General features: G+C 61.4%; 59 protein-coding genes and 4 tRNA genes (1 of these 63 cut by a window edge). 10 read left to right on the top strand and 53 right to left on the bottom strand.

Annotation, left to right across the window (positions count from 1 at the left end):
* Nucleotides 1-905, bottom strand: the 5' portion of a protein-coding gene (locus ACUN9Y_RS17235) for a Bug family tripartite tricarboxylate transporter substrate binding protein (protein ID WP_445461952.1). The gene continues 67 nt to the left of window position 1, outside the view; only the first 905 of its 972 coding nucleotides appear in the window; its start codon is at nt 903-905; the stop codon falls past the left edge of the window.
* 178 nt (nt 906-1,083) lie between these two features.
* On the opposite strand from ACUN9Y_RS17235, the gene ACUN9Y_RS17230 reads away from it, so the two are divergent.
* Nucleotides 1,084-1,971 carry a LysR family transcriptional regulator gene (locus tag ACUN9Y_RS17230; protein ID WP_445461951.1) on the top strand — a complete coding sequence of 296 codons (888 nt, stop codon included), beginning with the start codon at nt 1,084-1,086 and terminating at the stop codon, nt 1,969-1,971.
* A 54-nt stretch (nt 1,972-2,025) separates the two neighbouring features.
* Here ACUN9Y_RS17230 and ACUN9Y_RS17225 read toward each other — a convergent pair whose 3' ends face one another.
* Both ACUN9Y_RS17225 and ACUN9Y_RS17220 read right to left on the bottom strand, forming a co-directional pair.
* Nucleotides 2,026-2,817: a TSUP family transporter gene (locus ACUN9Y_RS17225; RefSeq protein WP_445461950.1), complete on the bottom strand. Its 792-nt coding sequence runs from the start codon at nt 2,815-2,817 to the stop codon at nt 2,026-2,028.
* Between the two features lie 409 nt (nt 2,818-3,226).
* Nucleotides 3,227-3,985: a M48 family metalloprotease gene (locus ACUN9Y_RS17220; protein ID WP_445461949.1), complete on the bottom strand. Its 759-nt coding sequence runs from the start codon at nt 3,983-3,985 to the stop codon at nt 3,227-3,229.
* Between the two features lie 791 nt (nt 3,986-4,776).
* Here ACUN9Y_RS17220 and ACUN9Y_RS17215 point away from each other — a divergent pair.
* A complete protein-coding gene (locus ACUN9Y_RS17215; RefSeq protein ID WP_445461948.1) occupies nt 4,777-5,295 on the top strand; it encodes an AmiS/UreI family transporter in 519 nt (172 codons plus the stop codon).
* A 195-nt stretch (nt 5,296-5,490) separates the two neighbouring features.
* On the opposite strand, the gene ssb is transcribed toward ACUN9Y_RS17215, so the two are convergent.
* The gene (gene ssb / locus ACUN9Y_RS17210; protein WP_445461947.1) at nt 5,491-6,165 is read right to left on the bottom strand and encodes a single-stranded DNA-binding protein; all 675 of its coding nucleotides are present in this window, start codon (nt 6,163-6,165) and stop codon (nt 5,491-5,493) included.
* A gap of 287 nt (nt 6,166-6,452) precedes the next feature.
* On the bottom strand, nt 6,453-7,829 hold the full coding sequence (locus tag ACUN9Y_RS17205) for an MFS transporter (protein WP_445461946.1): 1,377 nt from the start codon (nt 7,827-7,829) through the stop codon (nt 6,453-6,455).
* Between the two features lie 158 nt (nt 7,830-7,987).
* On the opposite strand from ACUN9Y_RS17205, the gene uvrA reads away from it, so the two are divergent.
* From uvrA to ACUN9Y_RS17180, 5 genes are all read left to right on the top strand, one after another.
* Nucleotides 7,988-10,870 carry an excinuclease ABC subunit UvrA gene (gene uvrA, locus ACUN9Y_RS17200; RefSeq protein WP_445461945.1) on the top strand — a complete coding sequence of 961 codons (2,883 nt, stop codon included), beginning with the start codon at nt 7,988-7,990 and terminating at the stop codon, nt 10,868-10,870.
* A 1,428-nt stretch (nt 10,871-12,298) separates the two neighbouring features.
* Nucleotides 12,299-14,542 (top strand): glycosyl hydrolase family 28-related protein, encoded by a 2,244-nt coding sequence (locus tag ACUN9Y_RS17195; RefSeq protein WP_445461944.1) that lies wholly within the window; start codon nt 12,299-12,301, stop codon nt 14,540-14,542.
* Nucleotides 14,543-14,830: 288 nt separating this feature from the next.
* Nucleotides 14,831-15,151, top strand: a complete 321-nt coding sequence (locus ACUN9Y_RS17190) for a hypothetical protein (protein WP_445461943.1) — start codon at nt 14,831-14,833, stop codon at nt 15,149-15,151.
* Nucleotides 15,152-15,409: 258 nt separating this feature from the next.
* A complete protein-coding gene (locus ACUN9Y_RS17185; protein WP_445461942.1) occupies nt 15,410-15,811 on the top strand; it encodes a M15 family metallopeptidase in 402 nt (133 codons plus the stop codon).
* Between the two features lie 488 nt (nt 15,812-16,299).
* Nucleotides 16,300-16,728 carry a helix-turn-helix domain-containing protein gene (locus tag ACUN9Y_RS17180; RefSeq protein WP_445461941.1) on the top strand — a complete coding sequence of 143 codons (429 nt, stop codon included), beginning with the start codon at nt 16,300-16,302 and terminating at the stop codon, nt 16,726-16,728.
* Nucleotides 16,729-16,836: 108 nt separating this feature from the next.
* On the opposite strand, the gene rplQ is transcribed toward ACUN9Y_RS17180, so the two are convergent.
* The 46 genes from rplQ to ACUN9Y_RS16950 form a co-directional block, all read right to left on the bottom strand.
* Complete coding sequence (rplQ, locus tag ACUN9Y_RS17175) at nt 16,837-17,223, bottom strand: 50S ribosomal protein L17 (RefSeq protein ID WP_445461940.1); 387 nt, start codon at nt 17,221-17,223, stop codon at nt 16,837-16,839.
* A gap of 39 nt (nt 17,224-17,262) precedes the next feature.
* A complete protein-coding gene (locus tag ACUN9Y_RS17170; RefSeq protein ID WP_445462040.1) occupies nt 17,263-18,261 on the bottom strand; it encodes a DNA-directed RNA polymerase subunit alpha in 999 nt (332 codons plus the stop codon).
* A gap of 78 nt (nt 18,262-18,339) precedes the next feature.
* On the bottom strand, nt 18,340-18,960 hold the full coding sequence (gene rpsD, locus ACUN9Y_RS17165; RefSeq protein WP_445461939.1) for a 30S ribosomal protein S4: 621 nt from the start codon (nt 18,958-18,960) through the stop codon (nt 18,340-18,342).
* Between the two features lie 12 nt (nt 18,961-18,972).
* Nucleotides 18,973-19,359, bottom strand: a complete 387-nt coding sequence (gene rpsK, locus ACUN9Y_RS17160; RefSeq protein WP_013331014.1) for a 30S ribosomal protein S11 — start codon at nt 19,357-19,359, stop codon at nt 18,973-18,975.
* Nucleotides 19,360-19,398: 39 nt separating this feature from the next.
* On the bottom strand, nt 19,399-19,755 hold the full coding sequence (gene rpsM, locus ACUN9Y_RS17155) for a 30S ribosomal protein S13 (protein WP_445461938.1): 357 nt from the start codon (nt 19,753-19,755) through the stop codon (nt 19,399-19,401).
* A gap of 122 nt (nt 19,756-19,877) precedes the next feature.
* The gene (gene rpmJ / locus ACUN9Y_RS17150; RefSeq protein WP_009099023.1) at nt 19,878-19,991 is read right to left on the bottom strand and encodes a 50S ribosomal protein L36; all 114 of its coding nucleotides are present in this window, start codon (nt 19,989-19,991) and stop codon (nt 19,878-19,880) included.
* Nucleotides 19,992-20,025: 34 nt separating this feature from the next.
* Nucleotides 20,026-21,357, bottom strand: a complete 1,332-nt coding sequence (secY, locus tag ACUN9Y_RS17145) for a preprotein translocase subunit SecY (RefSeq protein ID WP_445461937.1) — start codon at nt 21,355-21,357, stop codon at nt 20,026-20,028.
* Entirely contained in the window at nt 21,358-21,792 is a 435-nt protein-coding gene (rplO, locus tag ACUN9Y_RS17140) for a 50S ribosomal protein L15 (protein WP_445461936.1), read from the bottom strand.
* A 3-nt stretch (nt 21,793-21,795) separates the two neighbouring features.
* Nucleotides 21,796-21,978 carry a 50S ribosomal protein L30 gene (rpmD, locus tag ACUN9Y_RS17135; protein ID WP_386774005.1) on the bottom strand — a complete coding sequence of 61 codons (183 nt, stop codon included), beginning with the start codon at nt 21,976-21,978 and terminating at the stop codon, nt 21,796-21,798.
* A gap of 6 nt (nt 21,979-21,984) precedes the next feature.
* On the bottom strand, nt 21,985-22,485 hold the full coding sequence (gene rpsE, locus ACUN9Y_RS17130) for a 30S ribosomal protein S5 (RefSeq protein WP_445461935.1): 501 nt from the start codon (nt 22,483-22,485) through the stop codon (nt 21,985-21,987).
* Nucleotides 22,486-22,496: 11 nt separating this feature from the next.
* Nucleotides 22,497-22,847 carry a 50S ribosomal protein L18 gene (gene rplR / locus ACUN9Y_RS17125; RefSeq protein ID WP_445461934.1) on the bottom strand — a complete coding sequence of 117 codons (351 nt, stop codon included), beginning with the start codon at nt 22,845-22,847 and terminating at the stop codon, nt 22,497-22,499.
* A gap of 9 nt (nt 22,848-22,856) precedes the next feature.
* Nucleotides 22,857-23,387 (bottom strand): 50S ribosomal protein L6, encoded by a 531-nt coding sequence (gene rplF, locus ACUN9Y_RS17120; RefSeq protein ID WP_445461933.1) that lies wholly within the window; start codon nt 23,385-23,387, stop codon nt 22,857-22,859.
* A gap of 9 nt (nt 23,388-23,396) precedes the next feature.
* Nucleotides 23,397-23,789: a 30S ribosomal protein S8 gene (gene rpsH, locus ACUN9Y_RS17115; protein ID WP_445461932.1), complete on the bottom strand. Its 393-nt coding sequence runs from the start codon at nt 23,787-23,789 to the stop codon at nt 23,397-23,399.
* 32 nt (nt 23,790-23,821) lie between these two features.
* Nucleotides 23,822-24,127 (bottom strand): 30S ribosomal protein S14, encoded by a 306-nt coding sequence (gene rpsN, locus ACUN9Y_RS17110; protein ID WP_445461931.1) that lies wholly within the window; start codon nt 24,125-24,127, stop codon nt 23,822-23,824.
* Nucleotides 24,128-24,137: 10 nt separating this feature from the next.
* On the bottom strand, nt 24,138-24,677 hold the full coding sequence (gene rplE, locus ACUN9Y_RS17105; RefSeq protein WP_445461930.1) for a 50S ribosomal protein L5: 540 nt from the start codon (nt 24,675-24,677) through the stop codon (nt 24,138-24,140).
* A gap of 18 nt (nt 24,678-24,695) precedes the next feature.
* Nucleotides 24,696-25,013, bottom strand: a complete 318-nt coding sequence (gene rplX, locus ACUN9Y_RS17100; RefSeq protein WP_445461929.1) for a 50S ribosomal protein L24 — start codon at nt 25,011-25,013, stop codon at nt 24,696-24,698.
* 14 nt (nt 25,014-25,027) lie between these two features.
* Nucleotides 25,028-25,399, bottom strand: coding sequence for a 50S ribosomal protein L14 (rplN, locus tag ACUN9Y_RS17095; RefSeq protein WP_009723896.1), 372 nt, complete (start codon nt 25,397-25,399; stop codon nt 25,028-25,030).
* Between the two features lie 52 nt (nt 25,400-25,451).
* Complete coding sequence (gene rpsQ, locus ACUN9Y_RS17090) at nt 25,452-25,712, bottom strand: 30S ribosomal protein S17 (RefSeq protein ID WP_445461928.1); 261 nt, start codon at nt 25,710-25,712, stop codon at nt 25,452-25,454.
* 1 nt (nt 25,713) lies between these two features.
* On the bottom strand, nt 25,714-25,905 hold the full coding sequence (rpmC, locus tag ACUN9Y_RS17085; RefSeq protein ID WP_445461927.1) for a 50S ribosomal protein L29: 192 nt from the start codon (nt 25,903-25,905) through the stop codon (nt 25,714-25,716).
* Nucleotides 25,905-26,318, bottom strand: coding sequence for a 50S ribosomal protein L16 (rplP, locus tag ACUN9Y_RS17080; RefSeq protein ID WP_445461926.1), 414 nt, complete (start codon nt 26,316-26,318; stop codon nt 25,905-25,907). Before rplP ends, rpmC begins: the two co-directional genes overlap by 1 nt.
* A gap of 15 nt (nt 26,319-26,333) precedes the next feature.
* Entirely contained in the window at nt 26,334-27,032 is a 699-nt protein-coding gene (gene rpsC, locus ACUN9Y_RS17075; RefSeq protein ID WP_445461925.1) for a 30S ribosomal protein S3, read from the bottom strand.
* A gap of 11 nt (nt 27,033-27,043) precedes the next feature.
* Entirely contained in the window at nt 27,044-27,376 is a 333-nt protein-coding gene (gene rplV / locus ACUN9Y_RS17070; RefSeq protein WP_445461924.1) for a 50S ribosomal protein L22, read from the bottom strand.
* 18 nt (nt 27,377-27,394) lie between these two features.
* On the bottom strand, nt 27,395-27,670 hold the full coding sequence (rpsS, locus tag ACUN9Y_RS17065; protein WP_445461923.1) for a 30S ribosomal protein S19: 276 nt from the start codon (nt 27,668-27,670) through the stop codon (nt 27,395-27,397).
* 33 nt (nt 27,671-27,703) lie between these two features.
* Nucleotides 27,704-28,534 (bottom strand): 50S ribosomal protein L2, encoded by an 831-nt coding sequence (gene rplB, locus ACUN9Y_RS17060; RefSeq protein ID WP_445461922.1) that lies wholly within the window; start codon nt 28,532-28,534, stop codon nt 27,704-27,706.
* Nucleotides 28,535-28,551: 17 nt separating this feature from the next.
* On the bottom strand, nt 28,552-28,848 hold the full coding sequence (gene rplW / locus ACUN9Y_RS17055; protein ID WP_445461921.1) for a 50S ribosomal protein L23: 297 nt from the start codon (nt 28,846-28,848) through the stop codon (nt 28,552-28,554).
* On the bottom strand, nt 28,845-29,453 hold the full coding sequence (gene rplD, locus ACUN9Y_RS17050; RefSeq protein WP_445461920.1) for a 50S ribosomal protein L4: 609 nt from the start codon (nt 29,451-29,453) through the stop codon (nt 28,845-28,847). The genes rplW and rplD overlap by 4 nt, the downstream gene beginning before the upstream one ends.
* Nucleotides 29,454-29,467: 14 nt before the next feature.
* Nucleotides 29,468-30,106, bottom strand: a complete 639-nt coding sequence (gene rplC, locus ACUN9Y_RS17045) for a 50S ribosomal protein L3 (RefSeq protein WP_445461919.1) — start codon at nt 30,104-30,106, stop codon at nt 29,468-29,470.
* Between the two features lie 156 nt (nt 30,107-30,262).
* A complete protein-coding gene (rpsJ, locus tag ACUN9Y_RS17040) occupies nt 30,263-30,574 on the bottom strand; it encodes a 30S ribosomal protein S10 (protein WP_010626466.1) in 312 nt (103 codons plus the stop codon).
* 159 nt (nt 30,575-30,733) lie between these two features.
* The gene (tuf, locus tag ACUN9Y_RS17035) at nt 30,734-31,927 is read right to left on the bottom strand and encodes an elongation factor Tu (protein WP_445461918.1); all 1,194 of its coding nucleotides are present in this window, start codon (nt 31,925-31,927) and stop codon (nt 30,734-30,736) included.
* Between the two features lie 29 nt (nt 31,928-31,956).
* On the bottom strand, nt 31,957-34,077 hold the full coding sequence (fusA, locus tag ACUN9Y_RS17030; RefSeq protein ID WP_445461917.1) for an elongation factor G: 2,121 nt from the start codon (nt 34,075-34,077) through the stop codon (nt 31,957-31,959).
* Between the two features lie 27 nt (nt 34,078-34,104).
* The gene (gene rpsG, locus ACUN9Y_RS17025; RefSeq protein WP_445461916.1) at nt 34,105-34,575 is read right to left on the bottom strand and encodes a 30S ribosomal protein S7; all 471 of its coding nucleotides are present in this window, start codon (nt 34,573-34,575) and stop codon (nt 34,105-34,107) included.
* A 112-nt stretch (nt 34,576-34,687) separates the two neighbouring features.
* Nucleotides 34,688-35,062: a 30S ribosomal protein S12 gene (rpsL, locus tag ACUN9Y_RS17020; RefSeq protein ID WP_445461915.1), complete on the bottom strand. Its 375-nt coding sequence runs from the start codon at nt 35,060-35,062 to the stop codon at nt 34,688-34,690.
* 148 nt (nt 35,063-35,210) lie between these two features.
* Nucleotides 35,211-39,428, bottom strand: a complete 4,218-nt coding sequence (gene rpoC / locus ACUN9Y_RS17015) for a DNA-directed RNA polymerase subunit beta' (protein ID WP_445461914.1) — start codon at nt 39,426-39,428, stop codon at nt 35,211-35,213.
* Nucleotides 39,429-39,516: 88 nt separating this feature from the next.
* The gene (gene rpoB / locus ACUN9Y_RS17010) at nt 39,517-43,596 is read right to left on the bottom strand and encodes a DNA-directed RNA polymerase subunit beta (protein WP_445461913.1); all 4,080 of its coding nucleotides are present in this window, start codon (nt 43,594-43,596) and stop codon (nt 39,517-39,519) included.
* A 234-nt stretch (nt 43,597-43,830) separates the two neighbouring features.
* Nucleotides 43,831-44,202 (bottom strand): 50S ribosomal protein L7/L12, encoded by a 372-nt coding sequence (rplL, locus tag ACUN9Y_RS17005; RefSeq protein ID WP_445461912.1) that lies wholly within the window; start codon nt 44,200-44,202, stop codon nt 43,831-43,833.
* A gap of 89 nt (nt 44,203-44,291) precedes the next feature.
* Nucleotides 44,292-44,792, bottom strand: a complete 501-nt coding sequence (rplJ, locus tag ACUN9Y_RS17000; RefSeq protein WP_445462039.1) for a 50S ribosomal protein L10 — start codon at nt 44,790-44,792, stop codon at nt 44,292-44,294.
* Nucleotides 44,793-45,058: 266 nt separating this feature from the next.
* On the bottom strand, nt 45,059-45,751 hold the full coding sequence (gene rplA, locus ACUN9Y_RS16995; RefSeq protein ID WP_445461911.1) for a 50S ribosomal protein L1: 693 nt from the start codon (nt 45,749-45,751) through the stop codon (nt 45,059-45,061).
* A gap of 2 nt (nt 45,752-45,753) precedes the next feature.
* Entirely contained in the window at nt 45,754-46,185 is a 432-nt protein-coding gene (gene rplK / locus ACUN9Y_RS16990) for a 50S ribosomal protein L11 (protein ID WP_445461910.1), read from the bottom strand.
* A gap of 156 nt (nt 46,186-46,341) precedes the next feature.
* Nucleotides 46,342-46,875 carry a transcription termination/antitermination protein NusG gene (gene nusG, locus ACUN9Y_RS16985; RefSeq protein WP_445461909.1) on the bottom strand — a complete coding sequence of 178 codons (534 nt, stop codon included), beginning with the start codon at nt 46,873-46,875 and terminating at the stop codon, nt 46,342-46,344.
* Between the two features lie 8 nt (nt 46,876-46,883).
* Nucleotides 46,884-47,252 carry a preprotein translocase subunit SecE gene (secE, locus tag ACUN9Y_RS16980; protein WP_445461908.1) on the bottom strand — a complete coding sequence of 123 codons (369 nt, stop codon included), beginning with the start codon at nt 47,250-47,252 and terminating at the stop codon, nt 46,884-46,886.
* Between the two features lie 72 nt (nt 47,253-47,324).
* A tRNA-Trp gene (locus tag ACUN9Y_RS16975) sits at nt 47,325-47,400 on the bottom strand.
* 143 nt (nt 47,401-47,543) lie between these two features.
* Nucleotides 47,544-47,618 (bottom strand) — tRNA-Thr (locus ACUN9Y_RS16970).
* Between the two features lie 48 nt (nt 47,619-47,666).
* A tRNA-Gly gene (locus tag ACUN9Y_RS16965) sits at nt 47,667-47,740 on the bottom strand.
* 50 nt (nt 47,741-47,790) lie between these two features.
* Nucleotides 47,791-47,874: transfer RNA gene (locus ACUN9Y_RS16960), tRNA-Tyr, on the bottom strand.
* A gap of 128 nt (nt 47,875-48,002) precedes the next feature.
* On the bottom strand, nt 48,003-48,842 hold the full coding sequence (locus ACUN9Y_RS16955) for a type III pantothenate kinase (RefSeq protein WP_445461907.1): 840 nt from the start codon (nt 48,840-48,842) through the stop codon (nt 48,003-48,005).
* On the bottom strand, nt 48,839-49,822 hold the full coding sequence (locus tag ACUN9Y_RS16950) for a biotin--[acetyl-CoA-carboxylase] ligase (RefSeq protein WP_445461906.1): 984 nt from the start codon (nt 49,820-49,822) through the stop codon (nt 48,839-48,841). The genes ACUN9Y_RS16955 and ACUN9Y_RS16950 overlap by 4 nt, the downstream gene beginning before the upstream one ends.
* A 141-nt stretch (nt 49,823-49,963) precedes the next feature.
* Here ACUN9Y_RS16950 and ACUN9Y_RS16945 point away from each other — a divergent pair, with 141 nt between their 5' ends.
* Nucleotides 49,964-50,692, top strand: coding sequence for a class I SAM-dependent methyltransferase (locus tag ACUN9Y_RS16945; protein ID WP_445461905.1), 729 nt, complete (start codon nt 49,964-49,966; stop codon nt 50,690-50,692).
* Nucleotides 50,693-50,724: 32 nt separating this feature from the next.
* Here ACUN9Y_RS16945 and ACUN9Y_RS16940 read toward each other — a convergent pair whose 3' ends face one another.
* The gene (locus ACUN9Y_RS16940; protein ID WP_445461904.1) at nt 50,725-51,444 is read right to left on the bottom strand and encodes a FadR/GntR family transcriptional regulator; all 720 of its coding nucleotides are present in this window, start codon (nt 51,442-51,444) and stop codon (nt 50,725-50,727) included.
* A 143-nt stretch (nt 51,445-51,587) separates the two neighbouring features.
* On the opposite strand from ACUN9Y_RS16940, the gene ACUN9Y_RS16935 reads away from it, so the two are divergent.
* Entirely contained in the window at nt 51,588-52,730 is a 1,143-nt protein-coding gene (locus ACUN9Y_RS16935) for a trans-sulfuration enzyme family protein (RefSeq protein ID WP_445461903.1), read from the top strand.
* Between the two features lie 24 nt (nt 52,731-52,754).
* Nucleotides 52,755-54,239 (top strand): Na+/H+ antiporter NhaC, encoded by a 1,485-nt coding sequence (gene nhaC, locus ACUN9Y_RS16930; protein ID WP_445461902.1) that lies wholly within the window; start codon nt 52,755-52,757, stop codon nt 54,237-54,239.
* Between the two features lie 243 nt (nt 54,240-54,482).
* Here the strand turns inward: nhaC and ACUN9Y_RS16925 are convergent, their stop codons facing one another.
* The gene (locus tag ACUN9Y_RS16925) at nt 54,483-55,034 is read right to left on the bottom strand and encodes a type 1 glutamine amidotransferase domain-containing protein (protein ID WP_445461901.1); all 552 of its coding nucleotides are present in this window, start codon (nt 55,032-55,034) and stop codon (nt 54,483-54,485) included.
* Nucleotides 55,035-55,678 lie beyond the last annotated feature (644 nt).

Genomic DNA, 55,678 nt, shown 5'->3' with positions numbered 1-55,678 from the left:
TCGGCAAACGCCTCAGGGGTCCCCCCCACCAGGCCGATGTTGACCGCCGCGAACCGCGCCTGAACCTCAGGCTCTGCCAACACCTCATTGACCGCCGCGTTGAGCGTATCGATCACGTCGACAGGCGTGCCGGCCGGCGCGAACAGGCCGTGCCAGGACGCAAAGCGGTAGTCGTCCACGCCCAACTCCATCAAGGTGGGCACGTCGGGCAGCGCCGCCGAGCGCTCTGCGCCCGTCACCGCCAGAGCGGTGACGGTTCCCTCCTCCACGCTGGGCACGAGAGTGCCGTCGATGAACACGCCGATCTCGCCGGCGATCAGCGCCGTGCGTGCCGGGGCAGAGCCCTTGTAGGGAATATGCAGCCCCTCGATGCCGGTCTTGGCCTTGAAGTATTCGAACGCCAGTTGCTGGGGTGTGCCGTTACCGGCCGAGGCATAATCGATGCGCTCTGGCGACGATGTCGCCAGCGCCATGAACTCCTCGAAGGTCGCCACCTCAAGCTTCGGACCGACGCCCATTACCAGCGGCACCGAGGTGATCTGCACGATGGGAGCAAAGTCCGCGACGGGGTCATAGGCCAGGTTGGCGTAGACGTGGGGGTTGATACCGTGAGTCGCGATATCCCCGATCAACAGCGTGTAGCCATCGGCATCGGCCCGGGCGACTTCACCGCTGGCGATGGTGCCACCGGCACCGGCGCGATTCTCCACCACCACCGGCTGGCCGAGCACTCGACTGAGCGGCTCGCTCAGGGTGCGCCCGATCAGGTCGACGTTGCCGCCTGGAGGATAGGGGACCATCAGGTGAACGGGCTTTTGTGGCCAGTTCGTGTCGGCGAGACCGGTGACCGACACCAGTGAGGCCAGCAACCCGGCAATGAGTGACGTGCGCGTGGTGGTTTTCATGGCGTGGCTTCCTGTCGCTGAGGTGACTGTTATCGTGATTGTTGTCGTGACGCCCCCGCCAGGCGGCAGGGTCGACGAGGAAGAGGCAGGTTTGCGGATACCTCGTTCTCTATCCACAATAAGAAATAGATATCGATAATCGAATAAGTTTTTCTTATTTAAAACCTAAGTCTAAGCCATGAACCTCAATCACTTGCAGTCGCTGGTCACGCTGACCGAGGAACGCCACTTCGTCCGCGCGGCGGAGCGCCTGGGCATCAGCCAGTCGGCGCTCAGCCAGCAGGTCCAGAAGATCGAGCGAGAGCTCGGCTTTGCGCTGTTCCGCCGCTCCCAGCGCCAGGTGCTGCCAACCGAGGCGGGTCGCATCTTCGTGGAAGAAGCCATCCGGGTGTTGCGCCAGTACGAACTGGCCATCGCCACGGCGGGCAGTGCCGCCAAGGGCGCCATCGGCCGGCTACGCCTGGGCTTCGTCGAGAACGCCGCGCTACACGTGCTGCCACGCTCGGTGTCTCGCTTTCGCAAGCAACACCCCCTGGTTCAGCTGGAGTTGACGGAGATGATTTCCGACGAGCTCGGCGAGGCGGTTCGGGACGGAACGCTCGACGCCGCCTTGATGCGCCCACTGGGCCTGGACGACACCCTGCGCCACCTGACACTGCTGCGCGAGCCCTACCATGTCGCGCTGAACAGCGATCATCCGCTGGTGGAACGCGAGGCCATCGATTTTGGCCAGATCGCCGCCGAGCGTATGATCATCGCCTCTGGCAACAAGGCCAAGTACATCCGCTCGGTCTTTCAGCCGTTGTGCGAGCGCCTCGGCGTCGAACTCGCCATCGCCCAGGAGGTCAACCAGCTGCACGCGATCATCGGCCTGGTGGCCAGCGGCCTCGGCTACACCTTGCTCCCGCGGTCTGCCACCGCCCTGCGTATCGAGGGCGTGGTCTATCGGCCGCTAGCCGACCGGGATGCGCCGCACGCCGAGCTGATGCTGGTGTGGTCACCCGAGACCACCAATCCCGTGCTCAAGAACTTTCTGGCCATTGCCCGAGGAATGACACAGCGCTGATCGAGTGACCGCGCCAACGCCAAGAAGCTAGATCGCCTCGCCGAGCCTCACGTCTCAACTCGACGAGGAGAGCGTCGAAAGCAGTCCGACCACACTGACCAGGACCAGCACCACGCCCAACACCCGGAAGAACACCTCGGACCGAGCCCCCACCAGATAGCGATGGACACGCTCCCCGACGAGATGGCCGACCAGGGCGCAGGGCAGCAGCCACAGATGATGGACAAGCTGAAGGTCGACCCCGGCGATGACGAAGGACACCATCTTGATCACCACCAGGATGAACCACAGCACGAACAGGGTATCGCGCAACTGGTGCTTGGCCACGTGGGAGGCAAACACCGCCACGATCAGCGGTGCGCCGATCAACGACGTGCCACTGACGTAACCCCCCAGCGCCAGCAGGGTCACATCGACAACACGGCTCTTGCTCTTGAAGGGCCGGTTCAGGGCATAGCTTGCGCCGTAGACGATCACGATGATGAAGATCACCGTGGTCATGATGTTTCCCGGCAGGGTCAGCAGCCCGACGACACCGATCAGCTTGGGCACGATCATGATCGACAGCGCATGTCCCAGGTAACGCCAGTCGATGTTGCTGTCCTGCGCCGTCGCCGCGCCCCCGGCCAACTGCACCTGACGGTGTCCGCGCCAAGCGATCCAGCTGGAAAAGATCAGCAGATGCACCGCGATCAGCGGCAAGAAGACCAGCGGTTCGTTGACCACCAGCAGCAGGAACGGCAGGGCCAGTACCGCACCGCCGAAACCAAGGCTGGAGCGCACGAAGCCGCTCCAGCAGAAGATCAGCCCAATCAGGGCAAATTGATACCACTCGAGACCCGCCAAGACCCTTCCCCCAGATTCAGCGTCGGGGCCCCTGCACCCGACTCCTGTCCACTCTACGTGGACAGGGAGGAAATAAGTAGCGGGCTTAGCACTCTTGCCCCAGATCCTACCGCCAGCGGCATGCCGGGCCGCGGGACGGCCGCGGGACGCCCGCGGGACAACCGAGAGGCGACCGAGTGCTGTCATCACGGCCGGTGAAGGCCACGCGTACAGCCCCGGTGAAACTTGACAGCACAGTGCCGGCTAGCCCTTCGTGGCCTGACCGTGCCAGCGTCTGCGGCGGACAGCCGCCGAAAGCCTCTGCGCCCGCGGGGCTCTCGGCGACCATCGGACCAGCGGCCCTCCTGCTACCGCCAGCGGCACGGGGTCACGGCGGCAGGCTAGCGATAAGCCGCCTAGGGGGGGCGGATTATTGGCTTTCGCTGAGACGCTCACGGATGTGCTCGGCGCGATCGGCCGACCCCGGGTGGGATGACATCATGCTGCCTTCGCCGCCATCGAGGCTCGCGAGCTTCTCGAACGCGGTTTCCAGCCCCTGGCGGGAGATGTCGCGCTCGCCGAGCAGGTCGAACGAGAAGTCATCGGCGTCACTTTCCTGACTCTGGGAGAACTGAGCATTGATGAATCGCTCCCCCAGATCACCCAACTGGGAACTGGACAGCGCGGTCGCCGCCGCGTTGCCAGAGGCCGCCATGGCGCCACGCGCGGTCGACGCCAGATAGGCGGTCTGCATGGCAGACTTGCTGTGACCCAGCGCGACGTGCCCGAGCTCATGACCCAGAACGCCCTCGATCTCATTGTCGTTCATCATATCCATCAAGCCGCTGTAGACACGCACACAGCCGTTGGCCATGGCCCAGGCGTTGGGCTCGTCGATCAGGTAGACCTGGTAGTTGACCGGCTGTCCATCGACCTGATGACCGAGGTTATCGGCGATGGTGGACAGGCGCCGGCCGTAGCTGGAGTCGGGCCCGGCGATCCGAGACTCGGCGTCCATCTGGTCGCAGGCCTGGCCGGCCATGCTTTTAACGTCTTCATCGCTCAGCGTCGCGGCCTCGAAGCCAGCCATCCCACTCTGCAGCATGGCATCGGTCGACATGCCCTCACAGCCGCCAAGAAAAGCGACGCTGCTCAGGGCAACGGCGGACAGCGTAATACGGAAATTCATGGTCATCGTCCTTAATGAAAAATAATCACCGATCCTTCATCCGCCAAGCCACCCCTTCCAGGCGTGGCGGAATTCACGTGTCGACCAGGAGTGCCTTTGCACCCTGGCGACCGTGACGGCACACACTAGCCGCCTGTTTAACTTACATCACCCAGGCAACTCAGACACCATTACCGACGCAGGAAATCACAAGACACCTCCGTCCTCATCGTCAAAAAACGCGATCGCGCAAAAAAACTGCCGAAAGACATTTTCACCTGCACCTTGATGTGTCGCCATCGCCTCAAAGGAGTCCTCGACACGCCCGGCCTCGCGATATTTCAGACCGAACTACCCGCGTGAGCCAAGGCGTCGGATCACGATCATACACCGCCGCCCCGGGGGCGGCGCTCGCGCTCTCCACAGCAGCACAGACTGCCCACCTTGCCCTGGTCCCGTCCTCCTGCCCCGCCTGACGCCAGACGCCAGACGAGGCGGCGCCACCACCCTATCGGCCTGCCTCGCCCCACGCCGATGGGCCGCAACAAGGTCATAGGCGCTCGCCGATCCCCAGCAAACCCCCGCCCCTAGGAGCCACCTGAAACAGCACGAATCAGCGTCACTATGTCACGCTTGGAACCGGTCGGTGAAGCGACTATAGTTTGGCCGGCTCACGCCCCCAAGGACGACTCGACATACGCAAAATACAAGGCTAGTCGAAAGGACCGATTCCAAAGAGAGATACGGCGCAACGACGACGAACCACAGCAATCAATAACCAACATAAACCACTGTGGCAGGAGATAGAAACGATGATTATTGGGCTTTCTTTGTTTTATGTCGGAGCCGTTCTGTTCATCAACGGCATTTGGCTGCTAGGTAAAATAGAGAACAAGGAAGTCGCGGTGATCAATGTCATGGTGGGCACCTTGAGCCTTTTCATCTCGGGCTATCTTGTCCTGCAGGACCCGAATGACCCATCGTTGATCAGCGCCGGCGCCTTTACGCTGCTGTTTGCCTTCACCTATCTCTGGGTCGGCGCCAACCAGTTTCTCAACAACGATGGCCGAGGACTCGGCTGGTTCTGTCTTTTCGTCAGCGTCACCGCCGGGCTCATTGCCATAGGCTCTACCCTGCATATCGACAGCCGCTTCGATGCCTGGGACACGGCCAACTGGTTCGCCTGGGCGATGCTCTGGTTCAGCTACTTCGTCCTTCTGGCCCTCAAGCGGGACATACAGAAGGCGGTCGCCCTGTACACCCTCTTCTGCGCAATCGCCACGGGATGGATCCCCGGCATCATGATTCTCCAGGGCCTCATCGTCCTGTAGTCGTGCAGCGGCAAGCCGAGCGTCGCGATCATTCACCACTCATGCCCGACGGGCCACCAGCCGAACCGCCCCTGATCCGCCCCAAAAAACGTCCCAAAAAAAACGCCCCGTGCGTCCTGCTGGAGGCACTGGGCGCTTGTCATCGGTCCATGGCGTCATGCAAGGGCCAGCCAAGCTGGACGCAACACGGTGACCTTAGAACGGGATCTCGTCGTCGAAGTCATCGAAGCTACCCGGATCGGGAGCCCCGAAGCCGCCTTTCTGCCCTCCCCCTTGCTGGCCACCCTGGTTAGGGGCGGGCGGGGGTGTCGGACGGTTCTGCGGGGCTCCGCCCTGCTGGCCGCCGAAACCGCCGCCTTGCTGCGGTGCGCTCTGCTGGCCGCCAAAGCCGCCACCTTGCTGACCGCCGCCCTGCTGGCCGCCGAAGCCGCCGCCTTGCTGCGGTGCGCCCTGCTGACCGCCGCCATAACCGCCACCCTGCTGACCGCCACCATAGCCACCGCCCTGCTGACCGCCGCCCTGGCCGCCTTCGCCGCGACCATCGAGCATCTGCATGTCGTTAGCAACGATCTCGGTCGAATAGCGGTCCTGACCGTTCTGGTCCTGCCACTTGCGGGTCTGCAGGCGGCCTTCGAGGTAGAGCTTGGAGCCCTTCTTCAGATACTGCTGGGAAATCTCCGCCAGCTTGTTGAACATCACTACCCGGTGCCACTCGGTGCGCTCCTGGCGCTGACCACTCTGACGGTCCATCCAGGTATCGGTGGTGGCAACGTTCAAGTTGGCCACGGCGGTGCCTGAGGGGGTAAAACGCACCTCAGGATCCTGACCGAGGTTGCCGATGAGGATGACCTTGTTGACGCCACGGGCCATGGTTGACTCCTTGATCTGGGCAAAGGGCTGCGGGCCGGACGACCGACGTGATAAGCCAGCCATCCCGGCAGCCCGCATGAACATGCATCACGACGCCGGACCCCGGCGCCATGGAAAAAAACTGATCCCGCTACTATACGCGAGATCCCGGAAAATCGCTGCCGTCGGATACCGACCCACGACATTCGGCGATCGGCGCAAACAACGCCATCGGTGCCTACCGACAGCCAGTCCGCGCGGCGCATTCGACGCCCGACGGGTGCATCGATACGCCAGGACCGATCGGCTCAATCACGCACGCCGGTCAACCGAGACAGCGCTTCGGTATCGAGGCGGCTACGGTCAACCTTGAGATAGGCCGTGCGTTCTTCGGGCACCACCATCACGTCCTCGACGCCGGCGACATCGGCAAACCGCGCCATCAGCGTCTCCAGGGCATCGCCCTGGTGTTCATCGGAGAGCACGACAACCTCGCTCGACAGGTGCTTGGGCGCCGTCATGCCGAGCATCAGCACGAACCAGCCGGCGGCCAGCAGGGCGACCCCCAGGAACACCGCCGAGAGGCCAAACTGCTGAGACAAGAAACCGCCCAGCACGCCGCCGAGGAAAGCGCCAAGGAACTGACTGGTCGAGTAGACCCCCATGGCGGTGCCCTTGGCACCGGCCGGCGCCAGCTTGCTGATCATCGATGGCAGGGTGGCCTCGAGCAGATTGAAGGCGGTGAAAAAGGCGAACAACCAGCCCACCAGCGCGACCAGCCCCGAGCCGGCAACGCCGAGCCCCAGCAGGCTCAGCGTGATGGTGCCAATGGCGCCCAGGCACATCAGCTTCATCTTGCGGCGCTTCTCGGCGACGATCACCAGCGGCACCATGGCCACGAAGGACAACCCCATGACACCGAGGTAGACGAGCCCATGACGCGGCTCTGCGATGCCCGCCTCGACCAGGCGAAACGGCACCGCGGTGAAGATCGCCATCAGCACCAGGTGGAGGCTGAAGATGGAAGCGTCCATCCGCCACAGGTCGGTGCGCCCGATGATGCTCTTGAGCTGACCGCGGTCGATTCCGACGTCGCGATGGCCGCGCCGCCTCGGTGCCGGCGGGACCAGCTTCCACAGCACTACCAGGCCTAGCACGGCCAGCATGGCGGTGAAGTAGAACACCCCGGCGAGGCCGAAGTGGCTGGAAATCAGCGGCCCGAGCACCATCGCCACGGCAAAAGCAACGCCGATCGACAGGCCGATGGTCGCCATGGCCGCGGTGCGCACCTGTTCGCGAGTCTGATCGGCCAGCAGCGCCATGATGGCCGCTGCCACGGCGCCACTGCCCTGCAGGCTGCGCCCCGCAATCATCATGGCGATGGTGTCGGCCTGGGCGGCAACCACGCTGCCGATCAGAAACAAGCCGAGGCCGGCGGCGATGATCGGCTTGCGCCCGACGCGATCGGAGAGCATGCCGAACGGGATCTGCAACACGGCCTGGGTCAGGCCATAGATACCCAGCGCCAGGCCGACGAGCAGGGGCGTGGCACCGGCGAGATGGTCGGCATTGAGTGCCAGTACAGGCAATACCATGAACAGACCGAGCATGCGGGTGGCATAGAGCCCGGCCAAGCCGACGATGGCCCGCCGCTCGGTGGCTAATAGCAGTCTGGCCTTGGACATAGAGATTCCGGCGATTTCAAGGTAGGCGCGAGGCCCGAAGATGGACCGCATATTCTAGCGTTTCACACCCGGGCTGGGAACGCCGAGGGTTGTGCGACTTTGCCGCGGCCACGGCCTGACACGTATAATCGACCTTTTGCCGTGTCCGCGAGGTGGGAATGGACAAGATTCTGGTCAGGGGTGCGCGCACCCACAACCTCAAGCAGATCGATGTCGAGCTACCGCGGGACAAGCTGATCGTGGTCACCGGGCTTTCCGGGTCAGGCAAGTCATCGCTGGCCTTCGACACCCTCTACGCGGAGGGCCAGCGTCGCTACGTGGAATCGCTGTCCACTTACGCTCGTCAGTTCCTGTCGATGATGGAGAAGCCCGACGTCGATCATATCGAAGGCCTGTCACCGGCGATTTCCATCGAGCAGAAGTCCACCTCGCACAATCCGCGCTCGACGGTTGGCACCATCACCGAGATCTACGACTACTTGCGATTGCTGTTTGCGCGCGCCGGAACGCCACGCTGTCCACAGCACGGCGAGGACCTCGAGGCCCAGACCATCTCCCAGATGGTCGACCAGGTCCTGGCGCTGCCCGAAGGCAGCAAACTGATGCTGATGGCCCCGGTGGTCAGCGGCCGCAAGGGAGAGCACCTGCAGCTACTCGCCGAGCTGCGGGCCCAGGGCTTCGTGCGTGCCATGATCGATGGTCAGGTGCTGGAACTCGACGACATCGCCCCGCTGGACAAGAACCGCAAGCACGACATCAGCGTAGTGGTGGATCGCATCAAGGTCCGCGACGACCTCGCCCAGCGCCTGGCCGAATCCTTCGAGACGGCCCTGGGGCTTGCCGACGGCACGGCCATGATCCACTTCATGGACGGCGAGCGCGACGACATCGCCTTCTCCTCGCGGTTTGCCTGCCCGATCTGCGGCTACTCCATCGCCGAGCTCGAGCCACGCATGTTCTCGTTCAACAATCCGGCCGGCGCCTGCCCCACCTGCGACGGACTCGGCGTGCAGCAGATTTTCGACCCGGAGAAGCTGATCAGCCACCCGGAACTGTCGTTGGCCGAAGGCGTGATCAAGGGTTGGGATAGACGCAGCGTCTACTACTTCAATCAGCTGAAGTCCGTGGCAGACCACTACCGCTTCACCCTGGAGACGCCGTGGCAGGAGCTCGCCCGTCATGAGCGCGAGATGATCCTCAACGGCAGCGGCCATGACGACATCGCCTTCACCTACGTCAACGACCGCGGCAAGAAGGTCACCCGGGAGCACCCCTTCGAGGGCGTGCTGCCGAACATGCAACGCCGCTACCGGGAAACCGAATCGAGCATGGTGCGCGAGGAGCTGGCCCGCTATATCGCCGTCCAGCCCTGTCGCACCTGTGAAGGCTCGCGCCTGCGCAAGGAGTCGCGCCATGTGTTTATCGACGGCAACACCCTGCCGCAACTGGTGCGCCTGCCCATCGGCGAGGCCCAGCGCTACTTCGCCGAGCTGTCGATGCCCGGCCGCAAGGGCGAAATCGCCGTCAAGATTCTCAACGAGATCTCCGCACGGCTCGAGTTCCTGGTCAACGTCGGCCTCGACTATCTGAACCTGGAGCGCAGCGCCGAGACCCTGTCCGGGGGCGAGGCCCAGCGCATTCGCCTGGCCAGCCAGATCGGCGCCGGCCTGGTCGGGGTAATGTACATCCTCGACGAACCCTCCATCGGCCTGCACCAGCGCGACAACGACCGCCTGCTCAAGACCCTGGAACGCCTGCGCGATCTGGGCAACACAGTGATCGTGGTCGAGCACGACGAGGACGCCATTCGTGCCGCCGACCACGTGCTCGACATCGGCCCCGGCGCCGGCGTGCACGGCGGCGAGATCGTCGCCGAGGGCACCCCCGCCGATATCATGGCCAACCCGAACTCGCTCACCGGCCAGTATCTATCTGGCAGCCGCGCCATCGCGGTCCCGCCGTGGCGCATTCCCGGCAATCCCGACAAGGTACTCAAGCTGTCCGGTGCCAGCGGCAACAACCTCCAGGACGTGACCCTTACGCTACCGCTTGGCCTGCTGGTCTGCGTCACCGGGGTCTCGGGCTCGGGCAAGTCGACATTGATCAACGCCACCCTGATGCCGATCGCCGCTCGCGAGCTCAATCGCGCCACCAGCCTGACCCCGTCGGCCTACGAGAGCATCGAGGGTCTCGATCAGCTCGACAAGGTCATCGACATCGACCAGAGTCCGATCGGCCGCACGCCGCGCTCCAACCCCGCCACCTATACCGGCATCTTCACCCCCATTCGTGAGCTCTTCGCCGGCACCCAGGAAGCCCGCTCCCGCGGCTACAAGCCCGGCCGCTTCTCGTTTAACGTCAAGGGAGGGCGCTGCGAAGCCTGCCAGGGCGAAGGCATGATCAAGGTCGAGATGCACTTCCTGCCGGACATCTACGTGCCGTGCGATGTCTGCAAGGGCAAGCGCTATAACCGAGAGACACTGGATATCCAGTACAAGGGCAAGACCATCGACCAGGTGCTGGAGATGACCGTCGAGGAGGCCCTGGAGTTCTTCAGCCCGGTGCCCGCCATCGCGCGTCGGCTGCAGACCCTGCTCGATGTCGGGCTGACCTACATTCGCCTTGGCCAGAGCGCGACGACGCTATCCGGCGGCGAGGCCCAGCGGGTCAAGCTGGCCCGGGAGCTGGCCAAGCGCGACACCGGCCAGACCCTGTACATCCTCGACGAGCCGACTACCGGCCTGCACTTCGAGGACATCCGCCAGCTTTTGACCGTGCTGCACCGGCTACGCGACCACGGCAACACCATCGTCGTCATCGAACACAACCTGGACGTGATCAAGACCGCCGACTGGCTGATCGATCTCGGCCCTGAGGGTGGCTCCGGAGGGGGACGCATCATCGCCGAAGGCACCCCAGAGCAGGTCGCCAAGATGGAGGTTTCCCACACCGGGCGCTTCCTGAAGCCGCTACTGGAGAAACAGGCCAGGCCCACAGGCGACAGCAAGGGCGGCAAGCACAAGAGTGAAGCCACCGCCTGAAACCGCGTCCTTTCGCACCGAGGCCTTCGTCGCCCAGCATCGACGAAGGCCTCGCCTCTCGGTCCCGGCCATTGCCACTCGTTGGCCAGAGACCTCCAGGCAAGGAGCTCTCTGGCCCCAGCCGCCGGCGCGACACATCAAGCGCCCAATACCGCCGGGTCAGCGCCGCTGCCCGGTCCTCGACCGCCTGTCACAGGCCGCTTTCTCAAAGGTAATCGTGACAGGCTTCCGCTTGACGCCACAGGTCCTCCCTCTCGCCCACCGATGTGCCAGGCTGACGGCAATATGCGCTTTCGCCTGACAGCTCGCCATGCGGATAGGCAAGCCACGCCGCCCCTGGCCCAAGGCGGCCAATAGTGCGGCCGTCACCACATCTGCCTCCCGGACGGCGGATGCGACGCTGTCGTGCTCGATCGCCACGACCGCGGGCCCGCAGGGAGTATCAAGCTGAAGCATGATGCGAATAGACAAGGTGATCGCCCTCCTGAACGCGACACGACAGTGCCGTGTGCGGAAAACATAAGGAATATCCGGGGCCTTGGAAATATCTGTAAAACTCTAATGTATTTCACAGCATTCCAAAGTATTACACACCATACAGAATGCTGCTAATACCAAAATGAAATGGCCTCATTTCTACCGCAAAATCAAAGAAAAGCGCCCCTCACTGCATCAACGCCCCCTTGGGAATACCCGGCGACGAAAAACGCACCACACCGATAGTCACCGCCCCCACCCTGGGAACAGGCGCCCCGACCACACCGGTACGACGGCGAGGCTAGCCACCCCTTGCGTACCGTACCGCCACGCGACGCCCCCTCCATCGGCACCGCGCGCAACACACCCCTACGACCGCTAGCACGCAAGCGACACGGCAACCGCGAAAGCCGCGGAGGCTGCGGCCAACGCCCGCCTCAAACGCCGCCAAACCACAGGCCCAATGCCTCGCCCGCCAACCTGTATTCTCCGACAGCCATTTCACACCGATAGCCAGACAAGGCGCCACGCGGCCCGCCTCGACAGATGAACGCCATGCCCAGCGCAGAGCCCGACCCCATGAAGGATCCGAGAGCCACCCGGCACTTGCCAGCAACCGAAGGGGCGGCGACAGCCCATGAACCCGGGACAACCGACGAACGAATGAGGGAGGAGCGAACAGCAGGAAGAGGTACCGCCAATATCAGATAGGGCAGCCCTCACCTACCCAGCCCACGCGCTGCCGAACACCGCACCAATACCCACGGCCACTCTCACGCCGAAACGCATCACCATGACCGGCTATTCGATCACAAAAACGATACAAAACCCGAATACGTCAAGATGGATACAAACCCATTACACCTCTTGGATTACTACCAATACACAGCGTATTTTTTTCCATACACTCCGACATGCAAGTCATCAAAACTTTCTTACGAGGGCAAAGTAATGAACCTTTCATCACCGCGCGACTACGCCGATGTATCGCCCACTCACTCAGATGATGAGCACCACTCATCGCTCGCCGCCGGGCTGGAAGATCTGGCCCGGCATTTCCTCGCCGCCGCCAGCACCCTGCCGATGATGATGGAAGACGACAGCGCGTCCCACGGCGCATCGGCGCCAAGCGCGATCGGTTCCAGCATGACAGGGCCCTTCGACCCTCTCAGGGCTTACGCCGCCGGCGAGTCATTCATCACCGACGACCGGCGCTGGCTCGTAGCCGTCAATAACGCCTCAACGCACAGCCGCTCAGATCGGGCCTTCCACCTGGTGTTCGATTTCTCCAGGACACCGCAGGCAACCTGGGCCACAGCGGCCATCGTCGAGCTTGCCCGGGCCGCGGTCACCCGAGCAGTCGAATGGACGAGAACACTCCCAGTCGGCAACGAGGCCGAAGGTGCCAACGCCGCTGAGGCGACTACCAGCGACGTCGACATCGCCCAACAAGGCTACCCGCGTCGCCACTTCACCACCTATCGCCCCGAAGGCATTGGAGCACTGGCTCTCAGCCGGCGAGGGCGGGGGCGTGGCCAGAACCTTTCACCCCCGCCCGCCCCCACCAGGCAGCGCCTCACTGACCGAGCCGGGGCAGCGTCGGGGCTAGTGGAAGTGGGCGAGGCCGGCGCCATGATGGTGACCGCACAGGGATCCGTGGTGCCTCGCTCGCTGGCGGAACGCTTCGCGGATGTGATCAACGTGAAGGACTTCGGCGCCTCGGGCGACGGCGTGGCGGACGACTGGGCGGCTATCAATACGGCGATCGCAACCGCCACGCTAGGCCAGGTGGTGTTCTTCCCCAGCGGCGAGTACCTGTGCAAAAAACCGCTAGTCATCACCAAGGTCGTGTCTTTGCAAGGAAACGGCCCCCTATCCAGTGAACTGGTGTTCGAGACCGATGGCATCACCATCGACTCATCCAGCGACACACGCCGAGATGCGGCCGTCATCCGCGATCTGAGTTTTCTGACGAAAGCCAAGGGTGTCTATACCGGGTTAACGTTGATCTCGCGCGGCGCGGCAGGACCGTCACCTTGCAAGTTCTTTCTTCAGAACCTCAAGTTTCACGGTCACGACACTCGAGCAACACCGAAAAATTGGTACGAGTGGAAAACCGCGATAGTGATGGACAGTGCTGACAAATCTGTACTTAACGCCATCTTTATCTACGGAAAAGAACGGTGTAGCAAGGATGACTATGACACGGAAACCGTCGGCATCAAGGCACTAGATTGCACCGGCGTAGTATTCAGCAAAGTCGACGTTTACCGAGTGAAGACCGGATATGTCGTTTCGGGACATAGCGAGGGAGACAACTGGGTAGATGGCGTTGTGGTTGCTGCGAACGTGGGGATCCACTTCAAGGAACTGGTGGGCCCATCCAACAACTTCAGCATTCGCGGCGGGCACTATGCATGCGAACAGTATGGCATCTGGATGGAAGATGTTATCCACGATACCAATGGAAACCCCAGCATCAGCAAGTACAGCAACATCTCTAACTGCTTCTTCTTGCAGAGAAAATGCGAGGGGAACAGGGCAAACAATGCAACCAACGATGCCCTGAAAGGGTACTGCGCTATCCGCATGCATACGGAGAGCACCACCATCGCCAACGTCACCATGCTGACGAACTTCAACGGCAACGTGCAAGCCGTGACTGACGACAACGCCGGCATCAGGCTCGAGGGAGGGAGTCACAATATCGTCTCGAACATCGTCTGCCACCGGTCGGGAACATCCGTCGATGCCTCCTTGGCCCGCGAGAGCATTATTTCTAACGTAAAAACAAGGACCGACGGTGTACTCCCCGGACAATTTGAGACCGTCCGCGATGGAAACAACGATGTGATATCTCTCCCCGCGACAGAAGGCGGGCTGGCCATCAAAGCCGAAACCATTCTGTTCGATGTCAAGTCGGGCCCCGTCTTGAAACTAACGGCAGGAACGGGAAAGAACAAGGCCGCAAATCGACTAGAAGTCCTGTCGTCTAACAATAGAACAAACACCGTAACTCTGAAGGCAAGCAGTCTCGATGCTAGCCAACCAGATCAGGATCTCATGCTTCAGCCGACGGAAGGTGGGCGAGTCAAGTTCGGTGAGTTTCGCTCTACCAGCGACAACGCCACCGTCGGCTTTATCGAGATAAAGGATGCCGACGGAAACATGAGAAAGCTGGCTGTCATCGCCTGATTCTGGGCGAGACCAACCGGACCTGAGGTACAACGGAGTCTCTAAAGAACAACGAATCGAGTATTGCCGGGGTGTTAAGTCCAGCATTGACACCATCAGCTTATCCCCTGCACCCCGGCAGCCTAGAGAACGTTAATAGAAAATCCAGACCCGAGCAAAAGGGACCAGACTACCGCCGCTCAAAATAACACCTTAAAACAAATATCGACTTGGCCGAGGCCGGATCAGAAAGATCCCGTTATGAGGACCTGAACGTCCAGATTCTGAATTCAGCAACGAGGACATATCATGCCGTGGAGAAACAATACAGAACTAATGGAGCCGCTGACGGTGTTCTTTTCCACCGCTGCCGGTGTTGCGCTAGGCATGGTTGTCCGTCTGCTCGACCACGTGCAGAGAGGACTGCGAGAAAAATTCTGGTCACGGGACCTGCTTGCCGATGGTATCGGGCTTATCGCACTCGCATTCATTGCCGAAGGTATCGACGAATTCTTTTTTCTCGGTCGATGGGCAGCAACGGCGGTTGCCGTAGCACTTGGAAGAGCCGGACCTACGGTAATTGGCAGACTGATTGAAGCGCTTATTGAACGTATACGGCAAGGTAAGTAAAGCACCTATAGATAGTTAGCATCGGACTCACACCCCCACAATATGACGAATAAAGAAACTGTTTCCTAGTAACCAACCACAATAAACCGTCATCCATTGCCGCTGCTCAAATCTCGCACAGGCCATCAACTGCCTCGTCAATGCCGTCGGCCGCCACACAACAGGCTAAAGCCTACCGACGACGGGAGGACATATCGATATTCAAACCCACAGAAGAAGCACTCTTGAGATGTTACATCGATAAGCGAGGAGTTCGTCATGAACGAGCGCATAAAGAAATTCCACCTGAGTGACCGTAGTCTGAGCAACCTGAACGGCGTTCATCCTGACTTGATCAGGATCGTGCACCTTGCCCTCACCCTATCGGACGTGGATTTTGGCGTCCTCGAAGGGCGTCGCAGCAAAGAGCGACAGCAGACACTCGTCGCCAGCGGAGCCAGCAAGACCATGAACAGCCGCCATCTAACGGGGCATGCCGTCGATCTTGCGGCCTACATCGGTGGCAGAATCCGTTGGGATTGGCCCCTCTACTACCGAATCGCCGACGCGATGAAAGCAGCCGCAAGGGCAGCAGCGGTGCCGATAGAGTGGGGTGGAGATTGGCCGCGATTCAAGGACGGCCCGCACTTCCAACTCTCCTGGAAGGAGTATCCAGCGTGACGCCGTGCCGCAGAATTCTGCTGGCAGCGACCCCGCTTCTCATGGCGGAGAGCGCACTGCTGGTCAGCAAATTGCTCGGTGCCGATCGCGTGGCAACGCAAGCGTTCGCCTGCTGCGTCTACGCCGCCGTAGGGATCATCGCAAGACGGCTCTGCGACTGACAAGATGCGCCCAGCGCTGCCCAGGCCAACGATGCTGGAACACCGGCCGCCGGGCAGCGCTAGGCGGCGGCCCTCGCCCCGGCTCCTGCGGTATCGTCGCGAATCGCCGATAACGCTGACCAGCACCGCCGGACACCTCCCCCTCCTACCCACACTCACCCCGGATGGGGTATGAGCAATAGCGCGGCACCACCCCACGACCGGCCCTTCTGCGCTATTGTATGTATTATTTGTATGATCTACGCTACAGCCGCATCGACGGACACGACCAGCGCGGCACTGCCATATGCACGTCGCCGCGAACATGCGACAACAGGGCCGGGAAACATGGAAAACGACAATGAACTAGGCCCGAAGGAGCGCCTCAAGCAGCACGTTCAGAGCCTGGTACTGGCGACGATGAAGCGCCACGACTGGAGTCAATCGGACCTGGCTCGCCGAGCGGGGATGCCGCGCAACAACATCAGCCTCTACGCCAGAGGAAGGTCCATCCCAAGCTATGAACACGCGGTGAAGCTGTCTCGGGTACTGCGAGTCGACCCGGCGGAGCTGACCGGCATCGCCGAAGCCCAGGAGCGTGCCGGCGAAGACGATGTGGTCGACGTCAAGAGCACCGCCAACGGCAAGTACCTGCTGTCGTTGCGCAAGGAGCTATCTTCTAGCCAACTCACTCGCTTTCTCGAGCTACTCGATCAGATCAATCGCGAAGACGAAAGCGCCAGAGCGGCACAAAGATCCCACGCAGGTCAGGCCTAGATGCTGTCGAGCTAGGCCGACGGACGCGACGAGAAGCCCGGCCGCGATATCAAAAAAAACCGGCTCCGTAAGGAGCCGGTTTGGTTCGTGGAGCGGATGCCGCAAGGATTACTCCTCGCCGGCCGCCTCTTCCACGACGGGGCGATCGACCAATTCGACATAGGCCATGGGCGCATTATCGCCGGTGCGGAAGCCGCACTTGAGGATACGGACGTAACCGCCCGGACGCTCGACGTAACGCGGACCCAGCTCGTTGAAGAGCTTGCCGACCGCTTCTTTGGAGCGGGTGCGGCTGAAGGCCAGACGACGGTTGGCGACGCTGTCCTGCTTGGCCAGGGTGATCAGCGGCTCGATGTGACGACGCAGCTCCTTGGCCTTGGGCAGGGTTGTCTTGATGACCTCGTGCTCGACCAGCGACACGCTCATGTTCTGGAACATGGCCTGGCGATGCGAGCTGGTACGATTGAGGTGACGACCACTCTTACGATGACGCATGGTTGTAATTCCTTACCAAACTGGGACTCGAGCCGACGCTCAGGCGGTGGCCTTGTCGTCCTTCAGGCTAGCCGGCGGCCAATTTTCCAGCCGCATGCCGAGGGATAGACCACGTGCTGCCAACACATCCTTGATTTCATTCAAGGACTTCTTACCGAGATTCGGTGTCTTCAACAGCTCAACTTCGGTGCGCTGAATCAGATCGCCGATGTAATAGATGTTCTCGGCCTTGAGGCAGTTGGCGCTACGAACGGTCAACTCGAGATCGTCTACGGGACGCAGCAGGATCGGATCGATATGATCCTCTTCCTCAACCACTTCCTGTTCCTTGTCGGCTTCCAGGTCGACGAACGCAGCCAGCTGCTCTTGCAGGATGGTTGCGCTGCGACGGATCGCCTCTTCCGGATCCAGGGTGCCGTCGGTTTCCAGATCGATGATCAGCTTGTCGAGGTCGGTGCGCTGTTCCACGCGGGCCGCTTCGACAGAATAGGAAACACGACGCACAGGGCTGAAGGTTGCATCCAGCTGCAGGCGACCGATGGCACGTGATTCGTCGTCGGCTTCGCTGCGGACGTCCGCAGGCTCGTAACCGCGACCACGGGCAATCTTGAGCTGCATCTTCAGCTCAGCGCCTTCATTGATATGGGCGATGACGTGCTCGGGATTGACGATGTCGACGTCGTGATCGACGGCGATGTCACCCGCAGTGACGACGGCCGGGCCCTGCTTGTTCAGCGAGAGCACCGCCTCGTCGCGGCTGTGCATCTTGATCGCCACGTCTTTGAGGTTCAGGAGGATTTCGATGACATCTTCCTGGACACCCTCGATCGCACTGTACTCATGATCGACACCGGCGATCTCGGCTTCCACCACGGCGCAGCCGGGCATGGACGAGAGCAGGATACGACGCAGAGCGTTGCCCAGGGTGTGACCGAAGCCACGCTCGAAGGGCTCGAGAACGATCTTTGCGTGGTGTGCGCTGATCTCTTCGACCTTGATGTCGCGAGGACGGAGAAACTCTGTCACTGAACGCTGCATATGAACACCTTTCAGGCTGCCAAACGGATACTCGATGGTGACCACCGCCCCCCGGAGGGGGCGGTGCAGACAGACCGCTTACTTCGAGTACAGCTCGACGATCAGGTTTTCGTTGATGTCGGCAGTCAGGTCACCGCGTTCAGGCAGAGCCTTGAAAGTGCCTTCCATCTTCTTGGCATCAATCTCGATCCAGGCCACATCGCCACGGTTGGCGGCGATGGACAGGGCGCTCTGGATGCGCGCCTGCTGCTTGGCCTTCTCGCGAATGGAGACCACATCGCCCGGCTTCACCTGGTAGGAGGCCACGTTGACGGTCTTGCCATTGACGGCGATCGCCTTGTGGCTCACCAGCTGGCGTGCCTCGGAGCGCGTGGAGCCAAAGCCCATGCGGTAGACGACGTTATCCAGTCGGGATTCGAGCAGCTGCAGCAACAACTCGCCGGTCGCGCCCTTGAGGCGGGCCGCTTCCTTGTAGTAGTTGCGGAACTGCTTTTCGAGTACGCCGTACATGCGACGCACTTTCTGCTTCTCGCGAAGCTGCAAGCCGTAGTCCGAAAGACGCTGACGGCGCTGGCCGTGCACACCCGGGATCTGCTCGGATTTGCACTTCTTCTCGAAGGGAGTGACACCGCTCTTGAGGAAGAGGTCAGTACCTTCCCGACGAGACAGTTTGCACTTAGGTCCAATATAACGAGCCATGAATCTGTCTCCTTAAACGCGGCGTTTCTTCGGCGGACGGCAGCCATTGTGGGGAATGGGCGTCGCGTCGGTGATGCTCTGCACGCGGAAGCCGGCGGCGTTGAGTGCGCGCACGGCGGATTCACGGCCCGGACCGGGGCCCTTGACCAGCACGTCGACGTTTTTCACACCATACTCGGCTGCAGCGGTCGCTGCACGCTCGCTTGCGACTTGCGCAGCGAACGGGGTGCTCTTGCGAGAACCACGAAAACCCGAACCACCGGCAGTCGCCCAAGAAAGAGCGTTGCCCTGGCGGTCTGTGATCGTAATGATCGTGTTGTTAAAAGAGGCGTGGATATGCGCTACGGCATCCACCACCTGCTTTTTAACCTTTTTACGGTTGCTACGCGGGTTAGCCATGTTGATGTCTATTCCTGTCTTTACGCCAGAACGTGCGTGTTATTTGCGGATCGGCTTACGCGGTCCCTTACGGGTACGCGCGTTGGTCTTGGTACGCTGACCACGCAGCGGAAGACCACGACGATGACGCAGACCACGATAGCAACCCAAGTCCATGAGACGCTTGATGTTAAGCGTGACATCACGGCGAAGGTCGCCTTCAACGGTATACTTGCCGACTTCACTACGCAGGGTGTCGACTTCTTCAGAAGACAGATCCTGGATCTTGGTGGTCGGCGCTATGCCGGCCGCGGCACAGATATCCTGCGCGCGGGTACGGCCAATCCCGAAGATGTAGGTCAGCGAGATCGCCGCATGCTTGTTATCCGGGATATTGACGCCTGCAATACGGGCCATCAGCTTACTCCGAAGTTTGAGCGGCTTGCTCGGTTAATCAACTACAAAAGGCGCAATAGCATACCCCCTTCCCTCCTAAAGGGCAAGGGGCATGCCAGCACCCGGTTCAGTTCAGCCCAGGATCAACCCTGGCGCTGCTTGTGCCGCGGTTCGATGCAGATGACGCGGACAGCGCCATTGCGACGAATGATCTTGCAATTGCGGCACATTTTCTTTACGGAAGCTCGAACTTTCATCGTTCTTTCTCCAAATCCGGCCAGCGGCGCGCGCTCAGCGCATGATGCCGCCACCACCGTAGCCTTTCAGGTTGGACTTCTTCATCACCGATTCGTACTGGTGCGACATGAGATGCGATTGCACCTGGGCCATGAAGTCCATGATGACCACTACCACGATCAGAAGCGACGTACCGCCAAAGAAAAACGGCACGTTCCAGGCCACGATCAGGAACTGGGGCATCAGGGAAACCGCAGTGATGTAGAGGGCGCCGAACAGGGTCAGACGAGTCATGACCTTGTCGACATAGCGAGCGGTCTGCTCACCGGGGCGAATACCCGGAAGGAAAGCACCCGACTTCTTGAGGTTGTCGGCCACGTCCTTCGGATTGAAGACCAGCGCTGTGTAAAAGAAGCAGAAGAATACCACCGCCGCCGCGAAAAGCAAGATATACAAGGGCTGTCCAGGCGCCAGGGCCTGAGAAGCACGCTGCAGCCACTCCATTCCATCGCCGGCGCCGACCCATTGGCCGAGCGACGCGGGGAACAGCAGGATGCTCGAGGCGAAGATCGCGGGGATGACACCCGCCATGTTGACCTTGAGCGGTAGATAGCTGCTCTGCCCTGCATACATCTTGTTGCCGACCTGGCGACGCGGGTAGTTCACCGTAATACGACGCTGGCCGCGCTCGATGAACACGACGAACGCCACGGTGGCGACCCCCAGAAGGGAAAGCGCCAACAGCGGCAACACGTTCCACGCACCCTCGTTGCGGGCAAGCTCGAAAGCCTGACCCACAGCCCCAGGGAGGCCAGCGACGATACCCGAGAAGATCAGCAGCGAAATGCCATTGCCGATGCCCTTCTCGGTGATCTGCTCACCCAGCCACATCAGGAACACCGCGCCACACACGAAGGTGATGATGGCGGTGAAGTAGAAACTGAAGTCGGCCGAGTAGGCGATGCCTTGGCTCGCCAGGCCCACGGACATGCCGGAGGCCTGAACGAAGGCCAGCACCACCGTGCCGTAGCGCGTGTACTGGCTAATCTTGCGGCGACCGCCCTCCCCTTCCTTCTTCAACTGCTCGAGGTGGGGCGACACGGCGGTCAGGAGCTGCATGATAATCGACGCCGAGATATAGGGCATGATGCCCAGGGCGAGGATACTCATACGCTCCAGGGCACCGCCCGAGAACATGTTGAACATGCCCAGGATGGTGCCCTGCTGCTCCCTGAACAAGGCAGCAAGCTGGTCAGGATTGATACCGGGAACGGGGATGTGGGCACCGATACGGTAGACCACTATGGCGAGGAGCACGAAGCGCAGACGCGCCCACAGTTCACTCAGACCGCTGCCCATCGCCGGCATGTTTCCTGACTTGGCCATTTAGTCCTCTACCTTGCCACCGGCGGCTTCGATCGCTGCGCGGGCACCCTTGGTGACCTTGACGCCGCGAACGGTAACCGCCTTGTTCAGTTCGCCGGAAAGGATCACCTTGGCATGCTGCGTGGCGTCCTTCAGCACGTTGGCTTCCTTGAGGCTGTCCATGGTGACTTCGTCACCCGCGACCTTGGCCAGTTCGGCCAGGCGGACTTCCTCGGAAACCAGCGACTTGGCGGAGGTGAAGCCAAACTTCGGCAGACGACGCTGCAGAGGCATCTGACCGCCCTCGAAGCCGGGCTTGACGCTGCCGCCGCTGCGCGACTTCTGGCCCTTGTGGCCACGGCCACCGGTCTTACCAAGACCGGAACCGATGCCACGACCGACGCGCTTCTCGGCGTGCTTGGAGCCCGGTGCCGGGCTCAGGCTATTGAGTTTCATGGATTACTCTCCCTCAACACGCACAAGGTAATTAACCTTGTGGATCATGCCGCGAACGGCAGGGGTGTCTTCCAGTTCAACCGTATGACCAATGCGACGCAGGCCGAGGCCTTTCATAGTGGCCTTATGCTTGGCCAACACGCCGATGGTGCTGCGGATCTGGGTAACCTTGATCGTTGCTGCCATGGTGCCTTACCCCGTGATCGCTTCGACTGAGAGACCGCGCTTGGCGGCCACGTCTTCCGGCGACTGCATGGATGACAGGCCGTTGACGGTCGCACGCACCACGTTCACCGGATTGGTGGAGCCGTAGCACTTGGCCAGGACGTTGTGCACGCCAGCCAGCTCCAGCACGGAGCGCATGGCGCCACCGGCGATGATGCCGGTACCGTCAGAGGCCGGCTGCATGTACACCTTGGAGGCGCCGTGACGGGCCTTGACCGGGTACTGCAGCGTGCCATTGATCAGGTTGACCTTGACCATGTTACGGCGCGCTTGATCCATCGCTTTCTGGATCGCGACCGGCACTTCACGCGCCTTGCCACGACCGAAACCGACACGACCGTTACCGTCACCAACGACAGTCAGAGCGGTGAAGCCGAAAATACGGCCACCCTTGACCACCTTGGCGACGCGGTTGACCTGCACGAGCTTTTCCTGCAGATCTCCGCTGTTCTGTTCGTTCTTCGCCATCGTAAAACCCTTTAGAATTCCAGGCCGCCTTCACGAGCGGCGTCGGCCAGGGCCTTGACACGACCGTGGTACTTGAAGCCAGCACGATCGAAGGCCACCTGGGTGATGCCCGCTTCCTTGGCGCGTTCGGCAATCAGCGCGCCAACCTTGGAGGCGGCATCGCTGTTACCGGTCGAACCCTCGCGAAGGGCCTTGTCCAGCGTGGAAGCGCTGGCGAGGACCTTGGCACCATCCGGCGAGATGATCTGCGCATAGATGTGGCGAGGCGTACGGTTGACGCACAGGCGAAACACGCCCAGCTCGCGCATTTTTGCGCGAGCGCGGCGGGCACGACGGAGACGAGATTCTTTCTTCGCGTTCATAACCCTGCCTTACTTCTTCTTGGCTTCTTTACGGCGGACCTGCTCATCCGCGTACCGGACACCCTTACCCTTGTAGGGTTCAGGCGGACGGAAGGCGCGGATTTCCGCAGCGACCTGGCCGAGCTTCTGCTTGTCCGCGCTCTTCAGCACGATGATGGTGTTCTTGGGCGTTTCCGCCACCACGCCATCAGGCAGTTGATAGTCGACCGGGTGTGAGAAGCCCAGTGTCAGGTTGAGCGTCTGGCCTTTCGCTTGTGCGCGATAACCGACGCCGATGATTTCGAGTGACTTCGTAAAGCCCTCGGACACGCCGGTGACCAGGTTCTGGACCAGGGCACGGGTGGTGCCGACCATCGCCCAGCTCTTAGCAGACTCGCTAGGCTGGAAGGTCAGCTGACCGTCTTCCTGGCCGATCACGACATCGCCGTGAACAGACATGGAAAGGGTGCCCTGACCGCCCTTGGCGGTCAGCTTGTCGCCGTCGATCTTGATATCGACGCCGGCAGGCACTTTAACCGGATATTTGGCTACGCGGGACATTCCAAACTCCTAGAATACGGTGCAGAGGACTTCGCCGCCGACACCAGCCTCACGGGCCGCGCGATCGGTCATCACACCCTTGGAGGTGGTGACGATAGCGACGCCCAGACCGTCGGCAACCTTCGGCAGCGCATCCTTGCCCTTGTAACTACGAAGGGAAGGCTTGGAAACCCGCTGCAGGTGCTCGATGACCGGCTTGCCTTCAAAGTACTTGAGGCTGACAGTCAGCTCGGGCTTGGCTGATTCGCTAACCGCGAAGTCAGAGATATAACCCTCTTCTTTCAGCACACGGGCCACTTCGATCTTGATCTTGGAGGACGGCATGGTGACCGTCTCCTTGGTGGCCTGCTGCGCATTGCGGATACGAGTGAACATATCCGCCAGAGTGTCTTGCATGCTCATTTACGTTGCGCTCCTGATGAGTCTACGTGGCGTTACCAGCTGGACTTCTTGAGTCCGGGCACGTCGCCACGCATGGCGGCTTCACGCAGCTTGTTACGGCCGAGGCCGAACTTGTTGTAGTAGCCGTGCGGACGGCCAGTGATACGGCAGCGGTTACGCTGACGAACCGGGCTGGAGTCACGCGGCAGCGCCTGCAACTTGAGCTGCGCATCGAAGCGCTCCTCATCGGAAGCGTTCACGTCCTGGATGATCGCCTTGAGCTCGGCACGCTTGGCGGCGTACTTCTCCACCATCTTCGTGCGCTTGAGCTCACGCTCTACCATGCTTTTCTTTGCCATGATCCCACCCTTATTTCTTGAACGGGAAGTTCAGTGCGCTCAGGAGCGCCCGACCTTCGTCATCGGTGTTGGCGGTGGTGGTGATGGTGACATCCAGACCACGAATCCGGTCGATCTTATCATACTCGATCTCCGGGAAGATGATCTGCTCACGCACCCCCATGCTGTAGTTGCCACGACCGTCGAAAGACTTCGGGTTGAGACCACGGAAGTCACGAACGCGGGGGATCGCGATATTCACCAGGCGATCGAGGAAGTCCCACATACGCGCACTGCGCAGTGTGACCTTGACCCCGATCGGCCAGCCTTCACGCACCTTGAAGCCCGCGATGGACTTGCGTGCCTTGGTCACCATCGGCTTCTGACCGGAGAGCTTCTCCAGGTCACCGACGGCAGCGTCGATCAGCTTTTTATCGCTGGTCGCTTCGCCGATACCCATGTTCAGAGTCACCTTGGTGATCCGGGGTACCTGCATAACGTTGGCGTAGCTGAACTGCTCTTTGAGTTGAGCCACCACCTCGTTTTGATAACGTTCTTTCAAGTTCGCCATTTTGCTACCCGACTCACGTTAAGCGTCGATCTGCGCTTGCGTCGACTTGTAGATACGTACCTTGGTACCGTCTTCGTTCACCTGGAAGCCGACGCGATCCGCCTTGCCGGTCTCCTGATTGAAGATGGCCACGTTGGACGCGTGAATCGGAGCCTCGCGCTCGACGATACCGCCTTGATTTCCCGCCATGGGATTGGGCTTGGTGTGACGCTTGATCATGTTCACACCGGACACCACATAGCGATCGTCCTTGAGGACGCTCTTGATGGTGCCGCGCTTGCCCTTATCCTTCCCGGCGATGACGATCACTTCATCGTCACGTTTGATCTTTTGCATATCCGCCTCGCTCCTTACAGCACTTCAGGCGCCAAGGAAATGATCTTCATGAACTTCTCGTTGCGAAGCTCACGGGTCACCGGCCCGAAGATACGGGTACCGATCGGCTGTTCGTTGGTGTTGTTCAACAGAACCGCCGCATTTCCATCGAAGCGAATCAGCGAACCGTCACTACGACGGACGCCACTACGGGTACGGACAACTACCGCCTTCAGCACCTGGCCTTTCTTGACCTTGCCGCGCGGAATAGCTTCCTTCACCGTGACTTTGATGACATCACCAACGCGAGCGTAACGACGGTGTGAACCGCCCAGCACCTTGATGCATTGCACCCGGCGCGCTCCGCTGTTGTCGGCGACATCCAGCATTGTCTGAGTCTGAATCATCGGTTTTCTCCAAACCTAATCTGACTGCTCGGAGTTGATGGCACCAGGCCGATCAACCCTTGGCCTGTTCGACGACCTCGACCAGGGTCCAGGCCTTCTTCTTGGACAGCGGACGGCATTCCTGAATGGAAACCGTGTCGCCGGCCTTCGCCTGGTTGGACTCGTCGTGGGCGTGCAGCTTGGTGGAGCGCTTAACATATTTGCCGTAGATCGGGTGGCGCTCGCGACGCTCGATCATTACCACGATGGACTTGTCCATCTTGTCGCTCACCACTTTACCGGTGAGCATACGGGCTTTTTTCTCTTCGGCCATCTCAAACACCTGCCTTCTCGTTGAGCACAGTCTTCACACGGGCGATATCCCGACGAACCTGCTTGAGCAGATGAGTCTGGCTCAACTGGCCGGTGGCCTTCTGCATGCGCAGGTTGAACTGCTCGCGGAGGAGTTCAAAGAGCCGCTCCTTGAGCTGCTCTGCTGACTTTTCACGAATTTCCTGGGCTTTCATCACATCACCGTCCGTTTCACAAAGGTGGTGGAGACCGGGAACTTCTGGGCAGCCAGGGCGAATGCCTCGCGAGCCAGCTCCTCGGAAACGCCTTCGATCTCGTACAGGACACGGCCGGGCTGAATCTGTGCGACCCAGTACTCGACGGAGCCCTTACCCTTACCCATCCGGACTTCCAACGGCTTCTTGGAAATCGGCTTGTCCGGGAAGACACGGATCCAGATCTTCCCGCCACGCTTGACGTGACGAGTGATGGCACGACGGCCAGCTTCGATCTGACGGGCGGTGACGCGACCGCGACCAGTGGCCTTGAGGCCAAACTCGCCGAAGCTGATCTTGCTTCCGCGATGCGCCAGGCCACGGTTGCGGCCCTTCTGCATCTTGCGGAATTTCATACGCTTAGGTTGTAACATCGACTCGCTCTCCCCTTACCTGGAACCTTTCTTCTTGGAGGGTGCGGATGCCGGCTGCTTGGCCTTCGCACGAACCTCCTCGATGCCCCCGAGGATTTCACCTTTGAAGACCCAGACCTTGACACCGATGATGCCGTAGGTGGTCTTTGCTTCAAAGGCAGCGTAATCGATGTCCGCACGCAGGGTATGCAGCGGAACACGACCTTCGCGGTACCACTCGGTGCGGGCAATTTCCGCGCCGCCGAGGCGACCGGAGAGCTGCACCTTGATGCCGCCTGCGCCCAGACGCATAGCGTTCTGAACGGCACGCTTCATGGCGCGACGGAACATCACGCGACGCTCAAGCTGGCCGGCAATGTTCTGCGCGACGAGCATGGCATCCAGTTCCGGCTTGCGAACTTCCTCGATGTTGACGTGAACGGGCACGCCCATCATCTCGGTCACGTCGCGACGCAGGCGATCGACGTCTTCGCCCTTCTTGCCAATCACGATGCCCGGACGGGCGGTGTGAATGGTGATGCGCGCGTTGTTCGCGGGACGCTCGATGGTGATTTTGCTAACGGAGGCGTTTTTCAGACGCTCTTCCAGAAAGCTACGCACCGCGAGGTCGTTATTGAGCTTATCGGCATAGGCGCCGCGCTCGGCGTACCAGACTGAGGTATGGTCTTTGACGATACCCAGTCGGATGCCTGTTGGATTGACTTTCTGACCCATCTGGTCGACTCCTACTTCTCGGCTACCTTGACGGTGATGTGGCAAGTGCGCTTCAAAATGCGATCCGCGCGGCCTTTGGCACGCGGCTTGATGCGCTTGAGCGTCATGCCCTCATCGACACAGATGGTCGAGACACGCAGCTCGTCGATGTCCATGCCGTTATTTTCTTCCGCATTCGCAATGGCGGACTGAAGCACCTTTTTGACCAGCTTCGCCGCCTTCTTCGGGGAGAAGGTCAGCAGGTCGAGCGCTTCGGCGACAGGCTTACCGCGCACCTGATCAGCCACCAAACGGGCCTTCTGGGCGGATAAACTGGCGCCACGCAGCTTTGCTGTGACTTCCATCTCTTAATCCTCTCTGGCTTACCGTTTGGCTTTCTTGTCCGCCGCATGACCGCGATAGGTGCGGGTAGCAGCGAATTCGCCCAGCTTGTGGCCAACCATTTCCTCGGAGACGTGCACCGGGACGTGTTGGCGACCGTTATGGACTGCAATGGTGAGCCCGACCATATTGGGCAGGACCATAGAACGACGCGACCAGGTCTTGATCGGTTTGCGATCGTTCTTTTCCGCTGCAGTCTCAACCTTTTTCAGCAGATGAAGGTCAATGAAAGGACCTTTCTTCAGTGAACGTGGCACAGCCGTTACCTCTTAATGTCTTGGCGTGGGATCTTAACCGCGAGCCTTACGGCGGCGGACGATCAGCTTGTCGGTGCGCTTGTTCTTGCGGGTCTTGTGGCCCTTGGTGGGCATACCCCACGGGGACACCGGATGACGACCACCACTGGTGCGGCCTTCACCACCACCGTGCGGGTGGTCCACCGGGTTCATGGCGACACCGCGAACGGTAGGACGCACACCTCTCCAGCGCTTCGCACCGGCCTTGCCAAGTTGACGCAGGCTGTGCTCAGAATTGCTCACTTCACCCAGGGTGGCACGGCACTCGGCCAGCACCTTGCGCATCTCGCCGGAGCGCAGACGCAGGGTGGCGTAGTTGCCTTCACGAGCCACCAGCTGGGCGCTGGTACCGGCGCTGCGTGCGATCTGAGCGCCCTTACCAGGCTTCAGCTCGATGCAGTGCACCGTGGAACCCAACGGGATGTTGCGCAACGGCATGGCGTTGCCCTTCTTGATCGGCGCATTGACGCCAGACTCAAGACGGTCACCAGCACTCACGCCCTTGGGCGCGATGATGTAGCGACGCTCACCGTCGAGGTACTTCAGCAGAGCGATGTGAGCGCTACGGTTCGGATCGTGCTCGAGGCGCTCAACGACGGCCGGAACGCCATCCTTGGTGCGCTTGAAGTCGATCAAACGGTAGTGCTGACGGTGCCCACCGCCCACGTGGCGGGTAGTGATGCGACCGTGGTTGTTACGGCCACCGGACTTGGACTGTTTCTCGAGCAGCGGCGCGTAGGCGCGGCCCTTGTACAGTTCTTCACCAACGATCTTGACGACGTGGCGACGACCGGCGGATGTGGGTTTTGTCTTGACGATTGCCATGATCCGTACTCCTGCCTTTACTCGGCGCCAGAGAAGTCTTCAAGCGTCTCGCCGGCGGCCAGTGTCACGTACGCCTTGCGATAACCCTTGCGCATACCAACACCATGCGCAGTACGCTTGGTCTTGCCCTTCACGTTCAGCACTTGAACGCTTGCGACCTTCTTGCCGAACAGTTCCTGTACGGCGGTCTTGATTTCGGGCTTGGTTGCGTCGCCTGCCACCTTGAACACGTACTGGTTACGCTCGGCGGCCATGGCGGCCTTCTCGGTCACGTGCGGACCAAGCAGAACCTTGAATACACGTTCCTGGTTCATGCCAGCTTCTCCTCGAATTTGCGCAGAGCGGAGACGGTAGCCAGGACCTTGTCGAAGGCGACCAGGCTAACCGGGTCGGCGGCGGCGACGTCCACGACATCCACGTTCGGGATATTGCGGGCGGCCAGGTACAGGTTCTCGTCGACTTCTTCAGTGACGATCAGCACCTTCTCCAGACCCATCTCGCTGAGCTTTGAGACCAGCTGCTTGGTTTTCGGTGACTCGACGCTGAAGTTCTCAACCGCGACAAGACGTTCCTGACGGACCAGCTCGGACAGAATCGAGCGCATGGCCGCACGGTACATCTTGCGGTTGACCTTCTGGGAGTGGTCCTGCGGACGGGCCGCGAAGGTCACACCACCGCTGCGCCAGATCGGCGAACGAATGGTGCCGGCGCGAGCGCGGCCGGTGCCCTTCTGGCGCCACGGCTTCTTGCCGCCACCACGGACGTCGGAACGGTTCTTCTGAGCGCGGGTACCCTGACGACCACCGGCCAGATAGGCGGTGACGACCTGATGCACGAGCGCTTCATTGAATTCTTTGCCAAAGGTAGCGTCAGAGAGCTCAACGGTCCCTTCGCTTGCACCTGCAAGATTCAGATTCATCGGTATTTTCCCCTTCAGCCAGCTTTGACGGCGCTGCGCACGATGACATCACTGCCGGTGGCACCAGGAACGGCACCCTTGATCAGCAGCAGGTTGCGCTCGGCATCGACACGGACGACTTCCAGGCTCTGGACGGTGCAGCGGGCGTTGCCCATCTGGCCGGCCATCTTCTTGCCCTTGAATACGCGACCCGGGGTCTGGCACATGCCGATGGAACCCGGTGCACGGTGGGACAAGGAGTTACCGTGGGTGTTGTCCTGGGTACGGAAGTTCCAGCGCTTAACAGCGCCCTGGAAGCCCTTACCCTTGGAGGTGCCGACGACGTCAACACTCTGCCCAGCTTCGAAGAGGGATACGGTGAGGGAGCCACCCACTTCCGGAGCTTCCTCGCCTTCAACCAGGCGAAACTCCATCAGCGAACGACCAGCCTCGACACCTGCCTTTGCGTACTGGCCAGCTTGGGCCTTGGACAGATGCTTGGCTTTGCGGGAACCAGTTGTGACCTGAACCGCGGCGTAACCGTCAGTCTCGACGGACTTGACGCAAGTTACACGGTTAGGCTCAACCTCGATAACGGTCACGGGCACGGATGCACCGTCTTCGGTGAAGACACGGGTCATCCCGGCCTTCCTACCGACTAAACCGATAGTCATTCTCAGTCTCCTATAGTGTACGGGGCTATCACCCGCTATGGCTGCCCTTTCCAGAGCATTCCACTAGCACGTTGTATGACGCCATCCCGGCGTGGCGGCTGCTGATCCTCAGACGAAAGCGCGAGGAACGCTGGGCCGCATGTGTCTAGTGTGATATCAGTCGAGCTTGATCTGCACGTCCACGCCAGCGGCGAGGTCGAGCTTCATCAGCGCATCAACGGTCTTTTCGGTCGGCTCAACGATATCGAGCACGCGCTTGTGGGTACGAATCTCATACTGATCACGAGCGTCCTTGTTCACGTGCGGAGAAATCAGCACGGTGTAACGCTCGCGATTGGTCGGCAGAGGAATCGGACCACGAACCTGGGCGCCAGTGCGCTTGGCGGTATCAACGATCTCCGCGGCAGACTGATCGATCAGGCGATGGTCGAAAGCCTTCAACCGAATGCGAATCTTCTGGTTCTGCATTGCCCTAACTCCAATGGATCTTGACGGCGCGAGCCGTCAACCCACGCATTCAAAGGATGCGCATTATATGCGCGCAGCCACCGAGAGTCAAACCCTCAATGACAACGCGCAGAAAAGGGGGCTCCTTGCGGAGCCCCCTTCTGTCGTCAAGCGTCGCGCTTACTCGACAATCTTGGCCACAACGCCGGCGCCGACGGTACGGCCGCCTTCACGAATGGCGAAGCGCAGACCTTCGTCCATGGCGATCGGGGCGATCAGGTTGACAACCATCTGGACGTTGTCACCCGGCATGACCATCTCGACGCCTTCCGGCAGCTCACAAGTACCAGTGATGTCGGTGGTACGGAAGTAGAACTGCGGACGATAGCCCTTGAAGAACGGCGTGTGACGACCACCTTCGTCCTTGGACAGCACGTACACTTCCGCTTCAAACTTGGTGTGCGGAGTGATGGTGCCCGGCTTGGCCAGCACCTGGCCACGCTCGACGTCGTCACGCTTGGTGCCGCGCAGCAGCGCGCCGACGTTCTCGCCTGCACGACCTTCGTCGAGCAGCTTGCGGAACATCTCGACACCGGTAACGGTGGTCTTGGTGGTGTCGCGGATACCGACGATTTCGACTTCTTCGCCAGCCTTCACGATGCCACGCTCGACACGACCGGTCACAACGGTACCGCGACCAGAGATGGAGAACACGTCTTCGATCGGCATCAAGAACGGCTGATCGATGGCACGCTCCGGCTCCGGGATGTACTCGTCGAGGGCCTTGATCAGGTTGGCGACGGCGGTGGTACCCATGCCGTTGTCATCCTTGCCTTCGAGAGCCATCAGGGCAGAACCGGTGATGATCGGGGTGTCGTCGCCCGGGAAGTCGTACATGGACAGCAGTTCACGCACTTCCATCTCGACCAGCTCAAGCAGCTCTTCGTCGTCGACCATGTCGGCCTTGTTCAGGAACACGACGATGAACGGCACGCCGACCTGACGCGACAGCAGGATGTGCTCGCGAGTCTGCGGCATGGGGCCGTCAGCGGCAGAACAGACCAGGATAGCGCCGTCCATCTGGGCAGCACCGGTGATCATGTTCTTGACGTAGTCGGCGTGGCCGGGGCAGTCGACGTGTGCGTAGTGACGCACTTCAGACTGATACTCGACGTGAGAGGTAGCGATGGTAATACCACGCTCACGCTCTTCCGGAGCATTGTCGATAGTGTCGAACTCGCGCCAGTCACCGCCGAAGACCTCGGCAGAAACGCGGGTCAGGGCCGCCGTCAGGGTCGTCTTACCGTGGTCGACGTGACCGATGGTGCCGACGTTGACGTGCGGTTTGGAACGTTCGAATTTTTCCTTAGCCACTGCTATGACCTCTTTACGTTAGCTAACGGTTAACCGTTCTGGTTGATGACGGCTTCAACGACGCTGGACGGCGCCTCTTCGTAGTCCGCAAACTCCATGGTGTAGCTTGCGCGGCCCTGGGTCTGAGAACGCAGGTCGGTTGCGTAACCGAACATCTCAGCCAGCGGCACGGTGGCGCGAATGATCTTACCAGTTGAAGAATCATCCATGCCCGAGACCAGGCCCCGGCGACGATTCAGGTCGCCCATGACGTCACCCATGAAGTCTTCAGGGGTAACGACCTCGACCTTCATCACCGGCTCGAGAAGAACGGCCTTGGCCTTGGGTGCACCAGCCTTGATCGCCATGGAAGAGGCGACCTTGAACGCGGTCTCGTTGGAGTCCACGTCATGGTAGGAACCGTCGAACAGCGTGACCTTGACGTCGATCATCGGGTAGCCCGCGATGACACCGTTCTGGAGCTGCTCATAGGCCCCTTTCTCGACGGCCGGCACGTATTCCTTGGGAACCGCGCCACCGACGATTTCTGAAGCGAACTTGAAGTGCATGTCTTCGTCGTCGCCCTTGTCTTCGGCCGTCAACGGCTCGATGCGCAGGTGTACGTGACCGTACTGACCGCGCCCACCGGACTGACGAACGAATTTGCCTTCCTGCTCGACGCTCTGACGAATCGTCTCGCGGTAGGCCACCTGCGGCTTGCCGATGTTCGCTTCCACCTTGAACTCGCGACGCATGCGGTCAACGATGATGTCCAGGTGCAGCTCACCCATGCCGGAGATGATGGTCTGACCGGTCTCTTCGTCGGTCTTGACCTGGAAGGACGGGTCTTCCTGAGCCAGCTTGCCCAGTGCAACACCCATCTTCTCCTGGTCCGCCTTGGATTTCGGCTCGACCGCGACGGAGATAACCGGATCCGGGAACTCCATGCGCTCCAGAACGATCTTGTCGGTCAGATCACACAGGGTATCACCGGTAGTGACATCCTTCAGGCCGATACAGGCGGCGATATCACCGGCCAGGATCTCCTTGATCTCTTCCCGAGAGTTGGCATGCATCTGCACGATACGGCCGACACGCTCTTTCTTCTGCTTCACGGAGTTGTAGACGCTGTCACCGGACTTCAGCACGCCAGAGTAGACGCGGATGAAGGTCAGGGTACCGACGAAGGGGTCGGTCGCGATCTTGAACGCCAGAGCGGAGAACGGTGCGCTGTCGTCGGCCTCACGGGTCGCGATGGTGCCGTCCTTGTCGTCCAGCTCACCTTCGATCGCCTTGACCTCGGTGGGGGACGGCATGTACTCGATGACGCCATCGAGAACGGCCTGAACGCCCTTGTTCTTGAACGCCGAGCCGCAGGTGACCAGGATGATCTCGTTGGCCAGGGTACGACGACGCAGGCCGGCCTTGATCTCCTCGACGGTGAGCTCGCCACCCTCCAGGTACTTCTCGGTCAGCTCTTCGGATGCCTCGGCGGCGGCCTCGACCATCTCTTCGCGATACTTCTCGGCGGTTTCCTGCAGCTCGGCAGGAATGTCCACCAGGTCGTAGTTCATCCCGAAGTTGTCTTCATCCCACAGGATGGCCTTCATCTGGATGAGGTCGATCACGCCCTTGAAGTCGTCCTCGGCGCCCCAGTTGATCTGGATCGGCACCACATTGGCACCCAGACGTTCCTTGAGCTGATCGACGACCATGAAGAAGTCGGCGCCGGCACGGTCCATCTTGTTGACGAACACCATGCGCGGAACTTCGTACTTGTTGGCCTGACGCCAAACGGTCTCGGTCTGCGGCTGAACGCCGGAGGAGCCGCACAGCACGACGACCGCGCCATCAAGAACACGCAGGGAACGTTCGACTTCGATGGTGAAGTCAACGTGTCCAGGCGTGTCGATGATGTTGATGCGGTGCTCATCGAACTGCTTGTTCATGCCCTGCCAGAAGCAGGTCGTCGCCGCGGAGGTGATAGTGATACCACGCTCCTGCTCCTGCTCCATCCAGTCCATGGTGGCAGCGCCCTCATGGACCTCACCAACCTTGTGAGACAGGCCGGTGTAGAACAGAACACGTTCGGTAGTCGTTGTCTTACCGGCATCGACGTGGGCCACGATACCGATATTGCGGTAGCGATTAAGCGGAGTCTTGCGAGCCACGATGTAACTCCCGTTGGTTGGCGATACTTAGAAGCGGTAGTGAGAGAAGGCCTTGTTGGCTTCTGCCATGCGATGCACGTCTTCACGCTTCTTGACGGCCGAACCCTTGCCTTCGGCGGCATCCAGCATCTCGCCGGCCAGACGCTGCTCCATGGTCTTCTCGCCGCGACGACGCGCAGCGTCCACCAACCAGCGCATGGCGAGCGCCTGACGGCGAGACGGGCGCACTTCGACCGGCACCTGATAGGTCGCACCACCGACGCGGCGCGACTTCACTTCGACCATCGGCTGGATGGTTTCCAGCGCCTTGTCGAAGACTTCCAGCGGCTCATCATTGGAACGCTCGGCAACCCTGTCCAGCGCACCATAGACAATACGCTCGGCGACGGACTTCTTGCCGCTGATCATCAGGTGGTTCATGAACTTCGCCAGGCGCTCGGATCCGAACTTGGGATCCGGCAAAATCTCGCGCTTGGCCGCAACTCTTCTTCTAGGCATGATAAGCCCTCTATCGAAGGGTCCTTCAGGTAAACCCGAGACTGGCAGTCAGCCGCTCGACCTTACTCTTATCAGACCGTGACAAATATGGTGTCGGTAGGCGTGGGAAGTCTTAGGACTTCGGACGCTTGGTACCGTACTTGGAACGACCTTGCTTACGGTTCTGGACACCGGAGGTGTCGAGAGCGCCGCGAACGGTGTGATAACGCACACCCGGAAGGTCCTTCACTCGGCCGCCACGGATCAGGACAACAGAGTGCTCCTGAAGGTTGTGGCCTTCACCGCCGATGTAGGAAGACACCTCGAAACCGTTGGTCAGACGCACGCGGCAGACCTTCCGCAAAGCGGAGTTCGGCTTCTTCGGGGTAGTGGTATAGACGCGGGTGCAAACGCCGCGCTTTTGCGGGCAGGCCTGAAGCGCAGGCACGTCGGTCTTCGTGGCCTGGCGCTTGCGCGGCTTGCGCACGAGCTGGTTAATCGTTGCCATGGTGTATAGCTGACTCCAATGGGTTGCCTTGCCTGTTACAGCAGAGCGGGCGCACCCGCCCCACTGTTAAAGGCTGCGCATTCTAATGGCTGATGCCGAGTGCCGTCAAGCCCGAAGCGCTTCGCGCTTCGGGCCACGACGCGCGGAATCAGATCTCCTCGTCGTCCGAATCGAGCGCGGTAAGCTGGGCGCCCAGCTCCTGCTCGACATCGTAGGCCGACGGCTGGAGCAGACGCTCGGCATCATCACGCTTGCGGCGACGCTCCTCGTGGTGGGTCAGGCCGGTACCGGCCGGGATCAGACGCCCCACCACCACGTTTTCTTTCAGGCCGCGCAGGTAATCACGCTTACCGGTCACCGCCGCCTCGGTCAGCACCCGCGTGGTCTCCTGGAAGGAGGCCGCGGAGATGAACGACTCGGTGGCCAGGCTGGCCTTGGTAATCCCCAGCAGCAGGCGCTGGTACTTGGCCGGGAACTTGTCGTTGGCCTGGAGCCTGGCGTTCTGCTCCAGGACGCGAACCAGCTCGACCTGATCACCCGGGATAAAGTCGGAGTCGCCGGCGTCGGCGATTTCGACCTTGCGCAGCATCTGACGCACGATCACTTCGATGTGCTTGTCGTTGATGCCAACGCCCTGCAGACGATAGACGTCCTGAACCTCGACGACGATATACTTCGCCAGTTCGGCGATGCCGAGCAGACGCAAGATGTCGTGCGGGTTGCTCGGGCCGTCGGAAATGACCTCGCCCTTCTCGACCGACTCGCCCTCGAAGACCGCGATCTGACGCCATTTCGGGATCAGCATCTCGAACGGATCGCCGTCGCTCGGGGTAATCGTCAGACGACGCTTGCCCTTGGTCTCCTTGCCGAAGCTGATCACACCGCTGATCTCGGCCAGAATCGCCGGTTCCTTCGGCTTGCGTGCCTCGAACAGGTCGGCGACACGCGGCAGACCACCGGTGATGTCCTTGTTACCGGACGCCTCCACCGGAATACGGGCAACCACCTCACCGACGCCGATGTGCGAACCATTGTCGACGGTCACGATGGCCTTGCCCGGCAGCAGGTACTGCACCGGAGTGTCGGAGCCGCTCACCGTCACCGGCTTGCCGGCGCCGTCGGCCAGGGTGATCATCGGACGCTTGTCGCGACCCGCCATCGGACGCGCCGCGGACTCGATGATCTCGATGGACGACAGTCCCGTCATCTCATCCACACTACGGTGCATGGTCAGGCCTTCGTCCATGTCCGCATAGGTCACCTGGCCCTCGGCCTCGGCCACGATCGGGTGGGTGTGCGGATCCCACTTGGCCACTGACTGACCGGGGTCGACGGGGTCGCCGTCGCGCACGGACAGCTCGGCGCCATAAGGCAGCTTGTAGTACTCGCGCTCACGACCATGCTCGTCGGCCACGGCCAGCGCACTGGAGCGAGAGACCACCACCAGCTTGCCGTCGGCACGCTCGACGTACTTGATGTTGTGCAGGCGCACACTGCCGCCATGCTTGACCTGGACGCTGTCCACGGCGGATGCCCGCGAGGCCGCACCACCGATGTGGAAGGTACGCATGGTCAGCTGGGTGCCCGGCTCACCGATGGACTGGGCGGCGATGACACCGACCGATTCACCGATGTTGACCTGGTGTCCGCGGGCCAGATCGCGACCGTAGCAGGTCGCACAGACGCCGTGACTGGTCTCGCACGAGATCGTGCTGCGCACGATGATCTCATCGACGCCCATGGTGTCGAGCTGAGCGCACCAGGCTTCGTCGAGCAACGTACCGCGAGCGATCAGCACGTCGTCGGTACTCGGATCGATGACGTCCTGAGCGACCACACGACCCAGCACACGCTGGGCCAGGGAGACGATAATGTCGCCGCCCTCGATGACCGGGTGCAGGGTCAGGCCGTTCTCGGTGCCACAATCGACCTCGGTGATGACCATGTCCTGGGCCACGTCGACCAGACGACGGGTCAGGTAACCGGAGTTGGCGGTCTTCAGGGCCGTATCCGCCAGACCCTTACGGGCACCGTGGGTCGAGATGAAGTACTGGAGTACGTTCAGACCTTCACGGAAGTTGGCGACGATCGGCGTCTCGATGATCGAGCCGTCAGGCTTGGCCATCAGGCCACGCATACCGGCCAGCTGACGGATCTGAGCGGCGCTACCACGAGCGCCCGAGTCGGCCATGATGAAGACGCTGTTGAACGAATCCTGCTCAACCTCGTTACCATGACGATCGATCACGCTCTCCTTGGAGATACCGGCCATCATCGCCTTGGCGACCTGGTCGTTGGCGCGCGCCCAGATATCGATGACCTTGTTGTACTTCTCGCCCGCGGTCACCAGACCCGAGGAGAACTGGTCCTCGATTTCCTTGACCTCTTCCTCGGCCGCATCGACGATCTCGGCCTTGGCGTCCGGGATGACGAAGTCGTTGACGCCGATCGAGGCGCCGGACCAGGTGGCCAGGCGGAAACCGGTGTACATCAGCTGGTCGGCGAAGATGACCGCGGCCTTCAGGCCGGCACGACGGTACACTTCATTGATCAGCTTGGAGATCGCCTTCTTCTTCATGGCCTGATCGACCAGTTCGAAGGGCACCCCCTGGGGCAGGATCCGGAACAGCAGCGCACGGCCGACGGTGGTGTCCCGCAGGCGGCGGTGCTCGGAGCGCTCACCGGTCTCCTCGTCGATATCGACCTCGTCCAGGCGCACCTTGACGCGAGCATGCAGCTCGACGCTCTGGGTGCCGAACGCGCGGTCGACCTCGTTGAGGCCGGAGAACACCATGCCTTCGCCCTTGGCGTTGATGCGCTCACGGGTCATGTAATACAGACCCAGCACCACGTCCTGAGACGGCACGATGATCGGCTCGCCGTTGGCCGGCGACAGCACGTTGTTGGTGGCCATCATCAGCGCACGCGCTTCGAGCTGGGCTTCCAGCGTCAGCGGTACGTGAACGGCCATCTGGTCGCCGTCGAAGTCGGCGTTGTAGGCGGCACACACCAGCGGGTGCAGCTGGATCGCCTTGCCTTCGATCAACAGCGGCTCAAACGCCTGGATGCCGAGGCGGTGCAGGGTCGGGGCGCGGTTCAGCAGCACCGGGTGCTCACGAATGACGTCGGCGAGGATGTCCCACACCTCAGGCAACTCGCGCTCGACCATCTTCTTGGCGGCCTTGATGGTGGACGCCTGGCCGCTGCCCTGCAGCTTGGAGTAGATGAACGGCTTGAACAGCTCGAGCGCCATCTTCTTCGGCAGACCGCACTGGTGCAGACGCAGGGTCGGACCGACGGTGATGACCGAGCGGCCGGAATAGTCCACGCGCTTGCCGAGCAGGTTCTGACGGAAGCGGCCCTGCTTACCCTTGATCATGTCGGCGAGCGACTTGAGCGGACGCTTGTTGGAACCCGTAATGGCGCGACCACGACGGCCGTTGTCGAGCAGCGCATCGACGGATTCCTGCAGCATGCGCTTCTCGTTGCGCACGATGATGTCCGGCGCATTGAGGTCGAGCAGACGCTTCAGGCGGTTGTTGCGGTTGATCACACGACGATAGAGGTCGTTGAGATCGGAGGTCGCAAAGCGTCCGCCGTCCAGCGGTACCAGCGGACGCAGGTCCGGCGGCAGCACGGGCAGCACTTCCATGACCATCCACGCCGGATCGTTGCCGGAGCCGTAGAAGGCCTCGAGCAGCTTCAGGCGCTTGGATAGCTTCTTGATCTTGGTCTCGGAGCTAGTCTGCGGGATCTCTTCACGCAGGCGATCGATCTCTTCTTCGAGATCGATGTCCTTGAGCATGGCCTGGACGGCTTCGGCACCCATGCGGGCGTCGAAGTCGTCACCGAACTCCTCGAGGGCCTCGAAATACTGCTCATCGTTGAGCAGCTGGCCACGCTCGAGGGTGGTCATGCCCGGATCGACGACCATGAAGCTCTCGAAGTACAGCACGCGCTCGATGTCACGCAGGGTCATGTCCATCAGCATGCCGATACGCGACGGCAGTGACTTCAAGAACCAGATATGCGCGACCGGGCTCGCCAGTTCAATATGGCCCATGCGCTCGCGACGCACGGCGGCCTTGGTGACCTCAACGCCACACTTTTCGCAGATGATTCCGCGGTGCTTCATGCGCTTGTACTTGCCGCACAGGCACTCGTAGTCCTTTACCGGGCCAAAGATCTTGGCGCAGAACAGGCCGTCACGCTCGGGCTTGAACGTCCGGTAGTTGATCGTCTCGGGCTTCTTCACCTCGCCGAACGACCAGGAACGAATCATGTCCGGAGACGCGAGCGAAATCTTGATCGCATCGAACTCGTCGGTCTGGGACTGCGATTTGAGGACTTTCACCAAATCTTTCATGTAGGTCGGCTCCGTTGCGGAGTTGTCATGGGCGGGGGGCCGAAGCCCCCCGCGGACCGTCTTTCATTGAAGCGCCTTGTGGGCCGCCTCAGCTCTCCAGTTCCATATCAATGCCCAGCGAGCGGATTTCCTTCACCAATACGTTGAAGGATTCCGGCATGCCCGCCTGCATGGTGTGGTCGCCATCCACGATGCTCTTGTACATCTTGGTGCGGCCCTCCACGTCATCGGACTTGACGGTGAGCATTTCCTGCAGAGTGTAAGCGGCGCCATAGGCCTCCAGGGCCCAGACCTCCATCTCACCAAAGCGCTGACCACCGAATTGCGCCTTGCCGCCAAGCGGCTGCTGGGTTACCAGCGAGTAGGAGCCGGTGGAACGCGCGTGCATCTTGTCATCGACCAGGTGGTTGAGCTTGAGCATGTACATGTAGCCCACCGTCACCGGGCGGTCGAAGGACTCGCCGGTACGCCCGTCATAGAGCGCCATCTGGCCCGAGTCCGGCAGCCCTGCCAGGGTCAGCAGGTGCTTGATCTCGTGCTCCTTGGCACCGTCAAACACCGGCGTCGCCATCGGCACGCCCTTCTTCAGGTTCTTGGCAAGCTCGATGACTTCTTCGTCGGACAGCGACTCGAGTTCCTCGATTCGCGTGCCCTGGGTGGAGTTGTACACCTTGCCCAGGAACTCGCGGATCTCGGCGATCTGCTGGCCACGAGCGTCACGCAGCATATGCTCGATCTTCATGCCGAGGCCACGCGCCGCCATGCCCAGGTGGGTCTCGAGGATCTGACCGACGTTCATCCGCGACGGCACGCCCAACGGGTTCAGGACTACGTCGATGGGCTCACCGTTATCGTCGAACGGCATGTCCTCGATCGGCATGATCGCCGAGATGACACCCTTGTTACCGTGACGGCCGGCCATCTTGTCGCCCGGCTGCAGGCGGCGCTTGATGGCGAGGTAGACCTTGACGATCTTGAGCACGCCCGGCGCCAGGTCGTCGCCCTGGGTCAGCTTGCGCTTCTTGTCCTCGAACCGCTCGTCCATTTCCTTGCGACGATTCTCGAGCTGCTCGTCGGCCTGGGCCAGCAGCTCATTGAGGGCCTCGTCCTGCATGCGCAGCTTGAACCACTGCTGACGCGGCAGCTCCTCGAGGTAGTCGTCGGACAGCACGTCGCCCTTGGCCAGTTTCGGACCACCGTTGACGGCCTGGCCGCACAGGGTGCGCTGGAGACGCTCGAAGGTCGCGTCTTCGGCGATACGGTACGTTTCCTGAAGGTCCTTGCGCACCTCATCGAGCTGCATCTGCTCGATGGAAAGCGCACGCGAGTCCTTCTCGACGCCGTCGCGGGTGAACACCTGCACGTCGATGACGGTACCCTTCATGCCGGTCGGGGCACGCAGGGAAGTGTCCTTCACGTCGGACGCCTTCTCACCGAAGATCGCACGCAGCAGCTTTTCTTCCGGCGTCAGCTGGGTCTCGCCCTTGGGCGTGACCTTGCCGACCAGAATATCGCCTGCGCCGACTTCGGCACCGATATAGACCACACCGGCCTCATCCAGCTTGCCAAGCGCCGATTCACCGACGTTGGGGATGTCGGAGGTGATTTCCTCCGGCCCCAGCTTGGTGTCACGGGACACACAGGTCAGTTCCTGGATGTGGATGGTGGTGAAACGATCTTCCTGGACCACCCGCTCGGACAGCAGGATCGAGTCCTCGAAGTTGTAGCCGTTCCAGGGCATGAACGCGATGCGCATGTTCTGACCAAGGGCCAGATCACCCATGTCGACAGACGGACCGTCGGCCAGGATATCGCCGCGCGACACGCGGTCACCCGGACGCACGATCGGGCGCTGGTTCTGACAGGTGTTCTGGTTGGAACGCAGATACTTGGTCAGGTTGTAGATATCAACGCCGGCCTCACCGCCGATGATCTCATCCTCACCGACCCGCACCACGATGCGCTTGGCATCGACAGAGTCGATCACGCCACCACGCCGAGCCACGGCGCAGACGCCGGAATCACGCGCCACGAAACGCTCCATGCCGGTGCCGACCAGCGGCTTGTCGGCACGCAGGGTCGGCACGGCCTGACGCTGCATGTTCGCCCCCATCAGGGCGCGGTTGGCGTCATCGTGCTCGAGGAACGGAATCAAGGCCGCAGCGACCGACACCACCTGGCGCGGAGACACGTCCATCAGCGTCACCTGCTCGGGACGCATGAAGGTGGTCTCACCGCGGTGACGGACCTGCACCAGGTCGTCGACCAGCTGGTTGGACTCATTCACCGTGGCCGACGCCTGGGCGATGACGAAGTCACCTTCCTCGATGGCCGACAGGTGGACGACGTCGTCGGTCACCTGGCTGTCCACGACCTTGCGGTACGGCGTCTCGAGGAAGCCATAGCTGTTGGTGTGGCTATAGGTCGCCAGCGAGTTGATCAGGCCGATGTTCGGACCTTCAGGCGTCTCGATCGGGCACAGACGGCCGTAGTGCGTGGCGTGAACGTCACGCACCTCGAAGCCGGCGCGCTCACGGGTCAGACCACCCGGGCCGAGAGCGGACACGCGACGCTTGTGCGTGACCTCCGACAGCGGGTTGTTCTGGTCCATGAACTGCGACAGCTGCGAGGAGCCGAAGAACTCCTTCACCGCCGCGGCCACGGGCTTGGCGTTGATCAGGTCCTGCGGCATCAGGCCCTCGCTCTCCGCCATGGAGAGGCGCTCTTTCACCGCACGCTCGACCCGCACCAGGCCGACGCGGAACTGGTTCTCGGCCATTTCACCGACGCAACGAATACGACGGTTGCCCAGGTGGTCGATGTCATCGACATCGCCGAAGCCGTTACGGATGTTGATCAGCTCGCGCAGCACGTCGAGGATATCGGCGCGGTCCAGCACGCCAGACCCGGTATCGGACTCGCGACGCAGACGGCGGTTGAACTTCATGCGACCCACGCCCGACAGGTCGTAGCGGTCTTCGCTGAAGAACAGGTTGTTGAACAGCGTCTCGGCGGCTTCCTTGGTGGGCGGCTCGCCGGGGCGCATCATGCGATAGATTTCGACCAACGCCTCGAGCTGGGACCCGGTGGTGTCCAGCTTCAGGGTATCGGAAACGAAAGGACCGCAGTCGAGATCGTTGGTGTACAGCGTCTCGAGGCTGGTGATGCCCGCCTGCCCCAGGGTCTCGAGCAATTCCGGAGTGATCTCGGCGTTGCACGGACAGATCAGCTCACCGGTGGCCGGGTTGACCTGATCCTTGGCCAGGGTCTTGCCGAAGAGATAGTCCATCGGCACTTCGAGGCGCTCGAGGCCGGTCTTCTCCAGCTGGCGGATATGCTTCTGGGTGATGCGACGGCCTTCCTCGACGATCACGCCGCCATCGGCGTCCTTGATATCGAAGGTGGCCGTCTCGCCGCGCAGGCGCGACGGCACCAGCTCCACAGAGAAGCCGGACTTCTCGATATGGAACGTGCTGGTGTCGAAGAACTCGTCGAGAATCTCCTCGGCGCTCATGCCCAACGCGCGTAGCAAGACGCTCGCCGGCAGCTTGCGGCGACGGTCGATACGCACGAAGACGTTGTCCTTCGGATCGAACTCGAAGTCCAGCCAGGAGCCGCGGTAAGGAATCACGCGAGCCGAGTACAAGAGCTTACCGGAAGAGTGGCTCTTGCCCTTGTCGTGATCGAAGAACACGCCCGGGCTTCTGTGCAGCTGGGAGACGATGACCCGCTCGGTACCATTGACGACGAAGGTACCGTTCTCGGTCATCAGGGGGATTTCCCCCATGTAGACTTCCTGCTCCTTGATGTCCTTGATGGCCTTGTTCGACGACTCTTTGTCGTAGATGATCAGGCGAACCTTGACACGCAGGGGCGCAGAGTAGGTGACGCCACGCAGCTGACACTCCTTGACGTCGAAGGCCGGAGTGCCGAAACGGTAGCTGACATACTCGAGCGCAGCGTTACCGGAGAAGCTCTCGATCGGGAACACGGACTTGAAGGCGGCGTTGAGGCCTACCTCCATGCGCTCCTCAGGGGAACGGTCCTGCTGGAGAAAGTCGTAATAGGAATCAAGCTGGATGGCCAGCAGGTAAGGCACATCCATCACTTGGGGCAGTTTGCCGAAATCCTTGCGGATGCGTTTTTTCTCAGTGTATGAGTAAGCCATCTGTATTCCCCAGCTTGTTCACCATGGGTGACCGATGCGTGTCGGCGCCACCCGACGGATCAGGTTCCGTCAGGCGCTGACGGCAAGCCCTCCGTAAAAGGCTCGCCGTCGGAATTCTGCAAGCTACAGATCCAACAGGATAGGTAGCTACTGACAACAGAAAAAGGCCGGCAGCGGGTGTCCCGCCACCAGCCGTGGTAGCTTACGCAGCGCGTGAAGCCACAGGCCCAAGAATTACTTGAGCTCCACAGAAGCGCCGGCTTCTTCCAGCTTCTTCTTGGCTTCTTCTGCGTCGTCCTTGCTCAGGCCTTCCTTGATGGTCGCCGGCGCGCCGTCGACGGCACCCTTGGCTTCCTTCAGGCCGAGACCGGTGATCTCGCGAACGGCCTTGATGACGTTAACTTTCTTGTCACCAGCAGAGGTCAGAACGACGTCGAACTCGGTCTGCTCTTCGGCAGCAGCAGCGTCGCCGCCACCAGGACCGGCCACGACAGCGGCAGCTGCGCTGACGCCGAACTTCTCTTCCATTGCTTCGATCAGCTCAACAACTTCCATCACGGACATGTCGGAGACGGCGTTGATGATGTCTTCTTTGGTCAGTGCCATTGTCTAGATTCCTAACTTTGCGGGCGTCTCGGTATCCGAGGACGCGAAATTGATCGTGCAGTCTGCTTACCGACAACCAGGGCCTCGCCTTAGGCGGCTTCCTGCTTCTGGTCACGCAGCGCAGCGAGGGTACGAACCAGCTTGCCGGCAGAAGCTTCCTTCATGACGGACATCAACTGGGCGATGCCCTCATCGTAGGTCGGCAGGGTCGCCAGACGGTCGAGATCGCTCGCCGGGATCAGCTCACCTTCGTAGGCCAGCGCCTTGACTTCGAAGTTCTTCTCGGTCTTGGCAAACTCCTTGAACAGACGAGCGGCGGCGCCCGGGTGCTCGTTGGAGAAAGCCAGCAGAGTCGGACCTGCGAAAGTCTCGTTCAGGCATTCCCACTGGGTGCCTGACAGAGCGCGACGAGCCAGAGTGTTGCGAACAACACGCAGCTCGACACCGTTCTCGCGCGCCTGCTTGCGCAGGTCGGTCATCTTGTAGACCGCAACGCCACGAGAATCGGCAACTACGACGGAGAGAGCGTCCTTCGCGGCTTCACTGACCTCGGCAACGATTGCCTTCTTGCCTTCGAGTGCTAGTGCCACTGTGATCACTCCTTCGTGCCGGAACCCGAAAGCTCCGGTGGTTACCATCTCTCCCACCCGAGGGTGAAAGTCCTGGGTGATGGTGCTCACCAGATGACTGGCGGCAACACCATCTGCGCAGGTGTCCGAGGGACGATTAAGCCGCCCTGCTGCTCAACGAGCCGCGGCGGCGCCTGCGGTCTTTGACGGTGCCCCGCCGGCCGGGTCTTCGACCCGGCACGGGGACCGCAAAGTATATTGCTCGGTACCTATCTTGCCGACCGCCATCACACCAGCGCGGAGTGATCGACGGTCAGACCCGGGCCCATGGTGCTGGACAGGGTCATTTTCTTGATGTACACGCCCTTGGAGGTGCTCGGCTTGAGCTTCTTCAGGTCGCTGACCAGCGCATCCAGGTTGCCCTTGATGGCGTCGGCTTCGAAGCTGACCTTGCCCAGGGTGGTGTGGATGATGCCGTTCTTGTCGGTACGGAAACGCACCTGGCCGGCCTTGGCATTCTTGACCGCGGTGGCGACGTCCGGCGTCACGGTGCCGACCTTGGGGTTCGGCATCAGGCCACGCGGACCGAGGATCTGGCCCAGCTGACCGACGACGCGCATGGCGTCCGGCGAGGCGATGACCACGTCGAAGTCGAGCTGGCCCTTCTTGACCCGCTCGGCCAGGTCGTCCATGCCGACGATATCGGCACCGGCTTCCTTGGCGGCTTCTTCGTTGGCACCCTGAGTAAAGACGGCGACACGCACGTCCTTGCCGGTACCATTGGGCATGACGGTAGCGCCACGCACGACCTGGTCGGATTTACGCGGATCGACGCCCAGGTTGATGGCGACGTCCAGAGACTCCTTGAACTTGACGGTGGACAGCTCGGCGAGCAGGGCCACGGCCTCGTCAATGGAATACGCCTTGGTCGGCTCGACCTTGTCACGAATCAGCTTTGCACGCTTGGTAAGCTTAGCCATGATCAGAGACCCTCCACGTTGAGGCCCATGCTGCGGGCGCTACCGGCAATGGTACGCACAGCGGCGTCGAGATCGGCAGCCGTCAGATCCGGCTCCTTGGTCTTGGCGATCTCTTCGAGCTGATCGCGGGTCACGGTACCGACCTTCTTCTTGTTCGGCTCACCGGAGCCGGACTTGATACCAGCGGCCTTCTTCAGCAGCACCGCAGCGGGCGGCGTCTTGGTGACGAAGGTGAAGCTGCGGTCGGAATAGACGGTGATGACCACGGGAGTCGGCAGACCCGGCTCGATGCCCTGGGTCTCGGCGTTGAACGCCTTGCAGAATTCCATGATATTGACACCGTGCTGACCCAGCGCGGGGCCCACGGGGGGACTCGGATTGGCCTTACCGGCTGCTACCTGCAGCTTGATGTAAGCCTGGACTTTCTTAGCCATGATAAACTCCAGTTGGGTACTAGCGCCTTTCGGCTCCCCGGATGACACGGCCGCCCCATCGCGGGACGCCCACTACAAAAACGCCAGACCACCTCGGCTGGACGTACCCGACTGCCTGTCGATGCAGCCTGTCGCCCCGCCACCTCAGCCGGCGACTTACTCTTTCTCGACCTGGGCAAACTCGAGTTCGACCGGCGTCGCACGACCGAAGATCAGCACACTGACCTGCAGCCGACTCTTGTCGTAGTTGACCTCTTCGACAACGCCATTGAAGTCGGCGAAGGGGCCATCCACGACACGCACGGACTGCCCGGGCTCGAACATGGTCTTGGGGCGCGGCTTCTCCGCCCCATCCTTGACGCGACTGAGAATTGCGTCGGCCTCACGCTGGGTGATAGCCGCCGGCTTTTCCTTGGTCCCACCGATGAAACCCATGACACGCGGGGTCTCGTTCACCAGGTGCCAAGTCTCGTCGGCCATTTCCATCTCGACCAGCACATAGCCGGGATAGAACTTGCGCTCGCTCTTGCGGCGCTTGCCGTCCCGCATCTCGACGACTTCTTCGGTCGGCACCAGAATCTCTCCGAAGAGATCCTCCATGCCGTGCATCTTCACCCGCTCGACCAACGAGCGCATGACATGCTTTTCGAAGCCGGAGTAGGCGTGGACGACGTACCAACGCTTGGACATGGAAACTCCTAACCGATGACGCCGGACATCGCCCAGCCGAGTAGCGTGTCGATCAACCACAGCATCAGCCCGACAACCAGTACAGCCACCAGCACGATGGCGGTGGTCTGAATGGTCTCGGGCCGGGTCGGCCAGACTACGCGCTGAATTTCCTTCTTGGCGCTACGCGCCAGCTCCACCAACTCACGACCCTTGGTGGTCATCAGCGCCACCAGCGCCGCCACCACGGACAGAGCGACGACGCCCAGCACGCGATAGAGAAGCGCCTGATCGGCGAAGTAGGTGTTGCCGACGACGGCCAGCACCAACAGAATGACGACAACCGCCCACTTGAGCCCGTCGTGGCGCGACTCCTGCACCTCGGCGCTATGCTTCATGAAACGAGACTCCTCAGGGTGCGGCAATCGAAAACAAGAAAGTATATAAAAAACTGCCAGCCTGGGGAAGACTGGCAGGCCAGGAGGGAATCGAACCCCCAACCTGCGGTTTTGGAGACCGCTGCTCTGCCAATTGAGCTACTGGCCTGTACTCGATGCTAACCATCCTTTGCGGACGGCCTTTGCAACAGCGGGCGCCATGATAGCGGGAAGTTTCCCGCCTGACAACCCCTCACCGCCAGAAGGACGGCCTGAGAAAGAAAAAGCGAGCCGAGGCTCGCTTCTTCAATTTGGAGCTCATGGACGGATTTGAACCGTCGACCTCACCCTTACCAAGGGTGTGCTCTACCCCTGAGCTACATGAGCGCACTCTTTCGCACCTGGCGTTCAACTACCGCTTCAGTGCTTTGCTACTGGAGCGGGCAGCGGGGATCGAACCCGCATCATCAGCTTGGAAGGCTGAGGTTCTACCATTGAACTATGCCCGCCTGCCCACTCGCAGGCCAAATGCCGAACCTCAAGCATCTGGCACAAATTCTGGTGGAGGGAGAAGGATTCGAACCTTCGAAGCTTTCGCGGCAGATTTACAGTCTGCTCCCTTTGGCCACTCGGGAATCCCTCCAACTGGCGATGCATTCTATCGCCCCACTCCTCAATGTCAAGTGATTGTTTTCTCAACATCTCTCTCGACATCCAGCCGAGCCGCCCGCGTTAGCGTCGACGCTCTGCTTCGGAACGCGGCGTATTGTGTCAAAGGAGCATGGAGAACGCAAGGCCCGCGCGAATTTTTTCCAGTGCCACCGGCGCCGGCGGGATCGGCGCCCCGGCCATGCGTCCGGCTCGCTCCGCCGCGGTCAGCGGAAAGCTCGCCTCGAGCCCGGCATAGACCATGTCCGGCCACACCGCATGGGGCACCTGGATGCCGCGCGACACCACTCGAGCGTCGCCGCCGGTCAGCAGCATCGGCAACGCAACACCTTCGCGGTCACAGACTTCGCTGTAGATGCGATTGACCGCGCTGACCGCCGCCATGTAGATACCGTGATTGACGGCCTCGACGGTACGCCGGCCAGGCGCCAGCAACTCGTCGGCCTCACTGTCAGGGTCGATGGCCACATTGCGCGTGCCAAGCTTCAGGCTCTCCTTCATCAGCCGCAGCCCAGGAAGGATATAGCCGCCCAGGTGGCGCCCCCCCGGCATGACGAAGTCGATGGTGATGGCGCTACCACAGTCGACCGCACAGCAGGCGCCTGCCAGTTGATAGCCTGCCAACACCCCTAGCCAGCGATCGACGCCGAGTCGCCCCGGTTCGACGTAGCCGTTGGTAACGCCGAGCGCCTCGTGGGTAGAGCGAGCGACGTGAACACGCTTCACGCGGTGCTTGAGCAGCGATTCCGTCTGGGCCAGCACCGAGCGCCTGGCGACGCTGGATATGCGCACGGTCTCGACCACATCAAGATCGGGAATGTCGGCGCCGGGCTTCCACTCCTCACGCGTCCAGACGGCACCGCGGGAGCGAATTTCACTGCTCTCGGCATCCTTCAACCGCCACTTCGACAGCGTGTTGCCGATATCAAGATCGAGGATCATGGGCGACCACGCACACTGATCTCGCCACCCACCAGTCGCTCATGGCGCTCGCCTTGGTACACCCACAAGTTGCCACTCTCATCCACATCTCCCGCCACCCGCACGTCGCGACGGTCGCCGCGAATGACCTCGACTTCGCTCCCGGCGAAGGCATGACGACGATTCCACTCGCCCTGCCAGGCCGCGAAGCCTCCTTCTTCGAACCCTGCCAGCATCGCCAGCAGCCCGTCCAGCAACTCCGCCGCCAGCACATTACGCGACAGCCCCGGCGCCTGATCATGCACACAGGCGACCGGTTGATCGATGCTGGCACGAAACGCCTCCGGCAGATCCACATTGATCCCCATCCCGAGCACCACTTCACAGGGCCCCGCGGCGTCCCCACTCATTTCGACCAGAATGCCCGCGAGCTTGCCGTGGCCGCCACCAGGCATCTCGAGCAGCACATCGTTGGGCCACTTGAGCCTGGCAACCACCCCATGACGCTCGAGCACCTGAGCCAGGACCACGCCGATCGCAAGGCTCAGCCCCTCCAGCGCGGCCACACCCGACTCGAAGCGCCAACCGACGGAGCACATCAGGGTGCGCCCCCAGGGCGTCGTCCAGATGCGACCGCGGCGGCCACGGCCGGCACTCTGCTGCTCGACCAGGCACGCTTCTCCGTGGCCCGCCCCCTGAGCAAAACGCTCGCGCAAGAAGGCATTGCTCGATGGCAGCACCTCCTCGACGAACAAGCGCGATAGCTGGTGGCGAGACTCGCGCGAAAGCGCCGCCACGACCCTGGGCCCCTCGAGCAGCTCCATCGCCGTCACCAAGCGATAGCCCTGGCCCTTGACCGCCTCCATGGGAATGCCGAGATCCTCCAGCTTGCGCAGTTGTTTCCACACCGCCGCCCGCGACACGCCGAGCTTCTCGCCCAGCTGCTGGCCGGAGTGAAACTCGCCGTCACTCAAGAGACGGATCAGCTCACCAATGGTCATCCACGTGCCCCGCTGCGGGAAAAGGCCATATTCTATCGAAACACGCCGGGCGCCGGAAATGCGCCGTATCAGCAACCCACCTCCCCTGCATCATCGACAGCGGACTATTCTGCCTGAATGCACCCATTATCGGGGCCCCTGATGTCTGACAACGAGCAGCGTATCCACCAGAGCTGGGAGCGCGATGCCGCCGCCTGGACCCATGCGGTCCGCGCGCGCACCATTGCCAGTCGCGTCACCACCGACCGGGCAATGCTCGACGCCATTCTCGACTGTCGTCCGCAAAGCGTTGTCGACCTGGGGTGCGGTGAAGGCACCCTGGTGCGAATGCTCGCCAGCCGCGGCATCAAGGCCCAAGGCATCGATGCCAGCGCTGCCTTGATCAAGGACGCCCGCGCACTCGGCGGCACGTACCACCACTTGGGCTATGAACAGCTGGACGCGAGCTGGGCGCAGGTTTGCCCCGCCGGCGACATCGACCTGGCCTGTTGTCACTTCTCCCTGCTCGGCGAGCACTCGACATCAGCCGCCATCGCCGCCCTGGGACACCATCTGACCGACCACGCACGGGTGCTGATCCAGACACTTCACCCGCTATCTCCCGCACTGTCGCCGCCCTACCTCAGCGGCTGGCGCGCCGGCACCTGGGCCGGTATCGAGGGCGACTTCGGCGCCCCTGCGCCCTGGTACTTTCGCACCCTGGCGGACTGGTCGACACTGCTTGGCCAGCACGGCTTCATGATCGACGCCCTGCAGGAACCCAAAGCCACCCCCGAGGGAGCCCCTCTATCGCTGTTGATCATCGCACGCAGAGGCCTGGCGACACCGCCAGCACTGCAGTCACCACGACAGGGGAAGCGTTGCCGCTAGCCGACTCGCCGGCTCGCCATTGTGCCCCTTGATCAACGTGAAGCCCGACCAACGAAACCGCCGACCAGCTCATCATGGGGCATCGCCTCTACGTGCTCTCTAGTCGCACCGATCAGCAGCCGGAAGGCCGCGATGGCCCCGGCTTCGTCCCGGCGACGCATCGCCTCCAGCAGGGTCAGGTGGTGGGCAAAACTGGCATCAAACACCTGGTGGCGATCTTCGGGCACGTCCCAGGACACGTAGAGTTCGTCGTGCATCATCTTGATCAACTCGACTAGCACACGATTGCCGCTGGCGCGATAGATTTCCAGATGAAAGGCGGCATCGGCATCGTGCACGGCCAGGAAGTCATTGCGCTCGCGAGCCTGCTGGTAATCGTCCAGGTAGCCCGCCATGACATCGAAGGCCGGTACCTTCGCCTGCGCCGTCGCCAGGGCGATCGCTCGCTCTTCCAGGGCTTGACGCACGTCCAGCATTTCGAGCAGCTGTGCCCGCGCATCGCCCACACCGAGCGTCGAGAACAACCCGAAGGTCTTCTGCTCGCTGACGTAAATGCCTTTGCCGTTGACGATCTCGATGACGCCTTCGGCCTCGAGCTTCTTTAGCCCTTCGCGCAGGGTCGACCGGCCCACGTCCAACCGAACCATCCATTCAGCGGCAGACGGTAGGCGATCGCCGGCGCAGAGCTTGTGCTCGGCGATATAGGCGCCGACCTCTCCCGCCACAGTGTCCGATAAGTAGAGTCGTTTCATAACCTTGGTTCGCCTCTGGACGCCCGCCCGGGGCCCGATCGAAAGACGGTACCGCCTATTCACCCAGGGTTCAATTGAAGGCCAGCAGAGGGCATGCTAGCCTCACCTATCAGACAGGCTGAAAGCATTAAAAAGGAGAGCGCGTGAATTCCCACGACAGCGAGATCTGCACCCACGCCTTCGAGGATGGTCTGGAGCATCACGGCGCCATCGCCCCACCGCTCTATCAGACCAGCCTATTTCGTTTTGCAGACCTGGAGTCCTTCAGCCACGCCCAGCTCAGGGAGCGTGAGCACTTCGTCTACAGCCGGGGGCTCAACCCCACCGTCAAGTTACTGGAGGACAAGCTCGCTGCCCTGGAGCGCGGCGAAGCCTGCAAGGCCTTTGCATCGGGTATGGGGGCCATCGCCGCCACCCTGTTTTCCCTGCTGCGCCAGGGCGACCACGTCGTCAGGGTCAACCAGACCTACGGCCCCACGGTCGAGCTGCTCGACCAGATGACCCATTACGGCATCGCGCATGATGGCACCAGCGGCCGGCTGGAGAATGTCATTCAGACGCTGCGTCCAGATACCCGCGTCATCTATATCGAGAGCCCGTCATCGATGCGGATGGAGGTCACCGACTTGGCGGCGATCGCCGGCCTGGCACGCGAGAGAGGCATCATCACCGTCATCGACAATACCTGGGCCACGCCCCTGTTTCAGAAGCCGCTGACCCATGGCATCGACCTATCCATCCACTCACTGTCGAAGTACCTCGGCGGCCACAGCGATGTGGTCGGCGGCGCCGTGATCGGCGAACGCTCGCTAATCGACCGCCTCTTCGCCTGCGGTCATCAGCTGCTCGGTGCCGCGCTCTCGCCGCACTCGGCGTCACTGGTGCTACGAGGCCTGCGCACCCTCCCCTTGCGCATGCGACAACACCAGGCCAATGGCCTGGCGGTTGCCGACTACCTGGCCAATCACCCGCTGGTCGAGGAGCTCCACCATCCTAGCCAGCTGCGTGGCGCCGAAGCCGATCTGGTCCAGCGTCAACTGCACGGCCAGTCGGGCCTGCTCAGCTTTCGCCTGTCCTGCCCCACCTATGCCCGCACCGCCCGATTCATCGATGCCCTGCGGCTCTTCAAGATCGGCGTCAGCTGGGGCGGCTACGAGAGCCTCGCCATCTCGCCGCTGCGCCCGGACGGCAGCGGCCAAGCGCTGATTCGCCTCGCCATCGGACTCGAAGACATCGAAGCCATCCTCGCCGATCTTAAGCGGGGTTTTACCGCCATCGGTCCCTGACCCTCACTCGAAGGAGCCACCGTCATGACTGCCACGACACAACAACAACCCAGCTTTCCGTCGTCGCTCGCTCTGTTGATCGTAATCGCCGCCACCATCATTGGCGGCATTGTCATCGCCGGCTACCCCACCGAACTGGTGCTGATCAGTGCCGGCGCACTCGCCACCCTCTTTGCCATGCTGCACGGCAAGCGCTGGAACGACGTGATGGACATCATGGGCGACAAGATCAAGACCGCCCTGACCGCCATCCTGGTGCTCTACAGCATCGGCATGTTGATCGGCACCTGGATGATCTCCGGCACCATTCCCTATTTCATCTACCACGGCCTGGAGTTGATCGACCCCCGCTACCTGTTCGTCATGGCATTCTTCGGCACCGCCATCGTCTCGACGTTCACCGGCACCTCCTGGGGCTCGGCAGGCACCCTCGGGGTCGCCATCATGGGTATCGCCGCCGCCATGGAGGTCAATCTCGCGATCACCGCCGGCGCAGTACTTTCCGGCGCCTACTTCGGCGACAAGCTGTCGCCGCTGTCCGATACCACCATCATGGCGTCCATGGTGGTCGGTGTGGACCTCTATCGCCACATTCGCCACCTGATGTTCACCTCGCTGCCGGCAAGCATCGTCGCCGCAGTGGTCTATCTACTGCTCGGTCTCAACATGGAAGCCGCCGCAGGGACCGCCTCCACCATCGCCGCAGGCGCCGAGCAGATTCAGTCGCTATTCAGCCTGAACGTCGTCCTGCTATTGCCCGTCGTCATCGTCCTGACCGGCTCGATCACCAAGAAACCCACCCTCGTCGTGCTGTTCATCGCCACCCTCTGTGCGGTCGCACTGGCGGTCATCGTCCAGGGCGCTCCTGTCGAGGTGGTGGCCCAGGCGGCGGTATCCGGGTTCAACGTCGACCTGCTCTCCGTCCCCCGCCCCGACCTGAACCTCGATGACCTTGCCCCCGCTTTGGTGACGCTGTTCAACCGTGGCGGGCTGCACAGCATGCACGGTGCCGTGCTGTTCGTGTTCTGCGCCTTCTTCTTTGCCTCGGCACTGGAGGCCTCGGGTATTCTCCAGGTCGTGCTCGACAAGACCCTGGCTTATGTCAAATCGGCCACCGGAACCATTCTGGCCTCCCTGGTCGCGGCCATGGGCATCATTCTGGCCACCGGCAATAGCTACGTGACCTTCTTCCTGACCCGTGAGCTGTTCGCACGCCAGTACCAGCGCACCGGCCTGCACCCATTGAACCTCTCACGCAGCCTGGAGGATGGCGGCATGATTCCCGAGCCGCTGGCTCCGTGGACGGTATCCGCCGTGTACATGGCGGCCACCCTCGGCGTTGCCACTGTCGACTACGCGCCCTGGGCGCTGTTCAACTACCTCGGGCTGGTGTTCTCGGTATTGCTGGCAGTGATAGCCCCCTGGACAGGATGGTTCGGTGTGAGACGCCTGGCTCCAACCGTAAGCGTGGAGTCTGTCCCATCGCAGCACTTGAAGCCGCAGGCTTGACCTCGGGAAGGCGGTCGTGGTCCACGCAAGCACGCGGTTGAGCTGGCACTAGCCGCCTGCTGAAGGCCCGAGACCTGTCGCTTCTTGGCAGATGCCAAGAAGCCGCCGGCACCAGACGGCACCGGCGGCTTCTTGACGGAACAACCTGGCGGCTGGTGGTGCAGAAGCCGCCAACCTGGCGGGGGATGTCACACACCAGTGACCTGGCTTTCGACGCCCAGGATGGCCCCCCCCCCGAAGAGACTAGCCATGCCGACCCTCGGCAATCTCCTCGACCAGCTTGCTGCCGAAGGCATCCAGATCATCGGGCTTACGGCTCGTCACCAGACCATTGTCGACCACGACCCGCTCATCGACCCATTCGGCACCGGCGTTGCGCAGGTCCTGTGCAACGGAGGGATAGGAAGTCATGCGCCGCCCATCGACGCCACCGGCATTGATCAGCACCCAAGGCGCGTGACAGATCGCCCCCACCGGCTTGCCAGCCTGGAAGAAGGCCTGGACGAAGCCGAGCGCCTTCTCGTCCTGGCGCAACGCATCGGGATTGAAGAGCCCTCCGGGCAACACCAGGGCGTGATAGTCGTGCTCGCTGACGTCGTCGAGCCTACGATCGACAGCATAGTCATCACCCCAGTCGCTCTCGGCCCAGGCCCGGATGCTACCGGCCTCCGGCGCTACCACGTGCACCTCGATGCCTTGCTTTTGTAGCTTGGCACGCGGTACGGCCAACTCAGACTCCTCAAAGCCGTGGGTGGCGAGAATGGCGACGCGCTTCCCTTCGAGTTGCTGTGTCATGCATACCTCCTGGGTCTACAGTCACTGGCAGTGGTTCGAAAATTAAGGATGGCAAGAACCACTGCCCTACCCTCTACCTGAAGGCGGAGGGAGAACTTTCAACCCCCCACGGGGAGCTGTCAGCTTGGAACTGAGAACGTGACATCGCCGCCCCAGGGTTCCGCCAAGATGGATAGCCCGCCCCCTGAAACAAAACTCACAACAGGGCACAACGCCCCCAGTGCCGGTGGGCGCAGGGGGGCTCCGCTTGGAGAGCCTTGCGGAGATTATCGGCCAAACCGCCAGCTTGCGAGGACGGCTTCCCGCTTTAAGCGGATGGCTTATAGCGCCCCGAAGGTGGAAATGGGTGTCCAACTTCCGGGGTAACGTTCAGTGAAGCCCGGAGGGGGGTATATGCCTGACGGACGGACTGGCCTCCGGGTGCTCTCACACAGGTCTCACATGGGGGTGAGTCCCACCGCGGGTTGCAACGTCGCCGCAACAAGAAAAGCGGGGACGAACGACACGAGCCCCCGTCACGAAAAGCCAGGCCGGACCTGAACTGCACCCCGAAAGTTGGACACCCACATCCAACCTTCGGGGTGTTTTCATGAGCAACCGATACGACGAGTGGTTCAAACTGCTGGTGGCACAGCAGTGTTTGC

This window comes from Halomonas sp. V046 (assembly GCF_052645355.1).
Note: the sequence above shows the minus strand (reverse complement) of the source record. Positions and strands in the feature narration are given on the sequence as shown.

What these genes read in the sequence shown, in the direction of transcription:
- ACUN9Y_RS17230 (WP_445461951.1), top strand. Translation starts at nt 1,084, where the DNA reads ATGAACCTCAATCACTTGCAGTCGCTGGTCACGCTGACCGAGGAACGC.
- ACUN9Y_RS17220 (WP_445461949.1), bottom strand. Translation starts at nt 3,985, where the DNA reads ATGAATTTCCGTATTACGCTGTCCGCCGTTGCCCTGAGCAGCGTCGCT.
- ACUN9Y_RS17215 (WP_445461948.1), top strand. Translation starts at nt 4,777, where the DNA reads ATGATTATTGGGCTTTCTTTGTTTTATGTCGGAGCCGTTCTGTTCATC.
- ssb (WP_445461947.1), bottom strand. Translation starts at nt 6,165, where the DNA reads ATGGCCCGTGGCGTCAACAAGGTCATCCTCATCGGCAACCTCGGTCAG.
- ACUN9Y_RS17205 (WP_445461946.1), bottom strand. Translation starts at nt 7,829, where the DNA reads ATGTCCAAGGCCAGACTGCTATTAGCCACCGAGCGGCGGGCCATCGTC.
- uvrA (WP_445461945.1), top strand. Translation starts at nt 7,988, where the DNA reads ATGGACAAGATTCTGGTCAGGGGTGCGCGCACCCACAACCTCAAGCAG.
- ACUN9Y_RS17195 (WP_445461944.1), top strand. Translation starts at nt 12,299, where the DNA reads ATGAACCTTTCATCACCGCGCGACTACGCCGATGTATCGCCCACTCAC.
- ACUN9Y_RS17190 (WP_445461943.1), top strand. Translation starts at nt 14,831, where the DNA reads ATGCCGTGGAGAAACAATACAGAACTAATGGAGCCGCTGACGGTGTTC.
- ACUN9Y_RS17185 (WP_445461942.1), top strand. Translation starts at nt 15,410, where the DNA reads ATGAACGAGCGCATAAAGAAATTCCACCTGAGTGACCGTAGTCTGAGC.
- ACUN9Y_RS17180 (WP_445461941.1), top strand. Translation starts at nt 16,300, where the DNA reads ATGGAAAACGACAATGAACTAGGCCCGAAGGAGCGCCTCAAGCAGCAC.
- rplQ (WP_445461940.1), bottom strand. Translation starts at nt 17,223, where the DNA reads ATGCGTCATCGTAAGAGTGGTCGTCACCTCAATCGTACCAGCTCGCAT.
- ACUN9Y_RS17170 (WP_445462040.1), bottom strand. Translation starts at nt 18,261, where the DNA reads ATGCAGCGTTCAGTGACAGAGTTTCTCCGTCCTCGCGACATCAAGGTC.
- rpsD (WP_445461939.1), bottom strand. Translation starts at nt 18,960, where the DNA reads ATGGCTCGTTATATTGGACCTAAGTGCAAACTGTCTCGTCGGGAAGGT.
- rpsK (WP_013331014.1), bottom strand. Translation starts at nt 19,359, where the DNA reads ATGGCTAACCCGCGTAGCAACCGTAAAAAGGTTAAAAAGCAGGTGGTG.
- rpsM (WP_445461938.1), bottom strand. Translation starts at nt 19,755, where the DNA reads ATGGCCCGTATTGCAGGCGTCAATATCCCGGATAACAAGCATGCGGCG.
- rpmJ (WP_009099023.1), bottom strand. Translation starts at nt 19,991, where the DNA reads ATGAAAGTTCGAGCTTCCGTAAAGAAAATGTGCCGCAATTGCAAGATC.
- secY (WP_445461937.1), bottom strand. Translation starts at nt 21,357, where the DNA reads ATGGCCAAGTCAGGAAACATGCCGGCGATGGGCAGCGGTCTGAGTGAA.
- rplO (WP_445461936.1), bottom strand. Translation starts at nt 21,792, where the DNA reads ATGAAACTCAATAGCCTGAGCCCGGCACCGGGCTCCAAGCACGCCGAG.
- rpmD (WP_386774005.1), bottom strand. Translation starts at nt 21,978, where the DNA reads ATGGCAGCAACGATCAAGGTTACCCAGATCCGCAGCACCATCGGCGTG.
- rpsE (WP_445461935.1), bottom strand. Translation starts at nt 22,485, where the DNA reads ATGGCGAAGAACGAACAGAACAGCGGAGATCTGCAGGAAAAGCTCGTG.
- rplR (WP_445461934.1), bottom strand. Translation starts at nt 22,847, where the DNA reads ATGAACGCGAAGAAAGAATCTCGTCTCCGTCGTGCCCGCCGCGCTCGC.
- rplF (WP_445461933.1), bottom strand. Translation starts at nt 23,387, where the DNA reads ATGTCCCGCGTAGCCAAATATCCGGTTAAAGTGCCTGCCGGCGTCGAT.
- rpsH (WP_445461932.1), bottom strand. Translation starts at nt 23,789, where the DNA reads ATGAGCATGCAAGACACTCTGGCGGATATGTTCACTCGTATCCGCAAT.
- rpsN (WP_445461931.1), bottom strand. Translation starts at nt 24,127, where the DNA reads ATGGCAAAGAAAAGCATGGTAGAGCGTGAGCTCAAGCGCACGAAGATG.
- rplE (WP_445461930.1), bottom strand. Translation starts at nt 24,677, where the DNA reads ATGGCGAACTTGAAAGAACGTTATCAAAACGAGGTGGTGGCTCAACTC.
- rplX (WP_445461929.1), bottom strand. Translation starts at nt 25,013, where the DNA reads ATGCAAAAGATCAAACGTGACGATGAAGTGATCGTCATCGCCGGGAAG.
- rplN (WP_009723896.1), bottom strand. Translation starts at nt 25,399, where the DNA reads ATGATTCAGACTCAGACAATGCTGGATGTCGCCGACAACAGCGGAGCG.
- rpsQ (WP_445461928.1), bottom strand. Translation starts at nt 25,712, where the DNA reads ATGGCCGAAGAGAAAAAAGCCCGTATGCTCACCGGTAAAGTGGTGAGC.
- rpmC (WP_445461927.1), bottom strand. Translation starts at nt 25,905, where the DNA reads ATGAAAGCCCAGGAAATTCGTGAAAAGTCAGCAGAGCAGCTCAAGGAG.
- rplP (WP_445461926.1), bottom strand. Translation starts at nt 26,318, where the DNA reads ATGTTACAACCTAAGCGTATGAAATTCCGCAAGATGCAGAAGGGCCGC.
- rpsC (WP_445461925.1), bottom strand. Translation starts at nt 27,032, where the DNA reads ATGGGTCAGAAAGTCAATCCAACAGGCATCCGACTGGGTATCGTCAAA.
- rplV (WP_445461924.1), bottom strand. Translation starts at nt 27,376, where the DNA reads ATGGAAGTCACAGCAAAGCTGCGTGGCGCCAGTTTATCCGCCCAGAAG.
- rplB (WP_445461922.1), bottom strand. Translation starts at nt 28,534, where the DNA reads ATGGCAATCGTCAAGACAAAACCCACATCCGCCGGTCGTCGCCACGTC.
- rplW (WP_445461921.1), bottom strand. Translation starts at nt 28,848, where the DNA reads ATGAACCAGGAACGTGTATTCAAGGTTCTGCTTGGTCCGCACGTGACC.
- rplD (WP_445461920.1), bottom strand. Translation starts at nt 29,453, where the DNA reads ATGAATCTGAATCTTGCAGGTGCAAGCGAAGGGACCGTTGAGCTCTCT.
- rplC (WP_445461919.1), bottom strand. Translation starts at nt 30,106, where the DNA reads ATGACTATCGGTTTAGTCGGTAGGAAGGCCGGGATGACCCGTGTCTTC.
- rpsJ (WP_010626466.1), bottom strand. Translation starts at nt 30,574, where the DNA reads ATGCAGAACCAGAAGATTCGCATTCGGTTGAAGGCTTTCGACCATCGC.
- rpsG (WP_445461916.1), bottom strand. Translation starts at nt 34,575, where the DNA reads ATGCCTAGAAGAAGAGTTGCGGCCAAGCGCGAGATTTTGCCGGATCCC.
- rpsL (WP_445461915.1), bottom strand. Translation starts at nt 35,062, where the DNA reads ATGGCAACGATTAACCAGCTCGTGCGCAAGCCGCGCAAGCGCCAGGCC.
- rpoC (WP_445461914.1), bottom strand. Translation starts at nt 39,428, where the DNA reads ATGAAAGATTTGGTGAAAGTCCTCAAATCGCAGTCCCAGACCGACGAG.
- rpoB (WP_445461913.1), bottom strand. Translation starts at nt 43,596, where the DNA reads ATGGCTTACTCATACACTGAGAAAAAACGCATCCGCAAGGATTTCGGC.
- rplL (WP_445461912.1), bottom strand. Translation starts at nt 44,202, where the DNA reads ATGGCACTGACCAAAGAAGACATCATCAACGCCGTCTCCGACATGTCC.
- rplA (WP_445461911.1), bottom strand. Translation starts at nt 45,751, where the DNA reads ATGGCTAAGCTTACCAAGCGTGCAAAGCTGATTCGTGACAAGGTCGAG.
- rplK (WP_445461910.1), bottom strand. Translation starts at nt 46,185, where the DNA reads ATGGCTAAGAAAGTCCAGGCTTACATCAAGCTGCAGGTAGCAGCCGGT.
- nusG (WP_445461909.1), bottom strand. Translation starts at nt 46,875, where the DNA reads ATGTCCAAGCGTTGGTACGTCGTCCACGCCTACTCCGGCTTCGAAAAG.
- secE (WP_445461908.1), bottom strand. Translation starts at nt 47,252, where the DNA reads ATGAAGCATAGCGCCGAGGTGCAGGAGTCGCGCCACGACGGGCTCAAG.
- ACUN9Y_RS16955 (WP_445461907.1), bottom strand. Translation starts at nt 48,842, where the DNA reads ATGATCCTCGATCTTGATATCGGCAACACGCTGTCGAAGTGGCGGTTG.
- ACUN9Y_RS16950 (WP_445461906.1), bottom strand. Translation starts at nt 49,822, where the DNA reads ATGACCATTGGTGAGCTGATCCGTCTCTTGAGTGACGGCGAGTTTCAC.
- ACUN9Y_RS16945 (WP_445461905.1), top strand. Translation starts at nt 49,964, where the DNA reads ATGTCTGACAACGAGCAGCGTATCCACCAGAGCTGGGAGCGCGATGCC.
- ACUN9Y_RS16940 (WP_445461904.1), bottom strand. Translation starts at nt 51,444, where the DNA reads ATGAAACGACTCTACTTATCGGACACTGTGGCGGGAGAGGTCGGCGCC.
- nhaC (WP_445461902.1), top strand. Translation starts at nt 52,755, where the DNA reads ATGACTGCCACGACACAACAACAACCCAGCTTTCCGTCGTCGCTCGCT.
- ACUN9Y_RS16925 (WP_445461901.1), bottom strand. Translation starts at nt 55,034, where the DNA reads ATGACACAGCAACTCGAAGGGAAGCGCGTCGCCATTCTCGCCACCCAC.